The organism is Rhodococcus sp. IEGM 1354 (genome assembly GCF_030056855.1).
Taxonomy (GTDB): Bacteria; Actinomycetota; Actinomycetes; order Mycobacteriales; family Mycobacteriaceae; genus Rhodococcoides.
Map to the genome: position 1 here is coordinate 57,672 of NZ_JASHKT010000012.1, position 53,981 is coordinate 111,652.

At 63.6% G+C, this 53,981-nt stretch carries 53 protein-coding genes and 3 tRNA genes (1 of these 56 only partly in view); 23 read left to right on the forward strand and 33 right to left on the reverse strand.

Annotated features, from left to right (window positions below):
* The 3 genes in view from QM588_RS21730 to QM588_RS21740 are tightly spaced (at most 5 nt apart) and all read right to left on the reverse strand, a layout consistent with a single transcriptional unit that may run on beyond the window.
* Positions 1–1,626, reverse strand: the 5' portion of a protein-coding gene (locus tag QM588_RS21730; protein ID WP_283316473.1) for a galactan 5-O-arabinofuranosyltransferase. Its footprint begins 372 nt before the window's first position; 1,626 of the gene's 1,998 nt are visible here — the first part of the coding sequence; its start codon is at positions 1,624–1,626; its stop codon lies off the left edge, out of view.
* A 5-nt stretch (positions 1,627–1,631) separates the two neighbouring features.
* On the reverse strand, positions 1,632–2,396 hold the full coding sequence (locus tag QM588_RS21735; protein WP_283316474.1) for a decaprenylphospho-beta-D-erythro-pentofuranosid-2-ulose 2-reductase: 765 nt from the start codon (positions 2,394–2,396) through the stop codon (positions 1,632–1,634).
* The gene (locus QM588_RS21740) at positions 2,393–3,844 is read right to left on the reverse strand and encodes an FAD-binding oxidoreductase (RefSeq protein WP_027494795.1); all 1,452 of its coding nucleotides are present in this window, start codon (positions 3,842–3,844) and stop codon (positions 2,393–2,395) included. Before QM588_RS21740 ends, QM588_RS21735 begins: the two co-directional genes overlap by 4 nt.
* Positions 3,845–3,891: 47 nt before the next feature.
* Here QM588_RS21740 and QM588_RS21745 point away from each other — a divergent pair, with 47 nt between their 5' ends.
* Positions 3,892–4,410, forward strand: coding sequence for a GtrA family protein (locus QM588_RS21745; protein WP_080733317.1), 519 nt, complete (start codon positions 3,892–3,894; stop codon positions 4,408–4,410).
* A 195-nt stretch (positions 4,411–4,605) separates the two neighbouring features.
* On the opposite strand, the gene QM588_RS21750 is transcribed toward QM588_RS21745, so the two are convergent.
* Genes QM588_RS21750 through QM588_RS21775 form a run of 6 tightly spaced genes read right to left on the reverse strand, consistent with a single transcriptional unit; the run spans position 4,606 to position 8,453 of the window.
* Positions 4,606–5,193, reverse strand: a complete 588-nt coding sequence (locus QM588_RS21750) for a dTDP-4-dehydrorhamnose 3,5-epimerase family protein (protein ID WP_283316475.1) — start codon at positions 5,191–5,193, stop codon at positions 4,606–4,608.
* Positions 5,190–6,062: a glucose-1-phosphate thymidylyltransferase RfbA gene (gene rfbA / locus QM588_RS21755; protein WP_283316476.1), complete on the reverse strand. Its 873-nt coding sequence runs from the start codon at positions 6,060–6,062 to the stop codon at positions 5,190–5,192. The genes QM588_RS21750 and rfbA overlap by 4 nt, the downstream gene beginning before the upstream one ends.
* Before the next feature lie 49 nt (positions 6,063–6,111).
* The gene (locus QM588_RS21760) at positions 6,112–6,468 is read right to left on the reverse strand and encodes a hypothetical protein (RefSeq protein ID WP_283316477.1); all 357 of its coding nucleotides are present in this window, start codon (positions 6,466–6,468) and stop codon (positions 6,112–6,114) included.
* The gene (locus tag QM588_RS21765) at positions 6,465–7,676 is read right to left on the reverse strand and encodes a WXG100 family type VII secretion target (RefSeq protein ID WP_283316478.1); all 1,212 of its coding nucleotides are present in this window, start codon (positions 7,674–7,676) and stop codon (positions 6,465–6,467) included. The genes QM588_RS21760 and QM588_RS21765 overlap by 4 nt, the downstream gene beginning before the upstream one ends.
* On the reverse strand, positions 7,673–7,867 hold the full coding sequence (locus QM588_RS21770) for a hypothetical protein (RefSeq protein WP_283316480.1): 195 nt from the start codon (positions 7,865–7,867) through the stop codon (positions 7,673–7,675). The genes QM588_RS21765 and QM588_RS21770 overlap by 4 nt, the downstream gene beginning before the upstream one ends.
* Positions 7,845–8,453 (reverse strand): hypothetical protein, encoded by a 609-nt coding sequence (locus tag QM588_RS21775; RefSeq protein WP_283316482.1) that lies wholly within the window; start codon positions 8,451–8,453, stop codon positions 7,845–7,847. The genes QM588_RS21770 and QM588_RS21775 overlap by 23 nt, the downstream gene beginning before the upstream one ends.
* A 90-nt stretch (positions 8,454–8,543) precedes the next feature.
* On the opposite strand from QM588_RS21775, the gene rfbB reads away from it, so the two are divergent.
* Positions 8,544–9,545 (forward strand): dTDP-glucose 4,6-dehydratase, encoded by a 1,002-nt coding sequence (gene rfbB / locus QM588_RS21780; RefSeq protein WP_032382987.1) that lies wholly within the window; start codon positions 8,544–8,546, stop codon positions 9,543–9,545.
* The gene (locus QM588_RS21785; RefSeq protein WP_141214557.1) at positions 9,485–11,245 is read left to right on the forward strand and encodes a hypothetical protein; all 1,761 of its coding nucleotides are present in this window, start codon (positions 9,485–9,487) and stop codon (positions 11,243–11,245) included. The genes rfbB and QM588_RS21785 overlap by 61 nt, the downstream gene beginning before the upstream one ends.
* A gap of 19 nt (positions 11,246–11,264) precedes the next feature.
* Here the strand turns inward: QM588_RS21785 and QM588_RS21790 are convergent, their stop codons facing one another.
* Together QM588_RS21790 and QM588_RS21795 are read right to left on the reverse strand one after the other, a co-directional pair.
* Positions 11,265–12,257, reverse strand: coding sequence for a lysylphosphatidylglycerol synthase transmembrane domain-containing protein (locus QM588_RS21790; protein ID WP_283316486.1), 993 nt, complete (start codon positions 12,255–12,257; stop codon positions 11,265–11,267).
* A complete protein-coding gene (locus QM588_RS21795) occupies positions 12,254–12,979 on the reverse strand; it encodes an acyl-ACP--UDP-N- acetylglucosamine O-acyltransferase (RefSeq protein WP_230593061.1) in 726 nt (241 codons plus the stop codon). Before QM588_RS21795 ends, QM588_RS21790 begins: the two co-directional genes overlap by 4 nt.
* A 166-nt stretch (positions 12,980–13,145) precedes the next feature.
* Here QM588_RS21795 and QM588_RS21800 point away from each other — a divergent pair, with 166 nt between their 5' ends.
* The gene (locus QM588_RS21800) at positions 13,146–14,252 is read left to right on the forward strand and encodes a DegT/DnrJ/EryC1/StrS family aminotransferase (protein ID WP_283316488.1); all 1,107 of its coding nucleotides are present in this window, start codon (positions 13,146–13,148) and stop codon (positions 14,250–14,252) included.
* Positions 14,252–15,208, forward strand: a complete 957-nt coding sequence (locus QM588_RS21805; RefSeq protein ID WP_032382986.1) for a Gfo/Idh/MocA family oxidoreductase — start codon at positions 14,252–14,254, stop codon at positions 15,206–15,208. The genes QM588_RS21800 and QM588_RS21805 overlap by 1 nt, the downstream gene beginning before the upstream one ends.
* Here the strand turns inward: QM588_RS21805 and QM588_RS21810 are convergent.
* On the reverse strand, positions 15,202–17,346 hold the full coding sequence (locus tag QM588_RS21810; RefSeq protein ID WP_283316489.1) for a hypothetical protein: 2,145 nt from the start codon (positions 17,344–17,346) through the stop codon (positions 15,202–15,204). The two genes, QM588_RS21805 and QM588_RS21810, sit on opposite strands and share 7 nt — an antisense overlap.
* A gap of 303 nt (positions 17,347–17,649) precedes the next feature.
* Here QM588_RS21810 and QM588_RS21815 point away from each other — a divergent pair, with 303 nt between their 5' ends.
* From QM588_RS21815 to QM588_RS21835, 5 genes are all read left to right on the forward strand, one after another.
* Complete coding sequence (locus QM588_RS21815) at positions 17,650–18,450, forward strand: glycosyltransferase (RefSeq protein ID WP_283316490.1); 801 nt, start codon at positions 17,650–17,652, stop codon at positions 18,448–18,450.
* Between the two features lie 74 nt (positions 18,451–18,524).
* On the forward strand, positions 18,525–20,312 hold the full coding sequence (locus QM588_RS21820) for an N-acyl-D-amino-acid deacylase family protein (RefSeq protein WP_283316491.1): 1,788 nt from the start codon (positions 18,525–18,527) through the stop codon (positions 20,310–20,312).
* Positions 20,313–20,915: a TetR/AcrR family transcriptional regulator gene (locus tag QM588_RS21825; protein ID WP_283316492.1), complete on the forward strand. Its 603-nt coding sequence runs from the start codon at positions 20,313–20,315 to the stop codon at positions 20,913–20,915.
* A complete protein-coding gene (locus QM588_RS21830; protein ID WP_283316493.1) occupies positions 20,912–21,745 on the forward strand; it encodes an alpha/beta fold hydrolase in 834 nt (277 codons plus the stop codon). Before QM588_RS21825 ends, QM588_RS21830 begins: the two co-directional genes overlap by 4 nt.
* A 137-nt stretch (positions 21,746–21,882) precedes the next feature.
* The gene (locus tag QM588_RS21835; protein ID WP_032382981.1) at positions 21,883–23,772 is read left to right on the forward strand and encodes a glycosyltransferase; all 1,890 of its coding nucleotides are present in this window, start codon (positions 21,883–21,885) and stop codon (positions 23,770–23,772) included.
* Here QM588_RS21835 and QM588_RS21840 read toward each other — a convergent pair whose 3' ends face one another.
* Genes QM588_RS21840 through QM588_RS21860 form a run of 5 tightly spaced genes read right to left on the reverse strand, consistent with a single transcriptional unit; the run spans position 23,773 to position 27,907 of the window.
* Complete coding sequence (locus QM588_RS21840) at positions 23,773–24,636, reverse strand: TylF/MycF/NovP-related O-methyltransferase (protein WP_032366779.1); 864 nt, start codon at positions 24,634–24,636, stop codon at positions 23,773–23,775.
* A 39-nt stretch (positions 24,637–24,675) separates the two neighbouring features.
* On the reverse strand, positions 24,676–25,578 hold the full coding sequence (glfT1, locus tag QM588_RS21845) for a galactofuranosyltransferase GlfT1 (protein WP_032374154.1): 903 nt from the start codon (positions 25,576–25,578) through the stop codon (positions 24,676–24,678).
* Positions 25,571–26,377, reverse strand: a complete 807-nt coding sequence (gene wzt / locus QM588_RS21850; protein ID WP_032374153.1) for a galactan export ABC transporter ATP-binding subunit Wzt/RfbE — start codon at positions 26,375–26,377, stop codon at positions 25,571–25,573. The genes glfT1 and wzt overlap by 8 nt, the downstream gene beginning before the upstream one ends.
* Before the next feature lie 10 nt (positions 26,378–26,387).
* Positions 26,388–27,269 (reverse strand): galactan export ABC transporter permease subunit Wzm/RfbD, encoded by an 882-nt coding sequence (gene wzm / locus QM588_RS21855; RefSeq protein ID WP_027494775.1) that lies wholly within the window; start codon positions 27,267–27,269, stop codon positions 26,388–26,390.
* Positions 27,270–27,328: 59 nt separating this feature from the next.
* Complete coding sequence (locus QM588_RS21860) at positions 27,329–27,907, reverse strand: bacterial proteasome activator family protein (RefSeq protein ID WP_027494774.1); 579 nt, start codon at positions 27,905–27,907, stop codon at positions 27,329–27,331.
* A gap of 175 nt (positions 27,908–28,082) precedes the next feature.
* On the opposite strand from QM588_RS21860, the gene QM588_RS21865 reads away from it, so the two are divergent.
* A complete protein-coding gene (locus tag QM588_RS21865; protein ID WP_032366782.1) occupies positions 28,083–29,288 on the forward strand; it encodes a cysteine desulfurase-like protein in 1,206 nt (401 codons plus the stop codon).
* 73 nt (positions 29,289–29,361) lie between these two features.
* Here the strand turns inward: QM588_RS21865 and QM588_RS21870 are convergent, their stop codons facing one another.
* Entirely contained in the window at positions 29,362–30,351 is a 990-nt protein-coding gene (locus tag QM588_RS21870; RefSeq protein ID WP_283316494.1) for an NAD(P)H-quinone oxidoreductase, read from the reverse strand.
* Positions 30,352–30,466: 115 nt separating this feature from the next.
* Positions 30,467–31,501 (reverse strand): L-glyceraldehyde 3-phosphate reductase, encoded by a 1,035-nt coding sequence (gene mgrA / locus QM588_RS21875; protein WP_032366524.1) that lies wholly within the window; start codon positions 31,499–31,501, stop codon positions 30,467–30,469.
* Between the two features lie 77 nt (positions 31,502–31,578).
* On the opposite strand from mgrA, the gene QM588_RS21880 reads away from it, so the two are divergent.
* The 3 genes from QM588_RS21880 (at position 31,579) to QM588_RS21890 (ending at position 33,166) form a co-directional block, all read left to right on the forward strand.
* Positions 31,579–32,091: a MarR family winged helix-turn-helix transcriptional regulator gene (locus QM588_RS21880; RefSeq protein WP_052073810.1), complete on the forward strand. Its 513-nt coding sequence runs from the start codon at positions 31,579–31,581 to the stop codon at positions 32,089–32,091.
* A 57-nt stretch (positions 32,092–32,148) separates the two neighbouring features.
* A tRNA-Ser gene (locus QM588_RS21885) sits at positions 32,149–32,238 on the forward strand.
* Between the two features lie 115 nt (positions 32,239–32,353).
* Positions 32,354–33,166: a formate/nitrite transporter family protein gene (locus QM588_RS21890; protein WP_027494769.1), complete on the forward strand. Its 813-nt coding sequence runs from the start codon at positions 32,354–32,356 to the stop codon at positions 33,164–33,166.
* 25 nt (positions 33,167–33,191) lie between these two features.
* Here the strand turns inward: QM588_RS21890 and QM588_RS21895 are convergent, their stop codons facing one another.
* Both QM588_RS21895 and QM588_RS21900 read right to left on the reverse strand, forming a co-directional pair.
* Entirely contained in the window at positions 33,192–34,106 is a 915-nt protein-coding gene (locus tag QM588_RS21895; protein ID WP_283316496.1) for a pseudouridine synthase, read from the reverse strand.
* 78 nt (positions 34,107–34,184) lie between these two features.
* A complete protein-coding gene (locus QM588_RS21900; RefSeq protein ID WP_283316497.1) occupies positions 34,185–34,544 on the reverse strand; it encodes an excalibur calcium-binding domain-containing protein in 360 nt (119 codons plus the stop codon).
* A 160-nt stretch (positions 34,545–34,704) separates the two neighbouring features.
* Between QM588_RS21900 and QM588_RS21905 the strand changes: the two genes are divergently transcribed.
* Both QM588_RS21905 and QM588_RS21910 read left to right on the forward strand, forming a co-directional pair.
* Entirely contained in the window at positions 34,705–34,908 is a 204-nt protein-coding gene (locus QM588_RS21905) for a DUF3072 domain-containing protein (RefSeq protein WP_027494766.1), read from the forward strand.
* A 292-nt stretch (positions 34,909–35,200) separates the two neighbouring features.
* Positions 35,201–36,247: an alpha/beta hydrolase gene (locus tag QM588_RS21910; protein WP_283316498.1), complete on the forward strand. Its 1,047-nt coding sequence runs from the start codon at positions 35,201–35,203 to the stop codon at positions 36,245–36,247.
* Here the strand turns inward: QM588_RS21910 and hisC are convergent.
* Positions 36,236–37,291, reverse strand: coding sequence for a histidinol-phosphate transaminase (hisC, locus tag QM588_RS21915; RefSeq protein WP_283316501.1), 1,056 nt, complete (start codon positions 37,289–37,291; stop codon positions 36,236–36,238). The two genes, QM588_RS21910 and hisC, sit on opposite strands and share 12 nt — an antisense overlap.
* A 96-nt stretch (positions 37,292–37,387) precedes the next feature.
* On the opposite strand from hisC, the gene QM588_RS21920 reads away from it, so the two are divergent.
* The 5 genes from QM588_RS21920 to QM588_RS21940 all read left to right on the forward strand — a co-directional run bounded on the left by QM588_RS21920 (position 37,388) and on the right by QM588_RS21940 (position 40,032).
* A complete protein-coding gene (locus QM588_RS21920) occupies positions 37,388–38,152 on the forward strand; it encodes a dienelactone hydrolase family protein (RefSeq protein WP_027494763.1) in 765 nt (254 codons plus the stop codon).
* Positions 38,153–38,275: 123 nt separating this feature from the next.
* Positions 38,276–38,365: transfer RNA gene (locus QM588_RS21925), tRNA-Ser, on the forward strand.
* 55 nt (positions 38,366–38,420) lie between these two features.
* A tRNA-Arg gene (locus tag QM588_RS21930) sits at positions 38,421–38,493 on the forward strand.
* A 236-nt stretch (positions 38,494–38,729) separates the two neighbouring features.
* Complete coding sequence (locus QM588_RS21935; protein ID WP_283316504.1) at positions 38,730–39,377, forward strand: hypothetical protein; 648 nt, start codon at positions 38,730–38,732, stop codon at positions 39,375–39,377.
* 61 nt (positions 39,378–39,438) lie between these two features.
* Positions 39,439–40,032 (forward strand): hypothetical protein, encoded by a 594-nt coding sequence (locus QM588_RS21940; protein ID WP_283316506.1) that lies wholly within the window; start codon positions 39,439–39,441, stop codon positions 40,030–40,032.
* A 102-nt stretch (positions 40,033–40,134) separates the two neighbouring features.
* Here QM588_RS21940 and QM588_RS21945 read toward each other — a convergent pair whose 3' ends face one another.
* The 4 genes from QM588_RS21945 to QM588_RS21960 form a co-directional block, all read right to left on the reverse strand.
* Complete coding sequence (locus QM588_RS21945) at positions 40,135–40,692, reverse strand: hypothetical protein (protein ID WP_283316508.1); 558 nt, start codon at positions 40,690–40,692, stop codon at positions 40,135–40,137.
* A gap of 237 nt (positions 40,693–40,929) precedes the next feature.
* The gene (locus tag QM588_RS21950; RefSeq protein WP_283316510.1) at positions 40,930–42,348 is read right to left on the reverse strand and encodes a phytoene desaturase family protein; all 1,419 of its coding nucleotides are present in this window, start codon (positions 42,346–42,348) and stop codon (positions 40,930–40,932) included.
* Positions 42,345–44,192: a DUF3556 domain-containing protein gene (locus QM588_RS21955; RefSeq protein ID WP_283316512.1), complete on the reverse strand. Its 1,848-nt coding sequence runs from the start codon at positions 44,190–44,192 to the stop codon at positions 42,345–42,347. Before QM588_RS21955 ends, QM588_RS21950 begins: the two co-directional genes overlap by 4 nt.
* Positions 44,193–44,389: 197 nt before the next feature.
* Complete coding sequence (locus QM588_RS21960; protein WP_283316514.1) at positions 44,390–45,673, reverse strand: PucR family transcriptional regulator; 1,284 nt, start codon at positions 45,671–45,673, stop codon at positions 44,390–44,392.
* A gap of 94 nt (positions 45,674–45,767) precedes the next feature.
* Here QM588_RS21960 and QM588_RS21965 point away from each other — a divergent pair, with 94 nt between their 5' ends.
* The gene (locus QM588_RS21965; RefSeq protein WP_283316516.1) at positions 45,768–47,258 is read left to right on the forward strand and encodes a class I adenylate-forming enzyme family protein; all 1,491 of its coding nucleotides are present in this window, start codon (positions 45,768–45,770) and stop codon (positions 47,256–47,258) included.
* A gap of 45 nt (positions 47,259–47,303) precedes the next feature.
* On the opposite strand, the gene QM588_RS21970 is transcribed toward QM588_RS21965, so the two are convergent.
* Together QM588_RS21970 and QM588_RS21975 are read right to left on the reverse strand one after the other, a co-directional pair.
* On the reverse strand, positions 47,304–47,579 hold the full coding sequence (locus QM588_RS21970; protein WP_283316517.1) for a hypothetical protein: 276 nt from the start codon (positions 47,577–47,579) through the stop codon (positions 47,304–47,306).
* A gap of 213 nt (positions 47,580–47,792) precedes the next feature.
* On the reverse strand, positions 47,793–48,251 hold the full coding sequence (locus tag QM588_RS21975; protein ID WP_283316519.1) for a hypothetical protein: 459 nt from the start codon (positions 48,249–48,251) through the stop codon (positions 47,793–47,795).
* 112 nt (positions 48,252–48,363) lie between these two features.
* On the opposite strand from QM588_RS21975, the gene QM588_RS21980 reads away from it, so the two are divergent.
* On the forward strand, positions 48,364–49,239 hold the full coding sequence (locus QM588_RS21980) for a bifunctional methylenetetrahydrofolate dehydrogenase/methenyltetrahydrofolate cyclohydrolase (protein ID WP_283316521.1): 876 nt from the start codon (positions 48,364–48,366) through the stop codon (positions 49,237–49,239).
* Here QM588_RS21980 and QM588_RS21985 read toward each other — a convergent pair.
* The 5 genes from QM588_RS21985 to QM588_RS22005 form a co-directional block, all read right to left on the reverse strand.
* Complete coding sequence (locus QM588_RS21985; RefSeq protein WP_283316523.1) at positions 49,209–50,012, reverse strand: IclR family transcriptional regulator; 804 nt, start codon at positions 50,010–50,012, stop codon at positions 49,209–49,211. The genes QM588_RS21980 and QM588_RS21985 overlap by 31 nt on opposite strands.
* Positions 50,013–50,081: 69 nt before the next feature.
* Positions 50,082–50,774 carry a GntR family transcriptional regulator gene (locus tag QM588_RS21990; protein ID WP_283316526.1) on the reverse strand — a complete coding sequence of 231 codons (693 nt, stop codon included), beginning with the start codon at positions 50,772–50,774 and terminating at the stop codon, positions 50,082–50,084.
* Positions 50,775–50,816: 42 nt separating this feature from the next.
* Positions 50,817–51,968: an aromatic ring-hydroxylating oxygenase subunit alpha gene (locus QM588_RS21995; protein WP_283316527.1), complete on the reverse strand. Its 1,152-nt coding sequence runs from the start codon at positions 51,966–51,968 to the stop codon at positions 50,817–50,819.
* 95 nt (positions 51,969–52,063) lie between these two features.
* The gene (locus QM588_RS22000; protein ID WP_283316529.1) at positions 52,064–53,227 is read right to left on the reverse strand and encodes an NAD(P)/FAD-dependent oxidoreductase; all 1,164 of its coding nucleotides are present in this window, start codon (positions 53,225–53,227) and stop codon (positions 52,064–52,066) included.
* Positions 53,224–53,586 carry a bifunctional 3-phenylpropionate/cinnamic acid dioxygenase ferredoxin subunit gene (locus QM588_RS22005; RefSeq protein ID WP_027494739.1) on the reverse strand — a complete coding sequence of 121 codons (363 nt, stop codon included), beginning with the start codon at positions 53,584–53,586 and terminating at the stop codon, positions 53,224–53,226. Before QM588_RS22005 ends, QM588_RS22000 begins: the two co-directional genes overlap by 4 nt.
* Positions 53,587–53,981 lie beyond the last annotated feature (395 nt).

Sequence of the window (53,981 nt, forward strand, 5' to 3'; positions counted from 1 at the left end):
CTCGTCGCGCGGTCGACCGGTCTGCTCGGTCAGGGCGTCGTCGACTTCCCGGTAGTACGACACGGCGCTCGGCGGGCGCATGTCTGCACGGTTGCCGTCGCCGTCGGTGTCGGAGTACGCGACGGTGATCTCGCTCTGTAGTACCTGGGGGATGTTCTGCGCGAAGGCCATTGCCCCGATGGTTGCGACGACGACGGCAGCGATACGGAACTTGGGTGGCTCGTTGATGGCCTGGTAGATCGCATGGCTGCCTTCGAGGAATCCGAAAACGCCCGCGCTGCCGAGCAATACGATGAGAACCGCTTCGAGTCGGAACGAGAGCAGTGTGGTGCCCGCAGCCGTGGCGGCCATGGACAGCAACGTCCACAGGTATACCGCGACGACGCCGACCCCGAGTGCCTGCGCTCGGCGTGAGGACGAGAAACGTACTGCGACCCATATCGTTCCGATGAGGCACAGAATGCCCATCATCGAGAACTCGAACATCGGGAAGGGAAGCGTCGCACCGGCTTCCGGTAGGTAGTGCAACGCTGTGCCCGACGTGGACGGTGCGCCGCGCAGGAAGTCGATCAGGTACGGCAGCCACACCGTCGCGGCTATGAGGCCCGAGATGACGGCGATCGCCGCCACCTTGGTTGCGATGGGAATCAGGGCCCGCCAGGTCTTGCGCTCGCGATAGGCGAGAACGGCGGCGAACAGGGCCATGAGCACCACGGTGAACGCGGCCAAGCCGAGGTACAGGGTGTAGAACGTCGCGGCCAGGCCGAGGAAGAGGCCGGTACCGACCACCGCTCCCCATCCGCCTGCTGCGCGTCCCCCCGTAGGGATAAATGTCCCATTCTTGCCGTCTGACCGACTGGATGCCACATTGATCCCGACGGGGGTGGCCGCTCCAACCCCGTCGGTGACAGGAGTGACGGGCCGATGCAACGCGCCCCAGGCCAGGAGCAATGCCGGGGCGAACAGCAGCACGATGACGGCGCTGTAGGCCTCGGGGGAGGCGTAGGCGACAACCAATGCAGTCGTGACAGCACTGACTGCGACGGCCCAGTCGCTGCGGATCAGGGCCTTCCACAGTACGAATCCGATCACCGACGTCACGGCAAGCAGTCCGATTGCGTACGGCTTGAACACTTCCCAGCCGTCCATGCCCAGCAGGTTGCCCACGCGTCCACCGAGCCAGAACCAGCCTGCGGGGTAGAACGGCGGAATGTCGACGTACGTCATGTCGCGCAACGACGCCGAATCCGTCAGACGCGTCAGGTATTCGGTCCGAAACTCCTGGTCGACGGAAATGCCGAACAGGTACAGCTTCGTTGCCGCAAGGGGCATACCGAGGGTGACGGTGACGAAGCCGGAGAGCCCGACCCACGCCGCAAGTCGAGCGAACCAGGGCCACTTGCGGATTCGATACAGGTAGATGGATGACGCGAACAGTGCCGCGGCTACCACCTGGCCCAGAGTTGTCAGAGCGCGAGTGACGTTGGACGAGTTGAACGCCGGCCACTGAACCAGTGAGAAGGCGTACAGCCCGACCGTCGCCACCACGACTGCGACGAGCGCACCGAGAGCGACCTCCCCGACGGCAGAGGCGGTTCTGCGAGCCGGTGCAACTCCGTCAGTCATCGAGATCAGATGGGCAGCTTGCGGAAAATCGGCCGCGGAACGTGTCGCAGCACCATCATCACCAGACGCCACGGTGCGGGAGTCCAGATGAGGGGGGTGCCCTTTCGTGAGGCGTTCACCGCGAGCTTCGCGATGACCTCCTTGTCGACGGTCATCGGCGCTTCCTTGACGTGCGCGCTGAACTTCGTGCGCACCATGCCCGGACGAACGACGGTGACCCGAGGACCGAACTCACGCAACGCTTCTCCGAGTCCGAGGTAGAAACCGTCGAGGCCTGCCTTGGTGGAGCCGTAGACGAAGTTGGAGCGACGCACTCGCTCACCTGCCACCGAGGACATGACGATGATGCGGCCGTAGGCCTGCGCCTTCATCTTCTCGCCCAGCAGCACGCCGACCGAGACGGACGCGGTGTAGTTGATGTTCGCGGCGAGAACGGCCTTGCGCTGGTCCTGCCAGAGCTGCTCGGCATCGAAGTCGACGGCAAAGGCGACGATGGCGACGTCGACGTCACCCTTGGCCCAGGCCGCGTCGATGACCTTCGGATGCGACGCGGTGTCGAGTGCGTCGAAGTCGATGACGTCCACGGACTTCGCGCCCTTGGCGTTCAGTTGTGCAACAGCACTCTCACGCAGCGGATCGTTCGGGAGCGCAGCGAGAACGACGCGTGCCGGAGACTTCGAGAGGTACTCCTCGGTGATCGCGAGACCGATCTCGCTGGTGCCACCCAGAACGAGAATCGTCTGCGGGTTACCTACGGCGTCTATCGTCACAGCAGTTCCAGCCTTCTAGCCATATCGGAGGCGAAAACGCCTGTGGGGTCTACAGATCGACGAACCTTGATCCATTCGTCGATCCGCGGGTACATCGAGTGGAACGTCTCGGCGTCGGTGCGCGAATCCTTCGCGGTGTACAGACGACCGCCGAACTCGAGTACGCGCTTGTCGAGTTCGCGGACGAACTCGTTCAGGCCCGGCTTGATCGGGAAGTCCACGCAGATGTTCCAGCCTGGAATCGGAAAGCTCAGTGGCGCTTTGTTTCCCGGCCCGAACAGCTTGAACACGTTGAGGAACGAGTAGTGGCCCGACTTCTGGATGTCGACGATGATCTTCTTGAACTCGTCGACGGCCTCCGGCGGCACCACGAACTGGTACTGCAGAAATCCCTTGGAGCCGTAGGCGCGGTTCCACTCACTGAACATGTCCAGGGGGTGGTAGAACGCTGTCAGGGACTGAACCTTGTTCCGGTAGTTGCCGGCCTTGCGGTACCAGGCCTCGCCGACGGCGGAGAACGTGTACTTGTTGGCGAGCCCGTTCGGGAAGATATCGGGGAACTTCACGAGCGGCTTGGCGTTGAAGCGCAGCGGATCTTTCTGCAGCTTCTCGGGAAGCTGGTCGAGGCGCGCCAACGATCCACGTGAGAGAGCTGCGCGGCCGAGCTTGGGGGGCGGAGCCACGGCGTCGAACCAGGCGCTCGAGTAGTCGTAGTTGTTCTCGCTGCCGTCGCTGTGCAGGGCAATGGTCTCGTCGAGGGTGCTGGTGACGTCGCCGTCGGCGATGAAGTAGGCCGTTTCCGTGGGCGTCATCTCGATCGTCGCGCGCAGGATTATGCCGGTCAGGCCGTTGCCGCCGACTGTCGCCCAGAAGAGCTTGGCGTTCTTGCCCGTCGGCGTGAGGTGGCGGATCTGGCCATCGGCGGTGAGCAGTTCCATCGAGCGGACGTGGTTGCCGAAGCTGCCCGCGCTGTGGTGGTTCTTGCCGTGGATGTCCGTGCCGATGGCTCCGCCGATGGTGACCTGACGGGTACCCGGAAGCACTGGAACCCACAGGCCGAACGGCAGCGCTGCGCGCATCAGTTGGTCGAGGTTGACGCCACCGTCGACGTCGACGATTCGTGTCGACGCGTCGATGCTGTGAATGCCGTTGAGGGCATTCATGTCGATGACGAGTCCGCCGGAGTTCTGCGCGTTGTCGCCGTAGGAGCGGCCGAGGCCGCGGGCGATGACGCCGCGTCGGAGGTAGGCCGGCTTGGAGTCGTTCTGCTCGGCGACCTGCTTGACCGCGTTCGCAATGAGCTCGGGGTCGGAGGTCGAGAGCACCTCGCCGGTGGAGGGCGCAGTGCGGCCCCAACCGGTGAGTGTGCGGGTCTGCGTGGGTAGCGGCGCAGTGTTCCCGGCCTGTGGTTCCAGGGGGAAGAGTGCGTCGTCGGCTGTCGTGGACATCGCTCAAGAGGGTACCCGCATTGCGGTAGCGGCTAATGTCAGTCCTCGTGTCCACCCCTGATCGCTCCATCGAAGACGGCTCCGGGAACGACGACTGGTCGCCCGAGGACGACGAGTTGCAGCACCACGTTCCGCTACCCGTCGAGCTGCCGCTGACCGAGAACATCGCCGACGCGGCCCTCGATCTCAAGACGCAGGTAGTGCGGTTTCTGGCGACGGGTGTGTTGTCGGCGATCGTCGATCAGGGCGTCAATCTGATCCTGCATTTCGTGTTCGGCGTCGGGGTGACCCTGGCCAAGGCGATCGGGTTCGTGCTCGGCACCACCACGGCGTACCTGATCAATCGTCGGTGGACGTTCAATGCGGCACCGTCGCGGGCTCGGTTCTTCGCTGTCGTCGCGCTGTACGGAGTCACCTTTGCCGTCCAGGTCGGGATCTACACCTGGCTCTACCAGGTTCTGCCCGACGGCTTCTGGTACGCCAACGTGGCGTTCGTCGTCGCGCAGGGAACGGCGACGGTCATCAACTTCCTCGTTCAGCGGTTCGTGATCTTCAAAATTCGGTAACAGCCGTCGTGCGCGTTTTGCGTACCTCCAGGGGCGCAAAACGCGCACGAGGGGGTGGCCGGTTCGGTCAGTTCCGCAAACGCGAGCGCGTTTGCCACACGCTCGCGGATTGGTCAGCGATTCCACGCGCGCTTGACGAATGCGCTCGCGTTTGCGCCGGATGCCCAGTCATCCAGCTGACCCACGGACGAAGGATCACACCTCGAATGTGGGCAGGGTCCCTGTTTCGAGGGCTTCGGTGAGGGTGGGGGCGGCTTTGTCTTTGGCGGAGAGCTCGTAGGTCAGGGGCGATCCGTCGCGGCCGGTGGTGGGCCAGTCGATGCCCAGCGCGGGGTCGAGGGGGTTGATGTCGCGGTCCAGGGCCGGGGTGTACTCCAACGAACACAGGTACATGACGGTGGAGCCATCTTCGAGCGAGAGGATGGCGTGGCCGAGTCCTTCGGAGAGGAACACTGCTTTGCGGTCGACGTCGTCGATCAGCACGCTGTCCCATTGCCCGAACGTCGGGGAGCCGACACGCAGGTCGACGATGACGTCGAGGAACGCCCCGCGGGCACAGGTGACGTATTTCGCTTGCCCGGGTGGGTTGGTGGTGAAGTGGATCCCGCGCAGCACTCCGGCGGCGGAGACCGAGCAGTTCGCCTGCTTCAGATCCAACGCTCGCCCGGTGGTCTCCTCGAACGCGGACGCTTTGAACCATTCGAAGAACACGCCGCGGTCGTCGCCGAACTGGCGTGGGGTGTATTCGTAGGCACCGGATATTTTCAGTTCACGAAAGGTCATCGGTTTCCTCGGTCGATCAGATCGAGCAGGTAGCGGCCGTACCCAGATTTGACGAGTGTCTCGGCGCGGGCGCGTAGTTCGTCGTCGGTGATGAATCCTCGTCGCCAGGCGACTTCTTCGGGGGATCCGATCTTGAGTCCTTGGCGTTGTTCGATGGTGCGCACGTAGTTGGAGGCGTCGAGGAGGGAGTCGAAGGTGCCGGTGTCGAGCCAGGCGGTGCCGCGGGGCAGGACCTCGACCTGGAGGCGGCCGGCGTCGAGGTAGTGGCGGTTGACGTCGGTGATCTCGTACTCCCCACGGGCGGAGGGGGCGAGGTCGCGGGCGATGGCGATGACGTCGTTGTCGTAGAAGTACAGGCCCGGGACGGCGTAGTTCGATTTCGGGGCGGCGGGCTTTTCTTCCAACGACACAGCTTTTCGGTTCGCATCGAATTCGATGACGCCGTAGGCGGTGGGGTCGGAGACCTCGTAGGCGAAGACGGCTCCGCCGTCGATGGTGTCGAAGCGCGAGAGTTGGGTGCCCAGGCCGGGGCCGTAGAAGATGTTGTCGCCGAGCACCAGTGCTGCGGAGTCGGTGCCGATGTGCTCGGCTCCCAGGACGAAGGCTTGGGCGAGGCCGTTGGGCTCGTGTTGGACCTTGTAGGTCAAGGAGATGCCGAATTGGGAGCCATCGCCGAGCAGGCGCGTGAATTGGTCGGCGTCCTGGGGTGTGGTGATGATGAGGATCTCGCGGATGCCGGCGAGCATGAGGGTCGAGAGGGGGTAGTAGATCATCGGTTTGTCGTAGACCGGGACCAGCTGTTTGCTCACTCCCATCGTGATCGGATGAAGCCGTGAGCCCGTGCCGCCCGCCAGAATGATTCCCCGCATGAGCCCGAAGTCTTCCAGACCCTCCGATCACCCGCTCGGTTGTGTGGCCTCACTGCCACGGGATTCGATAGGGCTGAGACAGGGCTTCGGTCGTCGATGTCGGCCATTCCGACGGCCACACGATCAGCGGATCGGCTGTGAGCTCGTCCACCTCCGGAGGCAGCGGATTCGCGTCCACCTGGATTCGTTCCCAACAGCATTCACCCGACGCGACGCGGCGTGCGTATTGGATCAGGTCGGCCGACGCTCGCGGTGAGGACGCCACGCGGGCCAGTAGTTCCGTTGTGACGGTCCGGGTTTTCAGGTCTGCGTTCGAAGCGCGTGTACGCGTGGCTTCGAGCTCTCCGCAGGATGCCATCAGTCGGTCGTAGGCAGCGCGGGCGTGCGGAGGCAGGGACTCGATCATGCGTCTTGCCATGGTTCGTCGCCGGTGCCGACGGAGAAGTCCTCGTCCGGTGTGTCGAGTACCGGTCGGATATCCGCGGTCTTGCCCGCTTCGACGGCTTGCTTGCCGTAGTCGAGGAGGTCGTTCAGCGGTCGCAGTCTGTCGTCGATCTTCTGGCCCACCTGGCCTTCGGGGTCGCCGAGCGCATCGAGGAACCCGCCGAAGTCGTCGACCACCTGCTCGATCTTCACAATGAGATCCTTGGTCAGATCCATTGCCGTCAAGCATATTTCGACGATGCTCTCCACCTGCCATGCAGTGCCGACCACCGGCACTTTCTTGAGCACGACCTTCAGCGCACCGCGGGCGTTGTCGACGGCCACTTCGGACTCGAGCAATTCGACGATCTTGCGGACCACTGCCAGCGCTGCGCCACGAAGTTGCTCGGCAATGGCTGTACAGATTGCGGCGATCGTTCGGCCGGCCTGCCCTTCCCATCGCATTGCGGCGAGTTGTCGGTCGGCATAGTCGGTGAATGCCTGTGCGGCTGCACCGTTCCAGTGACCGTCGACGCGGCGTACTCCTGCAGCCAACGACTCTGCTGCGGCTTCCATGGCGTCGCCCGCAATCTGGTACGCCTGACCGATTCGACGGATTTCGTTCCAGTTGCCGGTGACAGGAATGGTCGCTTCGCGTAGCGGACTCCACCCGGAGAGTTCGAAGATCGTTCGGTCGATCTCGCCGAGCCACTCGGAGGCATCGGCGAGCACGTCGCGGATGTCGTCGGGGACGGGATTGGTTGGAGGATAATCGATTCCGTGAGGCTGACCGTAGTCAGCGGCACCGTCGAATTCGTCTATATGCCCGGCCGCGGCGTGATCCGAACTCCCGAGGTCGCTGCCGGGTAGCGGTGGCACAGATGTGTGGGCGTTGAGCAGGTCGTAATTCTTTCGATCTTGATCGGCATACAACCAGGCAGCTTTGTTCAGCTCGGCCCCCATCTCGCCGCAGTTGGCCGACAGGTGAACGTGTCGGGTGCGGGTCATCTCTTGGAAGCGCGCGATATACGGACGGAGCTTCTTCAGAATTTCTCCGACCACGTTCTCGCCGAGGCCCGCATTTTCGAGCAAGTAGTGGTGACTGGCCAGGGTATCGGCACCGATGCGATCGAAAAGATTACCGAGGCCGGCGATGTTTGTTGCGTCCGCCGAAAGGAGTTCTTTGGTCATCGCGTCACACCGTCGGGATCGCTACGGCGGAGTGTGGAAATGATGTCTTCGACGACCGAATGATCCACTGCCCCGTCGACAGCGAGGTCCCGCTTCACGAAGAACACGGCGACCGTCGCCGTCGCGAACCCGGGCACGGCAACGACATCGAACGTCCCCTCCGTGGGGTCACAGTCGGTTCGCTTGTGCACGCTCGATGCCGTGACGGTGTATCGCAGCAGGCTCGCCTGCGACCTCGATGTCGCTCGGCTGCGAGTACTCGATTCGAGGCGGTGCGGCGGAGTCGTCGCCGAAGATGATCTCCGCGCCTCGTGCTGCGTCGAGCGCTGCGGTGTGCAGATCCATCCCGCGGCGTCCGGTCATGCCGGACATGGCAAGCGTCGACCCGTCGGATTCCGGGCAGTAATTGCTCCCGAAATCTCCGATCGAGCCGTAGACGACCGATCGACCGGCATTCGACCAACCCGCGATTCCGGTCGAAAAGTTTCGCCACTCTGCTGGTATTTCGTAAGTCCAGCCGAATTTGGTGGCGATGGGCTGCGGCTGCCCGTCGGGCACCTCGATTTGCGGTGGCGGGCGTTCCATCGACGGAAAACCCGGCGGCAGGGGCGGCGGCACGGTCGTCGAGCCCGTGGGTTTCGGCGACACCGGTGGCAGAGCCCGTACACCCTCGTACGGTCCCGGTACTTGCGGAGCCAGCTGCGGAATTGCCCACATGAACCCGAACAGCAGCGTTATCAGTGCCGCGAGACGGACAAGAATTTTTCCCAGACCCATTGACGTACTCCCCCCGAAGTCGAACAGAAGCTAGCACGCGCGCCCGACAAGAACGGCCCACACGAGCATCCCCCGGTAAAGTGCCTGTTCATGAGAATTCTCGTCACGGGTGGGGCCGGGTTCATCGGCGCGAACTTCGTACATCAGACCCTCGCGCAGCGCCCCGACTCGCAGGTCACCGTGCTAGACAAGCTCACCTACGCCGGCAACAAGGCCTCCCTGGACCCCGTTGCCGATCGCATCGACTTCGTACACGGCGACATCGCCGACGCCGATCTCGTCGACCGCCTCGTTCGCGAGACGGATCTCGTCGTCCACTTCGCCGCCGAATCCCACAACGACAACTCGTTGACCGACCCGTGGCCGTTCGTGCACACCAACGTCATCGGCACCACCACGTTGCTCAATGCGGTCCGCGAACACGACGTCCGCTACCACCACATCTCCACCGACGAGGTCTACGGCGACCTCGAACTCGACGATCCGGCGAGATTCACCGAATCGACCCCGTACAACCCGTCGAGCCCGTACTCCTCGACCAAGGCGTCGAGCGATCTGCTGGTGCGCGCGTGGACCCGCTCGTTCGGGGTCCGTTCCACCATCTCGAACTGCTCCAACAACTACGGCCCGTATCAGCACGTGGAGAAGTTCATCCCGCGTCAGATCACCAACATCCTCAGCGGATCACGCCCCAAGCTCTACGGTGCCGGGCAGAACGTGCGCGACTGGATCCACGTCGACGACCACAACAGCGCCGTCTGGGCCATCATCGACGGCGGCCGCATCGGCGAGACCTACCTCATCGGAGCCGACGGCGAAGCGAACAACCGCACCGTCCTCGAAGCGATCCTCGAAGAAACCGGCAACGCACCCGACGCTTTCGATTTCGTCACCGACCGCCCCGGCCACGACCTGCGCTACGCCATCGACTCCACCAAGCTCCGCACCGAATTGGGTTGGACGCCAACCTATGTCGACTTCCGCGCAGGATTGAAAGCAACCGTCGACTGGTACCGCGACAACGAGCAGTGGTGGCGACCGCAGAAGGACGCCACCGAAGCTGTCTATGCGGCGAAAGAATCAGTGATCTGAGAATCGTGCTGTCGCCGAAGGCCACCTTCAGTGTGCTGTGGTTTCACGCGGCGTGGATAGTCGTCCTCACGCTCGCGGTCGCGGTCGGGGTTGAGAGGTTCGGATTCAACCCAACCGATCAAGGATTCGTGATTGCGCAGAGTTGGCGGCTGCTTCACGGGGAATTACCACATTTGGATATCGTGTCTGCACGTCCGCTCGGATCGGCATATCTCCATATTGTCGATATCGTGCTACCCGGACCGATGTTCATTACTTCTATATTCATTGCCAGCTTTCAGGTCGTGGTATTCACAGTGCTACTCGCGTCCTGGATTACCGGAACGCGTGTCAGAGACTGGTCCATTCTCCGCTCTGCATGTGTCAGTGGTGCGGCATTGGTGAACGTACATCAGTTTCCAATGAACGCATGGCACACGATCGATGGCATCTTTCTTACTGCTTGTGGACTCTGGGCGCTCGATCGTGGCCTCGAAACAAATCGCGTGTGTCTATACCGCGCAGGATTGTTCTTGCTGGGTTTTGCGGCAATTACAAAGCAGAGCTTCGTGCCTGCTGTAGCCGTGGGGATCGTGGTTCTCTTCATGCATCCGGTAGTGCGAGGTCAAGGCGTCAGAATTGGTCGGCGATCGGTCGATTTAGGGGTCCTGGTTGGTGCGCCGTTGATATATTTGTCGGTGGTTTCCGCTGCAGGCGGATTCGGCGACATGTTCGCTCAGTTGACGGGTGGTGCCGGCGTTGTTGGTCGGCGGTTGATTTATGCCGACGCATCCGTCGGGCAACTTGCGTGCCTGGTGATATTTGGTGTTGCCGCTTTGCTCGTAGTGCTACGGACACGGGTCCGATTGTCGAGTGCCGGTGTAGTTGTCGCGTGTGCTTCCATATTGCTGGTCATCGTCGAAGGAGGCCTGGAGCGGGCGGGAACTTGGGGGATCGTCCTGCTGTGGATGCTCGCGTTGAGCATATTGATGACGGCGTCGGTTGGACGAGTGATTCCGTGGCGCTCGATAGTGATGGTGCTATTGGCGTGGATGGTCAGTCTGTCGTGGGGTTACGATTCGCCGACCCTGATCGGTGGGTCGATCGCACTTGCCGCCATCGACCTCCTCGTCTCGCTCGGACCCGCACGTCAGAAACGCAGCCAGAGAGGCGCACTGCAGGCGGCCGCGGCGGTATTGATCGTTGGGCTCGCTGCAAGCTTCCTTGTGGTGGAGCAGGCGCAAAGTCCTTACCGGGATCTTCCGAGAGCTGAGCTGACGGCTTCCCTCGGAGCCGTCGCACCAGAGTTGCGGGGGATTCGATCGAACTCCAGTATGTTGGTCGATCTCGAACAAATAAGGGACTGCGTACGAAGTCACCCCGCGGAGAAGACAGCCGTGCTTCCGGACAACCCGTACGTTTATCCAGCTCTAGGCCTCCGAAATCCCTTCCCGCTCGACTGGATGCTGCCGATGGAATTGATAGCGGACACACGACAGAGAATCATTGCTGTAGCCGACGAGCTCAAGAATCAGGGGTCGTTTCTGATTCTCTTCTCGACTGTCACGCCGGAAGATCTGGCAATCGGTGCGCCGGTGCCGAATGGTGTGGGGCAAGAAGCACCCATTGTCGACCCCACGGGGACACTTACAGAAATTCGAGGTCGAGCGGGTGGGCAGTCAATCGTCTGCGGAAGCTTTGTAGGAGTCTGGAGTCAATGACGCGTCCTGACCGTCATCGTCAGTTCGATGCGGGCTGATCGCTAGCTGCGGGGACGCGAGAGTGGCTGTGCACCAGCATGTTACGGAGCGCTCGCGAACCGGATGCAGCGGCGATCACGCCGGCCAGTACCTCGCACAGAGTGAACACGAGTCGCGAGGCCAGGGCCAATCCCAGTGCGACACCGGCGTCCATGAACGGAGACAGTGCTGCGACCACCACGGCTTCTCGGACACCGATGCCGGACGGCACCACCACGACGAGCACGCCTGCACACATTCCGAGTGCGAGTGCGCCGATGCACTCCACCAGTCCACCGATCCGGAAACCGGCGGAGCTCGAGGCGAGGATCCACAGGTGGGTGCCGTAGAGAACCCAACTTGCGGCACACCAACCAAGTGACAACGCTATTTTGCGCGTCGTCAGCGGCGACTGTAGCGGCGCGCGGCGAAGGACCTTCAGCGCCAGATTCACCAGGCGAGTCAGGATAGGTGGGTACGCGCAGGTCAGGGCGATGGGAACCAGCACGATTACCGCCACAGCAGCGATGGTGCTGACATCGAACAGTGCAGGAAGGCCAAGAAGACCGACAACCAGCGCGGAGGTCGTGCTCAGTCCTACGGTGACCAGAACCGCCACGAATCCTGCAGCTCGGGTGACACCGGCGCGTCTGACCAGCTCGGTCTGAAGAACGAATGCCCAGACGCTGCCGGGCAAGTATTTGCCCAGTTGCCCCACCAGGTAGCAGCGGGCGGCGTCGAACGCCGGGATGGGATATTCCAGTGCCCCGAGTGCGTGCTGCCAGGCCCGCACCGCTGCTCCCATGCCGAGGAACACCAGCAGCGACGACCCGAGAAGTGACCAGATTCCCAGCGACAGAATGGTGTCGCGGACCTCGGACCACTGGGATCTCACTGCCAGGACGATGGCGACGACGATCGCCACGGTGACCGCGACGCGCAGTACGGTGCCGGCAATCTTCTTTCCGCGCGAGGCCGCTACTTCCTCGGTCATCTGATCAAGGGTTTGGTGGACAGATTTCGCCACCACTCGAAGGCCGTCGCGGTTGTTTCGTTCAAAGCGGCAAGATCAGGCAGGCGGCCGTTCGAGTATGCCGAACCGACGATCTCGACATCCGACTCTGCGTACCCCTTTCGCGTCATACCGACCGAGTTGGCTCCGTGCAGAACTCCTGGGTTCCCGACGACGGTCGCGAATGGCGGGATGTCTTTGGTAGCGATACCGCCCATACCCACCATGGCGCCAGCGCCCATCACGCGGCGCTGGTGGATGGTGCTGTTCATGCCCATGTTGCATCCGGGCCCGAGAGTGACGTGACCGCCGAACGTCACGCCTGGCGCTGCGATCGTGTTGTCCCCGAGCTGTACGTCGTGTCCCACCGAGATGCGATTCATGATGAACGAGTTCGCTCCGACGATGGTGCGTCGTTCGCTTCCCTGATGGACGGCGGTGAGCTCGCGGATAACCGTGTTCTCTCCGATGTGTATTCCGCACCCGATGCTGGGTGCCACGTAGGACGAGAAATGCTCGAAACCATTGATTTCCGGGGGTGAACCGAGGACGGTCTGCGCGCCGATCCAGCAGTCGTTGCCGACCTCCAGCGGTCCGGTCAGCACTGCGAAGGGGCCGATGGTGACCCGGTCGCCGATGACCACGCCCTCGCCGATGACGGCGGTCTCGTGGATTCGACAGTCCTGGCCTATGTCGATCGGCACCTGAAATCGGCCTCCCACGTCTCTGTTGGATTTGCTGCGCTGTTGTAGAAAATAACGTTACGCGCGGCAAGGCTTGTGACCGGGACCTCGTGGCAGGCGATAGTGTCGACGGGTAAAGATGCGAATCGGTACGGTTTTCCGTCGCACCCAGATCGGTCCGAGGGGTATGTCAGTGATTGCAATTTCCAGTGTCGTTTTCGGCGAGGATGTCGAGCGTGAAGTGCTCGATACCCTTCGTTCGGGCATTGTCGCGCAGGGTCCCAAGGTCAAGCGCTTCGAGGAGCAGTTCGCTGAGCTCGTCGGTGCCGGCCACGCAGTGGCAGTGAACAACGGCACGACCGCCCTCGGTGCGGCGTTGGAAATTCAGGATCTGCAGCCCGGTGACGAGGTCTTGACCAGTCCGTTCACATTCGTCGCGACGTTGAACGCAATTTTGGACGCGGGTGCCATTGTCCGATTTGCCGACATTTCTGCGGATGATTTCAACATCGACCCGGTCGACGCGGCCACGCGAATTACCGATCGCACTGCCGTACTGATGCCGGTTCATCTGTACGGCCAGTCTGCGGACATGGCCGCGATAGGCGAACTTGCGCAGCAGCACGGCCTTGCCATCGTGGAGGATGCGGCGCAGGCGCACGGTGCGACGTTCGACGGCCGCGGAGTCGGCACGTTCGGGCTCGGCTGTTTCTCCTTCTATGCCACGAAGAATTTGACCACCGCCGAGGGCGGCATGATCACCACCGACGACGAGGCCGTCGCCGACCGCTTGCGAGTCCTGCGCAACCAGGGGATGCGCGCCCGATACCAGTACGAGGTCGTCGGTCACAACTACCGGATGACCGACTTGCAGGCCAGCCTCGGTCTACCCCAGCTGGCCGGCTATCGGACGCAGGTCGAGCAGCGTCGGCGCAACGCGGACATGCTCACCACCGGGTTGAAGGACGTTGCCGGACTGACTTTGCCCGCAGAACTCGAACGCAGAGGGCACGTCTGGCATCAGTACACCGTGCTGGTCGATGAGGACGCCTCGATCGACCGCGACGAGCTGAGCTCGCGACTCGCCGATGCGGGTGTGGGGAGCGGAATCTACTACCCGAAGACTGCGTACGACTACGACTGCTACCGCGAACACCCGAACGTGGTCATCGAGGACACGCCGGTCGCCACGTCGGTCTCCCAGCGGTGCTTGAGTATTCCGGTACATGCGAACTTGACCGTCGATGACATCGACACCGTCGTGTCGGCTGTTCGTTCGGCGATGGGACAGTGATGAATCCTCGGGTTGCACTGGTCGGATCGGGTCGCATGGGGTCTCTGCACGCCAGGGTCATTGCCCAGTCGGATCGCTGCGATCTGGCTGTGCTGGTCGAACCACGGGAGAGTCAAGGTCGTGCTGTCGCCGAGCGCTTCGGCTGTGACTGGGCTGCGGAATTCGACGACCTCGCCGGTATCGATGCGGTGGTCATCGCTGCGGCGACCCCTGCTCATTACGACATCGCGTCGAGAATTCTCGAACTGGGTAAGCCGGTGTTGGTCGAGAAGCCCTTGGCTGCCACGTACGAGCAGAGTGCTGAGCTCGTGGGCAAGGCTGCGGCCGGAGACATCCCGTTGATGTGCGGGTTGCTCGAGCGGTTCAACCCCGCGGTGCGTACAGCGCGTGAGTTCGCGGGTGACGTGTGGCAGGTCAACGGCATTCGACATTCTCCGTTCGTATCGCGAATCTCGACCGGTGTGGCGACCGATCTCCTCATTCACGACGTCGATCTCGCCATTTCTTTCGTCGGTTCCGAACCGAAATCGGTTGCCGGGGAGTTCGGCTACTTCCATCCGGCATCGAAGGAAAACCATGCCGAGGACTGCGCCGATGCAATCCTTCGCTTCGAATCAGGCGCTGTGGCAACGATTTCTGCGAGTCGCATCAGTCAGCGCAAGATCCGGCAGCTGTCGCTGCTCGAATCCGACCGGCTGATCGAGATCGACCTTCTCCGCCGCGACATCACCGTCTATCGGCACATCGACGACGACATGCCGTCCGATCGAGACGGATACCAGCAGCAGACGATCATCGAGATCCCCACCATCAGGTACAGCGAAGAGCCGCTCTCGGCTCAGCTGAATCACTTCCTGGACCTCGTCGCTGGATCAGGAGATGTTGCAGCAGAACGTGACTCGATCCTTCCGGCGCACCGTGCGGTGGACCAGGCGACGAGGTCGGCGGCTCACTGAACCGGCTGGTGTCCGGCAAACTTCCGTCGGAAAACGGTGCTGGCCACGCCCACGCCGAGAGCCACCACGAACGCCACCGCGAAAACCGCAGCGGACAACCGCTGCAGAGGAGGCCGAAACTCGATTGCGAGTTCGTGTTGTCCTGGCGGCACGGAGACCTGGAGCAGTCCGTGCCAGCCGGCGCCCGCGGGAGTTTCCACTCCGTCGATCGAAGCGCTGTAGCCCGGCCACGCCAAGCGTGCGAAGGAGACCTGGCCGCCGCTTCCGGAGACTTGAACTGTTTCCGTCTGCGCGTTTGAGTCTCCCGCGGACACGGTTACGCCTGACCCCGCATAGGAAACCGTTCCCGGCAACGGGCTCGACTCTTTCCGCACCATCACGGTACGGATGTCATCGCGGCTCTTCACCTCCCATCCCGGTGGTGCCGGGGTCACAGAGGCTTTCGGCACAAGCGCGTTTTGAATGACGAGCGTGTCCACGCGCAGGTAATCGATCAACGGAATCGGAACGTCCTTGTTGACCGGACTCCACAAGGCTGGGTAGAACTCTCGACAGATGCTGCCTCGGTAGTCCATGCACAACGCATCCTGGAACACCGTGAAACCGATTCCGGTGTACGAGTTGATGCTCGAATCTACGGTCGACGCAAGTATCTCGTTGCCGAACAGAAGTCTGCCGTTGGTGATGTCCGCAGGCTCGGTGTCTTCGCGGTCTGCAATCTGCAAGACGGTACCCACATAGTCGTCAGCTCGTTTCGACAGCTGAGTGGTGCTCGATGGATCTGGACGTGAACTTTCGTCGACGTCGCGTCCGAGGAAGATGACCTGTAGCGCCATCATCGCGATCGAGCCGAGCGTCAGCGTTGCGATGAGGCCCGCCGTGTTCCACCGGTGCCAGGACAGGAACGCCAAGGCACCCAATGCGAGGACAAGGACGGCAGCGAGGGCGTGCCGCCCGGTCAGCGCAGGGGATGACGAGAACGCAACATAGATGCCTAGAAACACCGTTATGGACGAGAGGATCAAACGGCGGCGTATGTGATTCTTGGCCAGTCCGAGCGACATCGCCAACGACAGCGCGACTATCGCCCCCAGGTAGAAATATTCGATCAGTCTGATCGGCCATCGGAACATGCCGACGTTCGACGGACCGAATGTAAGCAGAAAGAAGACGCCGGTGATCGAGGCAAGGCTAATCAGGTGAACGCCGTGGCGTCGTCGGAATGTGCTGGAGCTCAAAAAACGCCGTATTTTTCCCCATCGCAGAAAAGGAAGAAGCGGCAGTACGAACCACGCCAGGTAAAAGGATGGAAGGACCTCGATCGGTCCTCCGAATGTCGTGATGACTGGGAGATAGGTCGGGCTGCTGAGTCCAGCCAGCCCGCCCAGCTGAGGTTGAAGGAACGTGTCATTGCTGATGCCGCTGTTACCCGCGCGCGTCGTCACATCGACACTCAGAAGCAATGGCATGTAAGTGACAAGGGCGGCTGTGCCTGCGCACGCGCCCGTGAGGGCAAGAAGTATCAAGCGGCGAAATCGGCGGATCAGCAACAATTCCACACCAAGCCCCACAAGCACGATGACTGCGCCCAAGGCGGCGTACGGGTTCCCCATGCTTATCGTAAGAGCACCGACAATAAATGTGATGAACGGGTTGGTGCGCGACCTGGCAAGCTTGAGCGCCGACCACCAAAACAGGGTGACCCAGGCGACGGCCATCATTCCGGACGGCCACCCGCCCGCCTCGTAGAAGAGAGTGAATCCGCTGAAGGGCAGTGTCAGTCCGGCCAGTACCGCCGGGCCGCGGTTGGCCCCGTACTCCCTGCACAGGAGGTAGGTCGCGACGGCGAACAGCGCGAGGAATTCGACCATAATTACAAACGCGGCTTCGGAGAGATTCTCGAAGTATGAGGTCAAAACGTAGTTCGCAAGGTTTATGGGGTTGTACAAGCCGTAAGCGGCTTCCCCGGCATAGTTTCCTCCAACCCACGCATCCGGGTTCATTGCCAGCCAGTGGCCCGATCGAAGTTCGGAGCCAATCCGGTGCCATGACGGCACGAAGGATTCGAGCATGTCACCCGTGTAGTAAAAGCGGTTGTCTATCAGTCGAGGGACGCACGCGATCAAGATGACCGTCACAGCCAGAACTGACGAAACGCACCACTCGGGTAGCGGGCGCGTCCGTAGGTTTTGCCGGGCGGGTGCCATGATGGGTCTGGCCATTGAGTCAGAGCCTACGAGACGGCGGTTACGCGTCATGATGCCGGCACAACGGCTACGAAGCCCGCGGTCAGGGCGAGAACCGCGGGCGGCAGTACGCGCGCAGCCCAGGGGCGATCAGAAGTCACGAAACGCCTTCGTCGGTGATGGTCGGTGAGCATCGGACAGTCCGTTGCAGCGTAGTGTTTCGTCCGTTCGTGGTTTTCGACAGGCGCTGAAAGGGTGACTGTGTTCTCTGGTCCCGCTCCGAGTTCGCGGCCGGACGCGGTCGAATTGTCGGTGGTCATACCTGCCCACAATTCCGCCCGAGTCATCGAATCCACTGTGGGCGCTTTCGTCGAGTACCTGTCCGGACGGCCGGCAGAAATCATCGTGATCGAAAACGGTTCGACCGATTCCACCGCCGACATCTGCGCTCGCCTTGCGGCCGGTTGGGCGCACCCCACCGTCGCGCTGTCGGTGTTGACCAGTGCCAAGGGGATGGGTAATGCGCTTCGGCTCGGTGTCGAGCAGTCTCGCGGTGACAGCGTGCTGCTGACCGCCGACGATCTTCCATTCGGGTTCGACGATCTCAACGCGGCTGCGCAATGGACCTCCGAAACCGGGTCGACTCCATTGGTGGCCATAGGCTCGAAGGCGCATCCGGAGTCTGCTGTGCAACGTGGGGTACTTCGCGCAGTGATGACCTTCGGTTTCACGTCGCTCCGCAGAATTGTGCTGGGCACTCGAACGAAGGACCCGCAGGGAACGTTCATCGTCGATGGCACCCTTCTGCGTGCGGTGGCTCCGCAGCTGATCGAACCGGGTTTCCTGTTCACCACCGAATTGGATTACGCGGTGGAATTGGCCGGTGTCCGTCCTGTGGAGCTGCCGGTTCGTCTGTCCGAATCGCACCGGAGCGAGCCCAGCCGGGTTGCGATCGGGGATGTCGTGAAGATGGCCCGGGGCCTGCTGTCGTTGCGAGGGCGGCGTCACGAACTTCTGGCGGCCGCACGAGCCGGTCGTCAGGCTGTCGACGCCTGAAGTGATCCGCTCCGGGGCTATTGCGAGTGACCACTCTCTAAGTTATGGTTTCGTCATTCTATGACGGAGGTCACATGAGCCCGAACATTCCTTTCGATGTCGTCATCTCCGGTGGAACCGTGTTCGACGGATCCGGCGGTCCGGGAGTTCGGGCGGATGTGGGCATCGTCGACGGCGTCGTGCGGGCCGTGTCGTCCACTCCGCTCGAGGCGGGCGCGACGACCGAGGTGGTCGACGCCACCGGCAAGTGGGTCACGCCGGGGTTCGTGGACGTACACACCCATTACGACGCAGAGGTGCTGGTCGGGCCGGGCCTCGAAGAATCCGTCCGGCACGGGGTCACGACGGTTCTCCTGGGCAACTGTTCGTTGTCGACGCTCTATTCCACTCCGGTCGACATCGCGGACCTGTTCAGTCGGGTCGAGGCGCTGCCGCGCGATCATGTGCTCAAGGCCGTCGATGCGCACAAAAATTGGAACAGTCCCGAGGAGTACATCGCAGCCCTCGAGCGCCTGCCTCTCGGTCCCAATATCGCTGCATTGGTGGGTCATTCGGATCTACGGGCGCATGTCATGGGGCTCGACCGCTCGACCGACCGCAGTCAGAAGCCCACCCGCGAGGAATGGCGTGCCATGTCCGACGCGCTCGAGAAGGCGCTCGATGCCGGGCTGCTCGGAATGTCGACCATGACGAACCCATGGGACAAGTTGGACGGCGATCGATACCGGTCTCGTTCGTTACCGTCCTCGTATGCCCGGTGGAGCGAATTCCGTTCTCTGCACAAGATTCTGCGTCGACGCGGTCGGCTGTTGCAGAGCATTCCGAACCTGAACACCAAGTACGACATGTTGTTCTTCCTCGCCTCGGCCACCGGGGTCGGCCGCACTCCGCTCAAGATCTCGCTACTGGCGGCGGCCGATGCCAAGGCGTCGCCGTGGATCCATCGCGTCTTCGGCCCGCTCGCCCGGATGGTCAACGGCCCGGGCAAGGGCCAGTTCCGCTGGCAGCACCTCCCCACCACGTTCGACGTGTATTCCGACGGCATCGATCTCGTGGTGTTCGAGGAGTTCGGCTCCGGCCGCGCCGCACTGCATCTGCGAGAAGAGTTGGGCCGCAACGAGTTGCTGTCCGACGAGGCCTACCGCCGCTGGTTCCGTGCCGACTTCGAGAAGAAGTTCAGCTCGCGCGTCTGGCATCGCGACTTCGCCGACGCCGAGATCACCGAATGCCCCGACGCCTCGGTCGTCGGAAAGAACATCGCGGAGGTCGCGGCCGAGCGCGGTGTGCACGTGGTGGACGCATTCCTCGATCTGGTGGTCGAGCACGGCCGAAAGTTGCGCTGGCACACGACGGTTGCCAATCATCGCAAGCGGCAGATGGACAAGCTGATCAATCAGCCCGGGGTGACCGTTGGTTTCTCCGATGCCGGCGCTCATCTGCGCAACATGGCGTTCTACAACTTCGGCATTCGGTTGCTGCACCGTGTGCACGACGCGCGAAACGATCGCCGGCCGTTCATGACCGTGGAGAAGGCAGTGCACAAGCTCAGCGGCGAACTGGCCGACTTCTACGGTGTCGACGCCGGTCACCTGCGGGTGGGGGACCGTGCCGATATCGTCGTGATCGACCCGGAGGGCCTGAACGAGGATGTCCTGGCCTATCGCGAGGAGACCATGCCGGAATTCGGTGGCCTGAGTCGCATGGTCAATCGCAACGACCGAGCAGTCACCGCCACTCTGGTCGCGGGCCGAGTGGTGTTCTCCGGCGGCACCTTTGCGCCCTGGTTCGGTGTGTCGGAGCGGGCCGGTAGCTTCCTGCGGGCAGGCACTCCCACGGCCCCGCGACGCCGGGAGCGTGTGTGAGTGGCGAGTCAACAACAGCGCCGAACCGAGACCATCGGAAAACTGCTCGACGCGACTATCGCATCGTTGTGCGAGAAGGGTTACGCCGCAACCAGTGTCAATGAAATCGTCAGCCGGGCCGGGGTGTCGTCCGGTGCCATGTTTCGGCATTTCGACACCAGGCTCGACCTGATCGTCGCCGCAGCCGACGAGGTTCGTCGTCGTCAGTTCGAGGAGTTTCGCCGCGGCCTGTCCGGTTTCGGTAGCGCGTCCATCGAGCACTGTCTCGAACTGCTCAGAGCTGCGTGCCGCGCCCCGATCAACGGGGCCTGGTACGAGCTGTTGACCGCCGCCCGCAGCGACGACGAGCTGCGAGAGAGACTGCAGCCGTTCACCGTTCGATATCACGAGCAGATCGCCGAACTTGCTCGTGCGCTTCCCGTTGCCGGCGTGATCGATCCGCAGCATCTGGAAACGGTGGTCTTCAGCGTCGTCCACCTGCTCGACGGCGAGGCATTGGCGGCCGTGGTCCATCCGCAGCCCGAGCAGGAAGCCATGCGGCTGAAGATGATTGCCCACCTGCTGCGCGGTGGCGCACTGCATGCCCTGACCGACGCGGGATGACCCACTGGACGGTACGCATCGCCGGTGCCGAGCTTCCCGTCTTCGAATACGGGGACCCGGCGGCTGAGTCCACAGTGCTGCTGGTGCACGGCTATCCCGACAACCATCACGTGTTCGATCCGCTGATCACCGCGCTGGGTGACGCGGTCCGGGTGATCGCCTACGACACACGAGGCAGCGGAGCGTCCGTGCTGGAGCCCGCGGCAGACGTCGCCATCGAGCAGCTGGCGCGGGACGCCTTCGCGGTGGTCGAGTCGATTCCGGGCCTCACCGGCAAGGTGCACGTCTTCGCCCACGACTGGGGGTCGGTCCAGATGTGGGAGGCGATGGCCTCGCCTCGGGCGAGCACCGCATTCGCGTCGTACACGTCGGTGTCCGGGCCGAGTCTGGATCATCTGCGGCAGGTGGCACGGGCGCGGTCGGTCCGGCCGCATCGATGGCCGTCACTGGTGGGGCAGTTGGCCAGGTCCTGGTACGTCTTCGGGTTTCACGTGCCCGTCCTGCGATCGCGAATACCGGCTCTGCTGGCCCGACTGCAGGCCGAGGGCGAGCCGACCCCGACGGCGGCCGACCAGCAGCGCGGCATCGCGCTGTACCGGGCCAACGTGCTGCGGCGGGTGTTCCGTGGACCCGATCCGCGGTGCTTCGTCCCGACCACCGTGGTGGTCCCGACACACGACCCGATGCTGTCGACGAACCTCACCGAGGGTCTCGATCGGTGGATCCCCGACCTGCGCGTCGTTCACGTCGAGGCGGGCCACTGGTGGCCGTACACGCACCCGGCCGATGCCGCTCGTGTGCTGCTGGAGAGGGTGCGGGAAGGGGAGTAGGTGGCGGGCAGTGCGGCGAGCGTCGGACGGATCGGCCGTGGGCTGTGCAACCATGGTCAGTGGTCTTCTTCTCGGTACGGCCACACCTGTGATCGCTCGAACTGTCACTACTCGAACTGGATGGGGTATTTCTCGGTATGGACGGCACTGCTCTCGATCGTCTCGGTTCCTCGGACGTGCCGGCTACCGCCGGCGGTGACGACACGGCCGAACTGACAGTTCAGAGGCTTCTGTTCGACGGCCCGTCGCCCCTGGTCAGCGCAGACATGTACAGCGAGGTCCGCAAGGGCAACGCCGAGCGCACCCGCACCGGTGTCCGGATCGCCAAGCGCAGCGTCGTACATACCAACAGCTACTTCGGACGGTTCCCGGCCAGCTACTGGCAGCGGTGGACCACCGTCACCGAGGTGGTGTTCCGGGCGACCGTCGCCGGTGCCGGCCGGATCGATCTGGTGGCCACGGACTACAAGGGTCACGAGCGCACGATGGCCAGCACAACGGTCGATTCCGCGAACGCGTCGACTCAGTTGGCCGTTCCCGTCGCCACCACGCAGTTCCTCGACGGCGGCGCACTGTTCGTTCGTTTCACCACGACGTCGAGCGAGCTGTCGGTACAGGACGCGGAGTGGACCGTCGCCGCTCCCGAGAAGTTGCGACCCACCTCGGTGGTGATCTGCACGTTCAACCGCGCCGACGACTGCGCCAACACCGTCGCAGCAATGGCCGACGACCCGATCGCTCTGCTCGGCGTCGACAACGTCTACGTCGTCGATCAGGGCACCGATCAGGTGCAGACGCGCGAGAAGTTCCAGCGCGTCGCGGCCGAACTGGGCGACAAGCTCGTCTACATCACGCAGCCCAACCTCGGCGGCGCGGGCGGATTCACTCGCGGGCTCTACGAGGTGCAGGGCAAGGGCGGCGATCCGGCCAACGTGATCTTCATGGACGACGACGTGCTGTGCGAGCCCGAGGCGATCGTGCGCATGAACTCGTTCGCAAACATGACCGTCGAGCCGGCGATCATCGGCGCCCAGATGCTGTACCTGCTGCACCCCGACCGCGTGCACGTCGGTGCCGAGGTGGCCAACCTGCAGAAGCTCGAGGCCGGAGTCCACGTCAAGAACGCGGTATCGGACAAGAGCGCATTCAAGCGCAAGCGTCAGCAGGACGTCCGCGTCGACGCCGGATACAACGGCTGGTGGTCGTGCCTCATCCCGTCGGAGATCGTCGGGCAGGTCGGCTACCCGTTGCCGCTGTTCTTCCAGTGGGACGACATCGAGTACGGATACCGTTCGCGCGCAAACGGATTCGCCACCGTCACGCTGCCGGGCGCAGCGGTGTGGCACGCCGACTTCGCGTGGAAGGACTGGGACGAGTGGCACCGCTACTTCAACCTGCGCAACGGCATGATCACCGCCGCCCTGCACATCGAACTCGACGGTAAGACGCTCGCCAAGCAGCTGTTCACCGACCTGCTTCGCTACCTGGTGTCGATGCAGTATGGCATGGCGTACACGCTGATCAAGTCCGTCGAGGACTTCCTGGCCGGTCCGGAACATCTGCTCGACGGCGGCATGGACGCGGCCGGTTCCATTCGGCGCGAGCGCGCAGCGTACGGAGAAACCAAGCGGCACAACGCCAACGACGTACCGGGGGTGCGTCCGGCCGATATGTTCATCACCCCGGCCGGCCCGCACCCGAAGAAGAGCATGGAATTCGCCGTGCTCGCCAAGCGCGTCCTCAACCAGTGGCGCGGCACGGTGGATCCGGGCCCCGTTTCCATCTCGGCCGACGACGCGCACTGGTGGCACGTCTCGCTGTTCTCCCACGCGATCGTCACCGACCGCTCGCAAGAGGGCGTGCGAGTTCGCAAGCGCAACAAGGCACATGCCGTCGAGCTGCTCAAGCGCGGGGTGTCGGCACTCAAGCGTCTGCGCACCGAGACACCCGCCGTGGCAGCGTCGTACCGCGCCGCCGTCCCACAGCTGACGAGCCGCGAGAACTGGGCTCGCCTCTACGGGCAGTAGCTAGTTCGACCGGACCTTGGGTGCCGTGCGAATCCGTACGACGACCTGTTCGTTGTCGGCGGTGTACCCGAGGTAGTCGAATTCGGTGCCGGTGCGTGCGACGAATTCCGTCCACGCCCGGTACTCGTGGTTGCGCCAGCCGGGGAAGTTGAAGTACTCGTCGAACACGATGACGGTGCCCACTGCGAGTCGATCGGCCACGAGGTCCAGCACGGTGACCGTCGACGAGTACAGGTCGGCGTCGAGGTGCAGGAAGGCCAATTTCTCGTGGTGGCCCTTCAGGAATCCCGGCAGCGAATCCTCGAACAGCCCCGGGACGATCTGTGCGCCGGGCACTTCGGGGATCGTGTCCTGCTCGAAGAGTCCCTTCGGAAAGCCCGTACGCCAGGTCTCGGGTAGGCCGGAGAACACGTCGAATCCGGCGACGACGGTGATGTCCTTACGCGACGCCAATTCCTCGGCGATGATCTCGAGCGTCGTCCCGCTGGCCACTCCGAACTCGAGCGCCATGCCGCGGATGGAGACCTCACCGAGTGCGAATCGCAGCGTGGCGTGCGGCCGCAGGAAGGTCGGGGCCTCCGGCATCATCTCTTCGGCGAACTCTGCGCTCTGGGCGGCGGCTTCGACGTCGGAAGCGTACGGAATGTCGCGACGCATCCGCATTTCGAGACCGCGAATGAAGGCGTGCAAATCGTCGATCTCACGTCGTTGACGTTCGAGGACGTCGAGCAATTTCGCTTGCTGATCGCTGGTCTGCTCGGCCAGCTGCGCGGTCTGCTGCGCCAGAACCTCACCGATTGCTCGTTGAAGTTTTTCTCGAGCCGACGACTTGATGCGATCCGCGAGCTTCCGAGGTTCCGTCATGGGCACACGGTAGCCGGTGGGGACGCGTTCGCAAACACGTCAGGGCTTACGAAAGTGCTCTCGACGGCCGAGTCCGCGCAACCGGAACCACTCCGCCAGACCGCGAGGATTCCTGGTGGTGATCAGGAAGAACCAGGTGAAGCGAATCCACTCCTGCGGCAACAGCTTTCGCATGCCTGGCTGCGACATCAAGTAACCGCGGTTGCGGTAGGTGAAGTACCGCTTGGTCGCATCCTCCGGGTACTGCGTGTGCATCCGCCCACCGAGGATCGGCTTGAACTCCTCGGCCCCGTTGGGGTGGACGTACGCGGCCGTGAGACACGTTCCGAACTTCAGGCCCGAGCGCTGCAATCGGCGGTGTACCTCCACCTCGTCGCCGCGCACGAACAGCCGCAGATCGGGCACGCCCACCGCATCGATCGTCGACGCCTTGAACAGGGCACCGTTGAACAACGACGCGATGCCTTCGAGCAGATCGTCGTCCGGATTCTCCGGGTCGATCAACTCCGAGCGAAGACGACGCCACTCGACGCCGCGTCGCAGCGGAAACGCCAAGCGATCCGGATCCTCGATGTCACAGACGACGGGGGAGACCTCGTCCAGTCCGTGCGCGAGCGCACAGTCGTAGAGGGTCTCGAGCACCTTCGGGCCCTCGGGGCGGCCGTCGTCGTCGGCGAGAAACACCCAGTCCGCACCGAGCGAGAGGGCGTACAGAATGCCGAGCGCGAATCCGCCTGCGCCACCCAGGTTGTGCTGCGAGCCGAGGTACGTCGTCGGCAGGGCCGTCGAGTCCACCAATTCACGGACGGCCGGCTCGTTCGCATTGTCGACGACGACCAGATGATCGAGCGGACGCGTCTGGGCACCGATGACGTCCAACGACAGAGCCAACAACTCCCGACGCTTGTGCGTGACGATGACCCCGACGATCTTGTCAGGCACCGGCTGTATCTTCCCGCTCGATCTCTTTCAAGATCTGCGCGACGTGGTCCCCGGCGTCGTCGCCGTCGTAGGCCCGCACCACGTCCTCGATGCCGCCCTGCTGGCGAATCTGGCCGTGATCGATCCACATCGCGGTGTCGCACAGCTGAGCCAGGAATTCGTTGGAGTGGCTGGCGAACACCAGGATTCCCGAGCGCTTCACCAACTGCTGCAGTCGGTGCCGGGCCTTCTTCATGAACTCCGCGTCGACGGCACCGATGCCCTCGTCGAGCAGCAGGATTTCCGGGTCGATGCTGGTGACGACGCCCATCGCGACGCGCACCCGCATACCCGTCGAGTAGGTGCGCAGCGGCATGTCGAGGTAGTCGCCGAGTTCGGTGAAGTCGGCGATCTCGTCCATCTTCGCGAGCATCTGCTTGCGGGTCTGGCCGAGGAACAGCCCACGAATGATGATGTTCTCGTAACCGGAGATCTCCGGGTCCATACCGACGCCCAGATCGAACACCGGCGCGACGCGGCCGCGGATGGTGGCGCTGCCACGCGTCGGCTCGTAGATGCCCGAGAGCAGCCGCAGCAGCGTCGACTTGCCGGCACCGTTGTGTCCCACCAGGCCGACGCGATCGCCGTCCTTCAGGTTCATCGTGATGTTCTTGAGGGCTTCGACGACGACGACGTCGGAGGAGTTCCGGTCGATGGCACCGCCGGCTTTGCCGAGGAACGCCTTCTTCAAGGACCGCGTCTTGGCGTCGAAGATCGGGAAGTCGACGCATGCGTCATGAGTACTGATGCTGATGGACAACTGCTGACCCCTAAACCCAGTAGGGCACGCGGGCCCGGTACTTCTTGAGAGCGACGATGGCCAGCGCCCACCCGACGACGGTGAACCCGAGCACGATGTACCAGTGGTACGCCTGCTGGTCCTCGCCGATCAGAGGGGCCCGGATGATGTCGAGGTAGTGGAAGAGTGGGTTGATCTCGACGAGTTTGGCGCGTTTCGCGGCCTCGCCGCCCATCTGCACGAGTCCCGACGTGGTCCACACGATCGGCGTCATGAAGAACATCAGCGTGACGAAGCTGCCGAGGATCGGGGCGATGTCGCGGTAGCGGGTGGCGATGATGCCGAAGAGGATCGACACCCACACGGCGTTGAGCAGAATCAGCACCAGCGCCGGGATCGCGAAGATCACCGTCCAGTGCAGCCCGCCGGGCGGCCAGAAGATCGCGATGATGATCACGTAGATCAGCAGGTTGTGGCCGAGTAGCAGCAGCTGACGCCACACCAGGCGGTACACGTGCACGCTGAGCGCGCTGGGTAACTGCTTGATGAGACCCTCGTTGGCGACGAAGACGTCTCCGCCCTCGAGAATCGCGGCACTGATGAGGTTCCAGATGATCAGGCCAACGGTCACGTGCGGCAGGAACTCGCGCAGATCGATGTCGAGGAGCACCGAATACAGCAGGCCCATCGCAATGGCCTGCACGCCGGTGGCGATGGTGATCCAGAACGGACCGATCACCGACCGTCGATAGCGCTGCTTGATGTCCTGCCAGCCGAGATGCAGCCACAGCTCACGCTGGTTGAAACCGGTCCGCAGATCGCCGAACGCGCGCCGATAAGTCTGTGAGTCCGAAACCGGAGCAGGCATCTGTTCTCCTGCCTCGCTCTCGGGATCCTTCGCTGGTGCCGACACGACGGTCGACACTACCTGTAATCGACCATGCAGCTCATTTTGCGAGCGTGTGTGTGGTGTTACAGGTACTGGCCGGTACCGCTGCCGTGGCCGCCGCCCGGTGTGGGCATGACACCGGGAGGCAATGCGCCCTGACGCATCTGCTCGAGCTGGGCCCGTGCGGCCATCTGCTGAGCGAACAGTGCCGTCTGGATGCCGTGGAACAGTCCTTCGAGCCAGCCGACGAGCTGAGCCTGGGCGATCCGCAATTCGGCATCGGTGGGGACGACGTCGTCGCCGAACGGCAGCACCAGACGCTCGAGCTCGTCGCGCAGCTCCGGGGCCAAGCCCTGCTCCAGCTCCTGGATGGACGATTTGTGGATTTCCTTGAGCCGATTGCGGCTGGCGTCGTCGAGAGGTGCCGCGCGCACTTCTTCGAGAAGCTGCTTGATCATCGTGCCGATGCGCATCACCTTGGCGGGCTGTTCCACCATCTCCGACAGGTCCGATCCGTCGGACGACTCCTCGTTTGCCGCCGAACCGGAAGCGCGGGCTGCAGCAGCGGTGGCTTCCTCGCGGCTCAATGCGAGTGGCTCTCCGTTGGGGCCGATCACGACGACGTGATCGCCGGGTGCATTGTTCGACTCGGATTGCGTCATGCATCCATCTTTACGCGTCGCCTGCCGTTGCGCGATCGACAGGGGCGATTATCCTGGTTCGGTCGTTCGCAACCGGGGAAGCAGGAGGATCGAAGCGTGCGTTGTTGGCTGCCGTTCCCTGGGGAAACGGGACGTGAAACACACCCTCGGCGGGTCGGCGCTTAGAGTGTCCGGCATGGGGTACGACGTCGCACGGGTCAGAGGGTCCATTCCCTCCCTCGGCGACGGGTGGATTCATCTGGACCCTCAGCTGGGAATGCTGATTCCGGATCGCGTGTCGACGGCCGTCTCCACGGCGTTCCGGCACAGTGCGTCCAATCATTCGGCCGGCAACATCGCCGCCAAGCGGAGTGCTGCTCTGCTCGAATCCGCCCGCGTCGCAATCGCAGATCTGGTCGGTGCCTATCCGTCCGGGGTGGTCATCGGACCGGATCGGGCGACGCTGCTGTCATGGCTCGCCGATTCTCTGAGCTCCCGGCTCGGGCTGGGAACCGGCCTGGTGCTCTCGCGTCTGGACGAGGAAGCCAACGTCGCGCCGTGGCTGCGGGTCGCCAGCCGAACCGGCGCACACGTGCGCTGGGCCGAGGTCGAGATCGATACGTGCGAGCTGCCCACGTGGCAGTTCGAGGAACTCATCACCTCCACCACCCGGCTCGTCGCGGTCACCGCGGCGTCGCCGATCGTGGGTAGCGCTCCCGACGTTCGCGTCGCGGCGGATCTGGTGCACGAGGTCGGTGGACTCATCGTCGTCGATGCCGCCGGAGCAGCCCCCTATGCACACGTCGACATCAAGGAACTCGGAGCCGACGTCGTCGCGATCGACGCGGCGGCGTGGGGTGGGCCGTCGGTGGGTGCGCTGATCTTCCGCGATCCGACTCTGCTCGACCAGTTGCCGTCGATGTCGCTGAACCCGTCGGCGAAGGGGCCGGAACGGCTCGAGGTCAGTGGTCATCAGTACGCGCTGCTGGCCGGTGTCGTGTCGTCCATCGACTACCTCGCCAATCTGGACGACGCAGCGACGGGCACTCGCCGTGAGCGGCTCGAGCTGTCCATCGGGTCGCTGCAGCATTATCAGGATCGGCTCTTCGAGCATCTGATGGCTGCGCTCGCCACCCTCGACCACGTCATGGTGCTCGGCACTGCGCCCACGCGTATCCCGACCGTCAGCTTCACCGTCGACGGTATGCCCGCGGTGAAGGTGTCCGAGCAACTCGCGCAGGCTCGAATCGGCAGCGTCAGCGGGGTCCACGGTGGCAGTCGTCTGCTCGACGCCCTGGGCGTCAACGACGAGGGTGGTGCCGTCACCATCGGACTCGCTCCCTACACCACCCGGTACGAGATCGATCAGCTCGTGAAAGCTCTCGCTGCGCTCGCCCTGTGAGAGCGGCTGCGCCGCACGTGAGTGGAACTTCGTAGCCCACTACGAAGTTCCACTCACGACCCTCGGACGCACATCACTGCACGCGCAGGATGACCTTCCCGATTGTCTCGGCGTCGTCGAGCATCCGATGGCCTTGTGCTGCTTCGGTTATCGGGATTTCGGCATGCACGACGGCGGTGACGCGACCTTCGGAGATCATCGGCCACAGGTGTGCGGTCATGTCGGCGACGATGTCGGCTTTGCTCGACGGTCCGGTCTCGGGGCGTCCTCGCAATCCGGCTGCGTGTACCGAGCCGCGCTTGGCGAGGAGCTTGCCGAAGTTCAGCTCCCCCTTCACTCCTCCCTGCATTCCGATGGTGACGACGGTGCCGTCCATGGCGAGGGCATCGAGGTTTCGGTCGAGGTACTTCGCGCCCATGTTGTCCAAAATCAGATCGGCACCGTGATCGTTTGTCTGTGAACGGATTTCGGTGACGAAGTCCTGATTCTTGTAGTCGATGAGGATGTCGGCACCGAGGTCCGCGCACATGTCCAGCTTGTACTTGGATCCGGCGGTCACGGCGACGGTGACGCCCATCTGTTTCGCGACCTGGATTGCGTGCGTACCGATTCCGCTACCGCCGCCGTGAATCAGCAGCACCTGCCCCGAACGCATGTGCGCATCCATCACCAGGTTGGACCACACCGTGGACGCGACCTCCGGAAGTGCCGCTGCCACATGGAGATCGAGGCCCGCAGGGATCGGGAAAAGCTGGGTGGCAGGCACGGCGACCTGCTCGGCGTACCCGCCACCGGCCAGCAGCGCGCAGACCCTGTCGCCGACGTTCCAACCGCTGACGCCGTCACCGAGCTCGGAGATGATTCCCGAGCACTCGAGACCGAGGATCTCGCTGGCACCCGGGGGCGGCGGGTAGTTGCCCTGACGCTGCATCAGATCGGCACGGTTGACGGCGGTGGCCGAGACGTCGACGATCACCTCTCCTCGGGACGGCCGTGGATCGGGAACCTCGGTCCACTCCATGACGTCGGGATCGCCGAATTCTTTCAGTGTGATTGCACGCATGTATCCATGATGCCCCTCCGGCTGCAGGAGTGGAGCCTGCGGAACGACCCAGATGAACAGTGGTGCGTTTACGTGCCCCAGGAGGCTCTCGAACGCACCACTGCCGCAGGCACTTCTACAGGTCCCAGAGGTTGATGCCGAAGTCGCCGGCGTGGCTGTCGATCTGTTCGAGTTCGGCGTCGGAGAAGTCCAGATTGTCCAGTGCCGCGACGTTGTTCTCGAGCTGCTCGACGCTCGAGGCGCCGATCAGTACCGACGTCACTCGTCGGTCGCGCAGCGCCCAACTCAGCGCGAGCTGAGCCAGTGACTGACCGCGGGCCGACGCGATGTCGTTCAGTGCGCGAAGGTGCCCGATGTGGTCGTCGGTGAGCCAGTCCGGGTTCAGCGACTTGCCCTGTGCTGCGCGCGAATCCGCGGGAATGCCGTCGAGGTACTTGTCGGTGAGCATGCCTTGGGCGAGGGGAGAGAATGCGATGACGCCTGCGCCGATCGCGTCGAGTGTGCCCAACAATTCGGGTTCGATCCACCGGTTGACCATCGAGTAGCTGGGCTGATGGATCAGCAACGGAACACCGGCGTCGGCGAGCAGATCCGCCATCTTCTGCGTGCCCTCGGGCTTGTACGAGCTGATGCCCGCGTACAGGGCCTTCCCCTGCTGGACGGCGCTGATCAGAGCGCCGGCTGTCTCTTCGATAGGGGTGTCGTGGTCGGGGCGGTGGCTGTAGAAGATGTCGACGTGGTCGAGTCGCATGCGCGTCAACGATTGGTCGAGTGACGACAGCAGGTACTTGCGGGAGCCGCCGAAGCCGTACGGGCCGGGCCACATGTCCCATCCCGCTTTGCTGGAGATGATCAGCTCGTCGCGGTAGCCGGCGAAGTCCTCGGAGAAGATGCGGCCGAAGTTCTTCTCGGCGCTTCCGTACGGCGGACCGTAGTTGTTCGCCAAGTCGAAATGGTTGATTCCCAGATCGAAGGCGCGACGAAGAATCGCGCGCTGCTTCATCAGTGGAACGTCGTCGCCGAAGTTGTGCCACAGGCCCAGCGACACAGCCGGCAGTACCGGCCCACGCGATCCCACTCGGCGATACGACATGGATTCGTAGCGATCGGCGGCGGCAACGTACGGGGGGTCGATGTAGGGATCTGTCATAACTCGACCCTAGGTCGCATCGGCGAATCGGACCCCGAACCACGGCAAGCTACTCGTGAGTAGATTTCCTGCCTAAGATGACTCGCGTGACGGCCGAATTAGCCATTGGTCCCGGGGGGGACCCGCAGTGGCTCGACACTGCGGAAATGAGAGCTTGGCGTGCCTATGTCGACGGCGGTCAACGATTGATGGAGGTATTGAACAGGGATCTACAGGACAGACACGACCTGTCGATGGCGGAGTACCGCATCCTGGTGATGCTGTCCGAGGCGGACGACGGCTCCATCCGCATGAGCGAGTTGGCCGACGGGGTTCTGTCCTCCCGAAGTCGCCTCACCCACCAGATCAGGCGCATGGAAGTCCAGGACATGGTGCGCCGCAGTACGTGCGCGCACGACGGCCGTGGCGTCCTCGCCGTCATCACCGAGGAAGGTCGACGACGACTGACGGAGGCAGCACCCACGCACGTCCGCAGCGTCCGGCAACATCTGGTCGATCTCCTCACGCCGGCCGAACTCGACGTCCTGGGCGACATCTTCCAGAAGGTGGACGCTGCCATGGACGCGTCGGCAACCAGACCCCGACGCTGACGGCCGGCACGGAGGGGCGATTGGGCCGGTGCCGCCCCGGCCGTTAAGATCGCACACGGAAGCGTGGCAGAGCGGCCCAATGCACTCGCCTTGAAAGCGAGAGACGTGTAAAAGCGTCCGGGGGTTCAAATCCCTCCGCTTCCGCCATATGTTGTTTGATCGAGCCCGGTCCGCCCGCGAGGGTGGGGCCGGGTTTGTTCGTTTGTGAAGCAGCGAATTCTCGGCGTGGTATCGATACCGGTTCGGTGGGTACTACCTGCCAATGAGCGAAGAAGCGCGGCGCAACGACGGCGACAACGAGGGACCTCTGGAAGAGGAGCTCGAGGAGAGTTTCGACGCTGTCGTCACGGAAGGCGGCGAGCGATTGCACCGCACCGTACGCACCGTGCTGATCACCGGACTCTTCGGCGGACTCGAGGTCGCTCTGGGGGTGATGGCGTACCTGGCGGTGCTGGACGAGACTGGCAGTCACCTGCTGGCGGGCCTGGCGTTCGGAATCGGCCTCGTGGCCATCTATCTCGCGCACGGTGAACTGTTCACCGAGGATTTCCTGATGCCGATTGCCGCGATTGTGGCCCGCAACGGCACGCCTGCACAGCTCGCGAAGTTGTGGGTCGGGACGCTGCTCGCGAATCTGCTCGGCGGTTGGTTCGTGATGTGGTTGATCGCGCATGCGTTTCCGCAATGGCTCGAAGTGTTGTCCGAGTCGGCGCATCATTTCGTCTACGCACCCTTGGATCTTCAGTCGATCTGCCTCGCTGTTCTCGGCGGCAGCACGATGACACTGCTGACCCGCATGCAGCAGGGAACCGAATCCGACGTAGCGCGCATCATCGCCGCCATGGCGGCGGGGTTTCTGCTGGCCGGATTGCAGTTGTTCCACTCGGTTCTCGATTCCCTGCTGATCTTCGGGGCCATCCACGCGGGTGCGGACGTGAGCTACCGCGAGTGGATCGAATGGTTCGGCTACACAGTGCTGTTCAACATCATCGGCGGCGTCGTGTTGGTCACGGCGTTGCGCTTGGTGCGCACGAAGGAACTGGTGAAGTCCGAGCGCGACCAGAATTCTGAGTAGTGATCGGAGCCGAGAGTCATGGACTTCAGTTCTGCACCCAACGCTCCAGGCTCCGCCGAGTCTCGAAGCGGCGCAAAGCTTTCGAGATTGGGTCGATGAATTCGATTGCACTGGAGAGTAATTGGAGTGGAGCAGTGAAATCGTCGACGGCTCGGCCGGTTGCCGTCGGGTACAGATCGTCACCCAGGATGGGGATGCCCAACGAATTCATGTGCAGACGTAGCTGATGGGTTCGTCCCGTCGACGGTGTCAGTCGATACCGTCCGATGCCCTCACGGTGTTCCAAGAGTTCGACGACGGTGTGCGCGTTGGGTTCTCCAGCCACTTCGCGTGCAGTGAATTGACCCTTGTCCGACACGATTCGACTGTGTACCTCGGTAGGCAGGGTGAGCGACGGTTCGTAGGCCGCGATGGCCTCGTACTCCTTGCGGACCTTTCGATCCTGAAACAACGTCTGATACGCCCCGCGAAGTGTCGGATCGACGACGAACAGCACCAGGCCAGCGGTGACGCGGTCGAGTCGATGAGCGGGTACCAGTTGCGGCAGATCGAGTTCGAGGCGTAGTCGCACCAGAGCGGTCTGCAGAATGTGGCCGCCGCGCGGGATCGTCGGCAGAAAGTGCGGCTTGTCGATCACCACTATGGCGTCGTCCCGGTGCACGATCGAGATATCGAATGGCACAACGGTTTCCGTCGGCAGATCGCGGTGGAACCAGACAGCATCGCCGGGGACGTACGGCGCATCAGCGGCTAGGGGGCCGCCCATGTCGACGATCTCACCGGTCGTGAGCATCTCGTCGATGCGCGCCGGCGAGATCCGTTGCTCGGTCGCCGTCAAGAATTCGCGGACGGTGGGCCAGGTGCCGTCCTCGGGCATTCGGACGCGTGCAGGGTCGAGACCGTGGCGCTTCGCAAGGGGCGGTTGCTGGCGTCGTCTCACCGAGCGAGCGTATCCGTCCGCCCAGATCGCACTTGTGCAGACGACCGACAGCGATTTACCTGCACAAGTGCGAACTCGCTATTCGCAGCCGATGCCGTCGTTGTCGCGGTCGAGGTGGGGGCCGTAGCCGTACTCGTCGCGGTAGACCGGTGCAGCTCCGGCGTCGCGGGCGGCGTCACAGTTCTGGTACTGGAACCCACCGTTGGGCCGAGGTGCGGGAGCAGGCGCACCCTGCGGCCGCGGGGCGGGTGCGGCCTGCGGTGCGGGCGGGGGAGCGAAGGCAGGCGGCGGCGGAAGGATGCAGAACTGCGCCGAGCCGGCACCGCACAGGAAATCGGTGATCGGATCGGCCGAGGCGAGGGCGGGGGTGGTGACCATGGCTGCCGCAGCGATCGCGCTTCCGATGCCGATTCTGACCAGCAGGTTCTTCGTCTTCATGTTGCTCCAATTCGAGGGGGTGCGATGGAGCTTTCTCGTCGGATCTTTGAACTGTCAACGAAGTCATTCGCGCGATCGACAGCCGCGCTGGGCAGGCTTTCGTCGAAATGCGCAGGGTCGATGCGTTTGGAAACCGGCAATAGAGCGTATTTACGAACGTATGAGCGAAAACGAGCAGGTCAACCAGAACCCCGAGAAGGATCCCGACGACTGGGTCACCGGCGACGAGCCGATGACCGGTCCGCAGAAGAGCTACTTGAGCACCCTCGCCCAGGAGGCCGGGGAGGAAGTTCCCGACGACCTGAACAAGGCGCAGGCGTCGGAAATGATCGACAAGTTGCAGGGCGAAACCGGCCGCGGTTGAGCCTGTGTTGCCAGAAGTCCACTCGATGTGACATCGACCCCCGGAAAGTCCACCGAATGTCACATCGAGTGCCTTCTGAGGGACCTCCCGACAGCAGCATCCGACCAGGTAGACCGTTATTTTTTCGGTACATGTAACAAAGGATTACGCAGACTTTTGTACCCGGGATTTCGCGGCTACTGTGAGCGGACCCACAGCCCTCGGCGTGTCTTCGTCGCGGTGGGTACGTTGTGGAACGGATGTTGTTTGTGTTGCGCCCGCGAGGGCGTGCCTGGGGAGGATGGCAGATCAGATGCACCGTCGTGTGTTGGCAGTAGCGGGGGCTGCGCTGGCTGTGTGCTTGCTGTCGTCGGGTATCGCCGGAGCGCAGCCGCTTCCGGGTACCGGCAGTGCCGAAGGTGGCGGGGCGGCACCTGGCGTGCAGGCCCAGTCCGCGCCCAAGCCTGCCGCACGAATCGATCGAGTCGACATGTTGACTCCACGTCGTGCGGCTGTGTGGGTCGATTCGCCGGCGATGGGTCGGGCGATTCAGGTGCAGGTTCTTCTGCCGGCCGCGCAGGCCGTGTCCCGTCCGACGCTCTACATGCTCGATGGGGTCAGTGCCGGCAAGGAATCCGATTACAAGGAAAGCACGTGGACGCAGAAGACCGACATCGTCGATTTCTTTGCGGACAAGCCGGTCAATGTCGTGTTGCCCGTCGGTGGATCGAGTAGCTACTACACCGACTGGAATGTGCCCGATCCCGTTCTGGGCGTCAACAACTGGGAGACGTTCTTGACGTCGGAGTTGCCGCCGCTGATCGACGCGCGGTTCTCCGGTAACGGCACCAATGCCATCGGCGGAGTGTCGATGGGTGCTCAGGCCGCGATGGATCTGATCACGCGTCACCCCGATCTCTACACCGGAGTTGCCGGTTTGAGCGGGTGCTACGACAACTCGCAGAACAACCTCAAGGACGCCGTGCGCGCCACGGTCGCCACCAACGGCGGAAACGCCACCAACATGTGGGGCGAGAACGCCGACGCGAAATGGATCGAGCACGATCCGTCACGCAACGCAGAAGCATTGCGCGGCAAGGACGTCTACGTGTCCGTCGGCACCGGCCTACCCGGCCCGCACGAGCTGGGCCCCGGCGGCGGTGGAGTGCAGGAAGCTGCGATGGGCGGGCCGCTCGAAGCTGCAGCGCTGTACTGCACGACGCTCTTCGACACACGCCTGCGCTCGCTCGACATTCCGGCCACCTTCACCTACCGCCCCTACGGCATTCATCAGTGGCCGTACTGGCAGGACGATCTTCGTGAATCCTGGCCGACGCTCGAGCGCGCGCTAGGACTGTAGAGCGAACTTCAGAAACGCGTCGTTCTCGTGCGGGTCGCCGATGGTGACCCGCACTCCGTCGTTTCCGTAGGAACGCAACAGCACGCCGTGTTCGGCTGCGCCCGCGGCGAATTCACCCGAACGTTCTCCCAGCGGCAGCCAGACGAAATTGGACTGGGATACGCCCACGTCGTAGCCGCCCGAGACCAGGGCGTCGCGCACTCGATCACGTTCGGCGATCAGGGCATCGGTACGGGCCAGTAACTCGGCCGAGGCTTCGAGCGACGCCAGTGCCGCCTGCTGAGCAATGGTGCTGACTGCGAAGGCAATGCGAACCTTCGACAGCGCGGTGATCACCTCGGGATCGGCCACGGCGTAACCGACCCGCAACCCCGCGAGGCCGTACGCCTTCGAGAACGTCCGCAGCACGATCACGTTGCTCCGACCGCGAGCGATCTCCACCCCATCGGTGTGATTGCCTGCGGCGTCGGGCCGGGTGTACTCGAAGTAGGCCTCGTCGAGGACGACGAGGACGTTGGGCGGCACCGCGTCCAGGAAGGCCACGAGCTTGTCGCGCTGAACGACGGTCCCGCTCGGGTTGTTCGGGTTGCAGACGAAGATGAGTCGGGTGCGCTCGGTGATGGCGTCGAGCATGGCGTCGAGATCGTGCACGTGGTCCGACGTCAGCGGCACCTGAACGGGCGTCGCGCCCGTCACCCGAACGATGATCGGGTAGGCCTCGAACGAGCGCCACGCGAAGATCACTTCGTCTTCGGGGCCACAGGTGATCTGGACGACCTCCTGGCACAACGCGACCGAGCCGTTTCCGGCGGTCACGTTCTCCGTGGCCACTCCGAGCTTCTTCGCCAACGACTCGACGAGCGCTGTCGCGCGGATGTCGGGGTAGCGATTGACGCCGCCGGCTGCTTCCGCGATTGCCTCACGGACACTCGGCAGCGGGCCCTGTGTCGTTTCGTTACTCGCCAGCTTGATCGCACCGGGAAAGCTGCGGCCGGGTACGTAAGCGGGGATGGCGTCGAGGTCGGGGCGGATGTGCACGGTCACGTCAGTCATTATGCGCCGACCCTGTCGGTGAGCGACTTCTGCCCGTCCGCGTCAAAGCTGTGCAGGACGGCCGCGATCGTCCTATCTTCGTACAGTATGTCGGGAACTTTCAGCGACTTCGCAGTCCTTCGGTCCGCCCCCGCGCCCACAGTCGGCGCGGACGACGAGGTGGATACGGCCGCATCGAAACCCGTCTCGCAGGAGAAAGTGCCGTTGACGGCCGTCGAGCCCGATGGGTCACCGCGCGGCGGCATCGTCGTGTTGCACGAGGCCAGGGAGATACCCGAGTCGCTGAAAGATCTCCTGCGCGCGCTCGCGTTGGAAGGGTGGCTGGCGGTAGCGCCGGACCTGTTCCATCGGGGGCACGGCGACGACAAGGAAGTGTTCGGCGACGACCTCTTCGCCGATTTCGACGCCACCTCCGACTGGCTCGTCCAGCGCGGGGTGTACTCCGATTGCATCGGCGTCATCGGATTCGACGATGCCGGAACGGCCGCGTTGATCGTGGCCACCAGCCGTCCGGTCGGAGCGGCTGTCAGTGTCGCCGCAGCAGGGATCGTGGAGCCGCTCAATTCGGACGCCATCGCATTGGTCGACGCCGCGCCCAAGCTGCAGGCACCGTGGCTCGGCCTCTACGGCGAGAACGACCCCCACACCCCACCCGAACACATCGAAGCCCTCCGCGATGCCGCCACGCGCGCCTCAGTGGCCACGAACGTCGTCAGCTACTCCGGTGTGGAGCATCGCGCCGATCATCCTCGGGAACAGCCGGGCAGCAGCGACGACACCGACCCCGCCGAGGCCGCTCTCGTCGATGCGCAGACGCGCATCTTCGACTGGTTCGACAGCTTCATGCGTTGACGAGCAACAAGCATCTTTTACGCGAACGCCGCGCGAACCTGGGGCGTCGACCAGCCGTTTTGCCTTCTGGCCTCAGCCGTGTGTAATCTCTTTCCTCGGCGGTCCGAGAGGGCCGGCAGCCTAGGAGGCGTGCCAGAGCGGCCGAATGGGAGTCACTGCTAATGACTTGACCCTTCACCGGGTCCGGAGGTTCAAATCCTCTCGCCTCCGCCACGCTGATCCGCAAGGATCGGCACGTTGGTTCTTCGGAACCGACACAACTGAACATGCGCCCGTAGCTCAACGGATAGAGCACTTGACTACGGATCAAGAGGTTAGGGGTTCGAATCCCTTCGGGCGCACAGAAGAAGAAGCCCCGAACTGCAGCGATGCGGTTCGGGGCTTTTTCGTCGACCATCCGAGCTGCGGCCGGCTCGACCCCTGCCCGGTCTAGATCTCCGACGACGGGTCCGCATGTGGGATGAACAATGGGGACGCCGGCGAGGGGCGGCCTGTAGACGGCGTGCAGATCGGTCGAAAGCGCACCCGTTGAAAACAAACCGGACGTAAGGTGTGCTTGTCTCGCCGAGGAGGGCACGTGAGCGATCGATCAGGCAGAACGGCGGCCGTGAGCGAGTTCGATGCTCAGGCTTCGCCGTTGTTCATCCCGCTGTTGTTCATCTCGCTGCTCTTCGTCGGTGCGTTACCGTTCTACGTTCTGCAACCGGTCGTCGGCGGTGAGTCGGTGTCGGGTCCGGCGTGGTTCGGCGGTGCGCACCTTGGAGAACCAGCAGCTGATGTGTACTGGCTGTGCGCTCTGCCGGTGTGTATCGGGGCCGTCGCGGCCTGCTGCGGGTGGAGCGAACGACGATCGGGCGTCGCCATGCACGTACGGCTTTGGCTGGTCGCGAGTCTGGGATTGTCGATTGCAACAACGGTTTTCATGCAGAACGGAATGATGTTCTACGTAGGCAACCTGACGATTCGAGGGCTGTTGCCCTTACTGGCGATATCGATAGCGGTCCTGGTGTGGGGTGTCGGTCTGCGGTCACGGTTGCTGGTGGCAGTCGGTGTTGTCGCCGTCGCTGCGAGTCTGGTGTCCAACCTCTACAACGTCGAGAATCTCGTGCCGCGGGAGTGGGCACTCGACCCCCGCTTCGGTCTGTGGCGAAACATCGTGCTGACTGCAGCCGTGTTCGTGGTCGGAGCTGTGGGGTCAGCATTTGCCGAACGGTCCGAGCGGTAAAGGCTGCGACGCAGCGTGACCCGAACGATGAGGGTCGTCGTCGGCGGTGGACACTGGCAGGATGGCAAGCCCAGGTGACCCGAAGTCGGTGTGGTCGACAGTGGTGGTGATCTTCGGCACCGTGGCCGCAGGCGTCGTAGTCGCCGGTCTTCTCCACGATCCGCAACCCGACGCCGTGTCGATACCCGGCTGTGCGGAGGTCGTTCAGCCCGAGGACATGCAGAGAATCAATTACGCCTTTGTCGGACCGGATTCCGCCCCGGTGGGGTTCGACGCAGCAGCCAAGTCGGCCGCTTTGGTTGGAGCCCTCCCCGCCGGGACCACGGTAGAACCCGATGCCATGTTCCCACCGCTGACATTCGACTTCCAGGCCTCTGCGTATGGGCGAATCTCGCTGGGCGGAGCCGTGGGTGACCTAGACGTGAGGCTGTCGACATCCGACCAATCCGCCGGTCCATGTTTTGCCGGCTACGTCGATGAGCGTCGGACGCTGAGTGACGGCACTGTCGTCGATCTGAAATCATCCGAAAGAGGCAGTCGCGTAGAGGTGTACGGGACCGACGGCAGCATCGTCGATGTATCCGCCGACCCTGTGTTGACGGTCCAGCAAGTGACCGACATTGCGATGACGCCCGGCCTTCGCTGGAATTCCTAGGCCCCCTTGACCGCCGTACCTTGCACGCCGGTGTCGGCACTGCCCCAACAAGTCCGACCCCGCCGCAATGTCTGCGACGGGGTAGGGCACATTCGCGTGTATCTACGCACGGGCGACCAGCTTTCCTGCGATTCCCGACAAGATTTCGGTCGGCCTCTGCTGCTCACCCTGCTGAGCACCCAGCACCACGAGGGTCCCGGTCAGGACCGGCAATGCCCTCTGGAGGTACTTCAGTTGCTTCTGTGCTGCGGCGGCCTCGCGAGGGGTACCTGCTGACGGCTCGGTTGCCGAATCGATCGAATGGCCCTGAGCCTTGGTCGTTTTCGCGCCGAGAACACCGCTGTACGCGGTTGCGGCCAGGGCGACCCCGGTGACGGCGATCTTGATGTTGGTGTTGGCGGTGACACCCTGCTGATGGCGAGCACGACCGCGGTTGGCCATGAGTATGCCTGCGCCGCCGATGAGATGTGCACCGATGGCCGCAGCGTTGACCGGAGCCCACTTCGCCCACCCTGCCGCGGCAACCTGTGCGCGATCACGCGGATCCTGCACCGCAGTGGCAGCACCGTTCACGCCGACGGCACCCATGAGCGAACCGCCGAACCAGGCGGCGGCACCGAGATCGTGTAGCGAACGGATGACGGTATTTCTGTTGGACATCTGCGGATCCTTCGGTTGTGTGCGCTGCTCCGATCGCGAAACACGCGATATAACAGAGGTTTTGGCGGCCGCATGAACGGCTCCTTATCTGTCGGTTACCCGCGTGAGCGGTTTCCACACCTGGGCCCCACGCCGACTCGAACCGAAACGCCACGGATGCGCCCGACTCGCCCTCCGGCCTCGACTGCATTCACTGTCGTACGGATCCGTCGAATCATGCGGATTCCTCACTGTGTGTCAGCGCTTCATCAGGTCATCCAGAGCTCGTCGCGCTGCATTCAGTCCCGCCATGCCGTGTGCACCGGGTCCGGGGGGAGCTGCCGCCGAGCACAGATAGAACCCCGGCGTTCCCGTGCGGTACGGGTCTCGGCCGGGCCGTGGTCCGAGGAGCAATTGTGTCGGTGACGACGTACCGCACAGAATGTCGCCGCCGACGAAGTTCGCGTTTCCCTCGGCGAAGCTCTGCGGAGACGTGGTGACCGTCTCCACGATTCGCGAACGCAGGCCCGGTGCGAACTGTTCGATGCGGTCGATCACGACGTCGGTGACATCGTGATCGAGGCCGGCGGGAACATGGGCATATGCGTACAGCGGTACGACGTCTCCGTCCGCGCGTTGAGGATCTGCGACGAACTGCTGCCCGACGAGGACGAACGGCCGATCGGGCATTCGTCCTGCAGCAACGGCCGCCTCGGCTGCGATGGTGTCCGCGGCGCTACCTCCCACGTGCACAGTGCCGGCCTGCGCGACCCGGGGGTCGGTCCACGGGACTCCACCGCGCACCGCGAGGTCGACCTTGAACGCAGCCGGGCCGTGTCGAAACCTGTTGTAGGAGCGACGTGTACGTGCCGTCAGTTCCTGGCCGAGTACGTCGGCCACCACGGACGGCGTCGTGTCGAAGATCGTGATGTCCGACGACGGCAGGTCGGCTCGCGAGGCAACCCGCGTCGAGGTCTGCACGGTTGCTCCGAGTTCGATGAGCGCGGAGTGCATCGCCCGTGAGATCGCCGCGGTTCCGCCCTCCGCCACCGGCCATCCGTTGTGGTGTCCCGCGGTCAGGATTCCCACCCCGATGGCGGAGGAGAACACTTCGGTCAACGGCCGCATCGCGTGTGCCGCTGCTCCGACGAACAGTGCCCGCGCCTGCGGCGTGGCGAACACCCGTGACAACACCGCAGCGGGCAGAGCAGTCGGCGCACCGAATCTCGCCAGCAGCAGTGGATGTCGGGGCAGGTGCACGACCGGTCCGAGTAGGTCTGCGGACAGTCTGTCGTACGCCGACGACGGTTGCTCGAACAGTGCCTTCCATCGTCTGCCGTCCGCACCCAGGCCCACAGCAGTCTCGTTTATCGATCGATGGAGCAGCGCTGCCGCATCGTCGAGAAGCGGATGAGCACAATCGATCTCGGACCACCGCCACGTCAGTCCGTGTTGCTCGAGACCGGTGAGAGCAGGTGAACCCACCGCCATCGGATGAAAACCGGCACAGTGATCGACGAGCAGATCGACGGTGGTGAAAGGCCGGTGGCTACGGGTGCCGCCGCCGATCTCGCTCTCCGCCTCCAGCACGGTGACGTGTATGCCGTCGCGTGCCAGAGCAAGTGCAGCCGCAAGCCCGTTCGGGCCGCTGCCCACTATCGTCGCGGATCGTGTCATGATGTCGATTCTCCAGCACCGGCCGTCGCTGACGACGCCTCTGGTGCCGAGTGGCGAGCGGTTGTCGAGTCTGCACGACGCCGCCACGTCACCGACATGGGGATGGGGCCGTCGGGTAGCCACGGCTGGGCGGACACCGCGTCGTCGACGTTCCATGTACCGGTTTCGACGACGCCGAGGGCGGCATCGATGAGTTTGTACGACTGCGTCTTTCGATGGATGGGCTGCGATTCGACCCATGCCACCACGAACTCGCCCGGCTCGAAGTTGCAGCGTCGCTGAATTGCTGCGATGAGGGAGGCGTCGTGCAGGTGGCCGTCGCCGAAGTTGAAGCCGAGAATCGAGTTGCAGGCGAACTCGCCTTCACGCACCGTCCATCGGTCGATATCGGGAACGTTGCGGATCAGGAGCGAGAACAATCCGCGGCCCTGACTGTGCATCGAGCGCCATGCGATGGTCTGCTGCATCGTGATCTCGGCGACGGCAGGCGGATAACCCATTGCTTCGAGCTGTCGTACCTGATTGCGGGTGGGACGGATGATTCGGTCCAGCTTGTCCTCGGCACCCGGTGCGAACGCCCACAGACCGGAGGCCCAGTTGCCGGCGTACTGGCGCATCGAGGGCGTGAAGGCCACGAGGTCCGGTCGTAGGTTGCCCAGAACCGGGAAGAAGAACAAGCACACCAGCGCTGACACCACGAACCAAGGAGACGCGTCGAATATCGAGAAGCCTTGTCCTGCAGGATGTCCGACGAAGAGGAACACCGCTGCGTAGGCGAACAACAGATTCCACTCCAGCGGCACGGCCAGTGGGAACGTCGAGATGATGAACAGGTGGAATGCCACCATGAGAAGTGCTCCGACGAGTGCGACGGTCGTGTCGGTGGTGAGCAGCAACACGACCGGTACTGCGATCTCGACGGTGGTGCCCAATACGTGCGCGATCAACTTGGCCGTTGCCGAGGGGCGAATGTCGTCCGGAAAATTCCGGTAGTGCTTGCGCCTGGCCCAGCGAGTGGGAATGCAGGGGCTGTTCGAGACCATGGGCGGAACGACGTTGGCGAAATGTGCACCGAATTTCGAGATGCCGGCCCCGACCCACACCGAGAAGATGAGCAGTTTCAGTCCGACGACGAGGTCGACGATGGCGTTGTCACCGAGAATTCCTACGAGACCGAACAGGACTATCGCAGGACCGTACTGCTCGGCGCGGGCAGCGATGAATATCGTCTTGTCACGCAGGCCCACAACGATGGTGAGCAAGACCGGCGCGATCGCCCAGCGTGGATCGACGAGGTTGCCGATGCCCTCGGGCAGGATCGAGGCAAATGCACCGGGCGGTGTTCCGGGCGCGATGACGGGTACGAACAGACTCACCAGGAGCGCGAGATACAGCGCGACGTCCAGCGGCGTCCGGGTGTCACCCGAGGTGAACGGCATCTTGCCCGGCCAGGGAGGCATCCGAACGGTTCCCGGTTTCGCCCAGAACAGGATTCCACCTGTCATCGGCTTGAACTTGCCGGCGATCGGTCCCCATGATCCGGCGAGTCCGACGGTTTCGAGCAGCATCGTCCAGTAGACCAACTTCTGGTAGACGATCATGTCGTCCCACCATGTGCCGACGTCCCACGGCATCCCGACGCCGGAAGTCAGTGTCGCCAGGGTCAGACCGATCCCGATGTAGAGCACCAGGAGCTTGACGACATAGGTGGTGGGGATGACCTTCGGCGAGCCGAAGCCGTAGTCGACCCAGTGCAGTGCAAGGGCTTTCACTCGTTCCAGCAGAGGCCGGTCGAGGAAGGTTTCGAGGTCGACAGGAGGAAACTGTCCGTTCTTGAATCCCATGAGTGAGCTTTCTGTAGCGAGCGCTGAGGATGAAGGAGCAGGAGTCGGCCCTGTCGCGCGAGGCGCGGGTCGCGGTGACGCAACCATCGGACTGTGTCCTGCACCACAGAAAGCTACGGGGTCGGTATCGGCGGTCCCAATGGTTCGCCGACCCGAGGCTCACCTCCGTCTTTGTGACGCCGACACAAAGTGCACTCTCAGGAGAGGATCCGAGCCCCGAGCCACTGACATGCGGTGAGGGCAACCTCGACGGCGAGCCGGTCGTCGGACAGTGGCCGGGGGAGCAGCTTCTCGGCGTTGTCGACGCGGTAGCGAATCGAGTTCTTGTGCATCGTCATCACCGCAGCCGCGGCGGAGAGGCTCCGCTCGCATGCGAGGTAGACCCGCAACGTGGTGCGCAATCGTTCGGCATGTGTGGTGTCGGCGGCCAACTGCGGTCCCAGGACGGTCAGGACCCAGGCCTGCAGTGCCGACGGGTCGCGAGCGCACAGGTCCACCACGGCCAACCCGGGGTCGTCGTAGCGTTCGATCGTTCGTCCTCGGCCACCCAGAACCGCCACGTGATGGGCGCGCTGAGCCTGCCGGTGGGATGTGACGAACCCGGCCGCGTCGAGCCCGATGGCCCCGGCCGCCAACAGGGGTGCGTCCTCGGTCCGCGGTCGAGTGTTGATGCGATCGAGAACGACGGCGAGATCTGTGTCGTTCGATGGAATCTGTATCCATCCCCACGCGGTTGCGCCGTCGCGTCCGACCACCAGGGGAGGGGCTGGACTGTCCAAGTCCGTCGCCAGAGCGCGAATGGTGGTGGTGAACCTGCGCATCCGGTCGACACGAACGGCGGACTCGCCGACCCAGGCCACGACGGCCAGGTGTCGTCCGCGCAGTCGGTACCCGGTCACTCGCTCGACGACGTCCGTCGACCCCTTGCCGTTCAGGAGATCGAGTACTGCATCGAGTCGAGCATTCTCGCGATCCGCCAGCCAGGACTCTCGTTCGGTCTCGTACACCGCGACCACCCGTTGCGAGATCCAGTCGATGTAGTCGAAGACCGAATCGACGATCACGCGGTGCGCCTCCATCCGGACCGGGTCCGGCGCGTGCAGCGACATCGAGGTCTCGAACGCTCGATCGAGCAGAAATTGCTGGCCGAGTCGATAGGCACGAACCAGGGCATTGACCGGGACGCCCCACTGAGCCAGGCGGCGCGCGTATTCGATGGCCGCCGCCGGCGGCTCGAATCCGGCACCACCGATGTCGTGCTGCAGGGCGTGCAGAATCGTGTCGACGTTGCCCTCGATACTCGATCCCAGCAGCTCGATCAACGACGGTTCGTTGTTCAGTTCCGTGATGCGCGACGCGAGTGTCGTGCGCATCTGCGCCACCACATCTGCCAGCCGGGCATTGAGGTGCGCGGCAACCGCGGCCACGTGAGTGCGCACCGCCTCGGCGGAGGTAGGCGAGATGTCGGCAGGTGTCGGCACGGGTGTTCCTTTACTTTTCGGGCTACAAATAATCCGCGGTTTTTGTGCTGCTGGACCGAAGTCTTTCAAACAGGCAGACCGTAACCTACGTCACATGCAACCAATTCTCGACGCCTCCTCGCCGGTTCTGCAGGCCATGTACCGCCGCATCGACAACGATCCGGACGGCGCGTGTCTGTCCGACGACTCCACTCGGTTGAGCAATGCCGAGTTCGGGCTCGACGTCGACTCGGTTGCCGCCGAACTCATCGACGCGGGGGTGGGAGCGGGTGATGTGGTTGCAGTCTTGCTTCCGAATCGCATCGACATCATCACCACGATGTTCGCGGCATGGGTGCTGGGAGCAACGTTGACTCCCGTCAATCCCGCGCTCACCGACGACGAGGTGCGCTATCAACTCGAGGACTCGACCGCCCGCGTGCTCGTCGGTAGCGAGCGAGCCTGCACTCTCGGACGCGCACAGGGTATTTCGTTCATCAACGTGGATTCCCGCGCCCATCGTCCGCGGTTGCCGCAGATCGACGGCACGCATCGTGGAACGGGGCCCGTCGACAGCTCGGCACCGGCCTTGATCGTCTACACCTCGGGAACGACGGGGCGGCCGAAAGGCTGTGTGCTGACTCATCGCAACGTCGACCGGATGAGCGCCGCCATCGTGACGGCCTGCGAATTGACCGATGCCGATACGAGCCTGTTGGTGCTTCCGCTCTTTCACTGCAACGGACTCGTCGTCGGCACAGTTGCTCCGCTACGAGCCGGCGGTCGTGTGCACGTCGCGCCTCGTTTTTCGCCGGACACGTTCTGGGACAACGTGGAGACTGTCCGGCCCACCTACTTCTCTGCAGTGCCCACCATGTACTCACTGTTGGCGGACCGCGGCTCGACCGACCGCGACATCTCGTCGCTTCGATTCGTCATCTGTGGAGCAGCGCCCATGCCTGCCGGCCTGATCGCGTCGTTCGAATCGATCTTCGGCGTGCCGGTCGTCGAAGGGTACGGCCTGTCGGAATGCACTGTGGCGGCAACGATCAACCCGCCGAACGGGATTCGAAAGCCGGGCACCGTCGGCATCGCGCTCCCCGGTATCGACATTGCGATCGATACACCCGACGGTCCGAGCTCTCTGCCCGGCCGGACCGGTGAAGTGTTGGTCAGTGGAGAGACGATCATGCAGGGATACCTGGGCCTGCCGGACGTGACCGCGAAGACCATTCGAGAGGGGTGGTTGCACACCGGCGACATCGGAGTCCTCGACGAGGACGGCTATCTCGTCTTGGTGGATCGACTCAAGGACATGATCATTCGCGGCGGCGAGAACATCGCGCCGAGCGAAATCGAACACGTCCTGCAATCCCATCCCGACGTGCTGGAAGTGGCCGTCGTCGGCGAGGCGCATCCGGTCTACGGGGAGGTGCCCGTCGCGCACGTCGTTGCACGAGCCGGTCGCAGGATCTCGGTCGACGACCTGGACGCGCACTGCGCTCAGAGCCTGGCCAAGTTCAAGCGACCGACTCGGACAGTCGTCCACGACGCCCTACCGAAGAACTCCGTCGGAAAGATCGTTAAGAAGGAGCTCGGCGCGTAGTCCTATACGGCCTTTTTCGTCGCTACCGGGTCGGGACGGCCGCGATCACATGGACGACGCCAAGTAGGTCAGGAACACGACAAACAATCCGATGCCACCGAGCGCCGCACCGATCATCGCGTCGCGACCGTTGGACGCGTCGCCCTCGACTGCACGGCCGAGACCGATCCAGCCACTGACAACCGCTACCACTCCGGCCGGGATGGTCACGAAGTCTCCGACGAACGGCACGAACGCACAGACGACTGCGACGATGCCCGCAATCAACGCCAGGTTTCCGGCACCGTCGCGGAACATCGATCGAGAAGGGGACTTTCGCATCACCGGCACTCCTTCTCGCATGCAGTGCGGCAGCACCACCCCACCTGTTCTTCTGCGGGTGACCGGCAACGACGCCTCCATAGTAGAGACTCGATCACCTCTTCATCGGCGACGGTCGGTCGGATTTCACCGGCACGTGGTGGGAGTCGCGGCCAGTTGTATGCGCTGTGCCGTCGGGCAATCGCCGTCGAGCCTCGCACCTGACCCGAGTGGTCAGGGGGTGGGCGTGCTTCTGCGGACTCGGTGGTTGTGCCATGCCTGCGCCGCCAGGGGCACCCCGACAGCGCCGACACAGACGACCGGCAACGCAAAGAACCACGGTACGGATGCGCTCTTCGCGGCCACTGCGATTCCGAAAACGACCATCGGTAGTCCAAAGGTATCCAGTAGGTCTACCCGACGGGGTTCGACCGGCGGCCGACCGAGCCAGGGAATCCGTCGGCCCGTGTTCTCCCGCATTGTTCGTCGCGTGGACGCAACGATGAGCGCCGCGCCGATGGCGGATGCACAGACCCCTGCGACGACCATCCAGGACTGTCCGTCCTCGACGAGAATCGCCGTCAGAACGAGTGCTGCAAGGACGATGCGCGCACCCCACACCTTCCATCGAGGTGCGGCCTCGCGCTCGTCGTACCGCACGTCGACCGGCCGCATCGGCTGCAGGGGCTCCATGTCTCGACCCTCCCATACAGCGGCTCTTGACCGGTTGCTGCGACTCGCCGTATCCTGACCGACAGTTGATATATCAGAACCTAGCGGCACGCCGAACCGAGGAATCGAAAGTATGACCACAGCGCTCAAGATCGACGGAACGGCGGTCAGCGGAATCGTCAAGGACGATCTGCGATACCGCGTCGAACGGCTCGGCCAGCAGGGGATTCGGCCCGGCCTGGGCACGATTCTGGTGGGCGACGATCCGGGCAGCCGTTCGTATGTCGCGGCGAAGCATCGCGACTGCGCGGAGGTGGGACTGCATTCGATTCAGGTTCGGCTGCCTGCGTCCGCGAGTCAGCAGGAGATCGAAGATGCCGTGCACGCTCTCAACGAGGATCCCGAGTGCACCGGGTTCATCGTTCAGTTGCCGCTGCCCTCGCACATCGACACCCATCGGGTGATCGAGCTGATCGATCCTCGCAAGGATGCCGACGGGCTGCACCCGACCAATTTGGGGCGGCTCGTACTCGGCATGGACGGGCCGCTGCCCTGCACCCCACGCGGGATATTGGAACTGCTTCGCCACCATGATGTTCCGATCACCGGTGCTCGCTTCTGCATCATCGGATGTGGAATCACGGTGGGTCGTCCGCTCGGCTTGATGCTGACGCGTCGCAGCGAACACGCAACTGTGACCATGTGCCACGAGGCGACGGTGGACACCGCCGCGCACACTCGGGCCGCCGACGTGGTCATCGCAGCGGCGGGCGTTGCGCATCTGGTTCAGCCTGACTGGATCAGTGCCGGAGCCACGGTGTTGTCGGTGGGGATCACCCGCACCGTCGAGGGAATACTGGGCGACGTGCACCCCGGCGTCGAGCACATTGCGGGGCGGCTCAGTGGAGCGACAGGCGGCGTCGGGCCGATGACCAGGGCGATGCTGCTGACGAACGTGGTGGAGTGTGCTGAGGCTGCTCAGGCCGAGGGGATGAAGGACTCTCGGTAGCCCATCTTCTCGCTGATCTCCGCGGCGGCGGCCAGCACGTCGGGGACGATGGCCCGCATTCTCGTTTCGTCGAAGCGGTAGACCGGTCCCGAGATGCTCAGTGCGGCGGTCGTCTTGCCGGTGTAGTCGAGAATCGGGGCGGCGATGGCGTTGAGTCCGGTCTCGAACTCTTCGACGACGACGGCGTATCCGAGGGATACCGCAGCGTCGAGTTCGGCGGTGAGACCGGCTTTGGTGGTGAGCGTGTGTTCGGTGAATCGGTGCAGGTCGAGTCCGTCCACGACGTCCTGACGCGTATCCGAGTCGAGGGCAGCCAGCAACACCTTGCCGCTCGCGGTGGCGTGCAGCGGCGTCTGCTCCCCGATCCAGTTGTGGGTTCCCACCGAACTCGGCCCGCGGGCCTGGTCCAGATGGACCGCTGTATTGGACCGCAGCACAGCGATATTCACTGTTTCGCCGAGCTTGCCGGCGAGGCGTTCACACACCGCATGGCCGTATTCGGTGATCTCCAGACGCTCGGGCACGGCCGCAGCGAGCCGGAGGACTCCGAGGCTGAGCCGGTACTTGCCGCGATTGTGCGTCTGCATCACCATGTCGTGTTCTTCCAGCGACGCCAGCAGGCGTGACACCGTGGACTTGTGCACACCGATCTCGGTGGCGATGGCGCTCACGCCCGCCTCTCCGAGTCGTGCCACGACCTCGAGCACCCGAAACGCGCGGTCGACGGACTGGACGCCACCCTCGGGGGCACGTGTCGAATCGTCGCTGGCCACCCCCGCGACTATACGTAACAGGCACTGGGCCGTGGTGTTGCCCCTCGGGGCGTGGCCCCGGCCGGCGATCTAAATTACGGCGCGGACTGCGTCGTCGAACTCGGTCACGTGTGCTCGAGCGATGGCCGCGGCCTTCTCGGCGTCCCCGGCCGCGATGGCGCGCAGCAGCTCGGTGTGCGTTCCCACGTGGTCGGCGAGAGGGGGCAGTCGATCCATGAACAACCAGAAGATTCGCGTCGCGAGATTGTTGTAGCGGATCAACGCGTCTTCGAGAACCGGGTTCGCCGCCAGCCGGTAGACGGTGCGATGCACTTCGGCGTCCCAGTTGATCAGGTCGTGTTGGCTCGGCGGCGTCGCCTCGAACTTTTCGGTCCGGTCGGCCATGCCCAACAGAACTTGGCGTTGGGTTGCGGTGGCCGCAGTGGCGGCCTTGGCGGCCGCCAGTGGCTCGAGCCGCTGGCGGATTTCGGAGATGTCGCCCAGATCGGCGACGTCGATGGCCGTGGCGAAAGTGCCACGGCGGGCGTGCGAGATGACGAGGCGCTCGTACTCGAGCCGTTTGAGAGCTTCCCGTACCGGCGTGCGTCCGACGCCCAGCTCGGCGGACAAGGCCGATTCGACGACGGCCTCACCCGGCTTGATGGTCAGCATGATCAGTTTGTCGCGGATAGCGGAGTAGGCGACGTCCGCCATCGTCGCTCCTGGTTCGCCGGGCACCCCCGACGAACCCGGGGTGCCCGGCGACGTGACCTCGACACTCATGGTTACCGATCCTATCGGCACCGAGTGCGGAGCAGCGTGCGTTCAGGCCTCGATGCGGTTCTTCAGCCAGTCGTGGAAGATGCCGATGTGGTGTTCGCTGCCCACCAGTACTCCGCCGTCGCGGTACTTGCGTGAGCTCATGGCGGGCTGGCAGCGTTCGCACGCCTCGAAATCCTGCAGATTGACGCGGTGGAACAACTCCACCGAGTGCTGCAGGTCCCGACCCGAGGCGACGACACCGGGCAAGTACAGCCAATCGCATTCCACCAGAGTGTGATCGGGGGCAAGTGGATACATTCGGTGGATGATCACGTGATCCGGGACGAGGTTGACGAACACCTGTGGCCGGACGGTGATGGCGTAGTAGCGTCGGTCCTGTTCGGGTGCGATTCCGGGAATGGAGTCGTGTCCCTCGGAACCGTCGAGCGTGAATCCCTTGACGGATTCCCCGAATTCGGCTCCGTGGCCCACGTAGTACTGGGCGGCGTAACCGTCGGCGAATTCGGGAAGTACCTCGGTCAGCTCGGGGTGGATGGTGGCGCAGTGGTAGCACTCCATGAAGTTCTCGATGATGAGCTTCCAGTTGGCCTTGACGTCGTAGCTCACGCGTCGGCCGAGGCCCAGGTCTTCGATCTTGTAGCGATCGATCGACTCCACGTCGCCGAGTCGATCGCGGATGTCCTGCACGACAGTGGTGTCGAAGGAGGCCGGATTGTCGCTGAGATTGACCCAGACATACCCGAGCCATTCCTCGACCGACACCGGTGACAGGCCGTAACGAACCCGGTCGATGTCGGGCATCTTGGTGAGATTCGGTGCTGCGATGAGCTTTCCGTCGAGGTCGTAGGTCCACGCGTGGTACGGACACTGGAACGATCGCTTGACTTCGCCCTTGTCCTCCATGCAGATTCGCGCACCGCGGTGCGCGCACACGTTCAGGTAGGCCTTGATCGCCCCTGTTCTGGTGCGCGTCACGATGACGCTTTCGCGGCCGATCTGCACGGTGCGGAAGGCGCCGGGCTTGTCCAGGTCAGCGGCACGGACCGCGCAGATCCACAGCTCCTCGAAGATCTTCTCCTGCTCGAGCTCGAAGATGGCCGGATCGGTGTAATACCGGCCGGGAAGGGTGGAGATCAGACTTTCGGGCAGGGGAAGGGAGGTTGCGGGCGGCGTGGTGTCGGGAATGGTGGTCACTTCGGTCCTCCGTACGTGGCCGATCTTGTGGATCGGTGACGAGACGTCAACTGGGGTAATGGAATACGACGGGTGGAACAGCGGTCCGGGTGGTTTCAGACCGCGCGAGCGGGAGCCGAGAGCTGTCGGCGCCAGCGGGTGAACAACCGAACTTGGTTGACACCGAGTACGCCGACCGGGAGTCCGTCGGATCGATACACGGCGAGGAAGCTCCCGAGTTCGGGCGACCCCTCTTCGATGGTGCATTCACTGTCCGGTCCAGCGGTGCCGGCGAACTGAATACGCGACCCGTACTGGTCGGACCAGAAGTACGGAGGTTTGACGTGTTGGCCGCCGTAACTACCCGAGAGCAGGGTGGCCACCGCGACAGTGGGTCGTTCGGAGGCCCCGGCCCAATGCTCGACGCGTCGGTGGACACCGGTCGAATCCAGCCATGCGGCGCAGTCGCCGACTGCGACCACTCCGGGCACGGCAGTCGCGCCGCCGCCGTCGCACAGGATTCCGTTGCCCAGTGCGAGGCCGCTGGTGTCGAGCCAGTCGATGTTCGGAATGCCGCCGATGCCGACGACCACAACGTCGGCATCGAGCAGTCGGCCGTCCGCGAGACGAACGCCCGTCACTCGGTCGGTGCCGGCCAGGCCGTCGACGGCTGTTCCGCAGATCAGCGTGGTGCCGTTGTCGCGGTGCAGATTTCCCACCGCGCTACCCAGTCGTGCACCGAGTGGCCCGGCGAGCGGTGACGGGGCGGCTTCGACGACGGTGACGTCCAGACCGAGTTTTCTTGCGGTGGAGGCTACTTCGGCTCCGATGAAGCCGGCACCGATGACGACGAGACGTGCACCGGGCGCGAGATCTGCACGCAGCCGGTCGGCGTCGTCGATCGTCCGCAATACGTGCACACCGGCGAGGTGATCGGTACCGGGAAGCGATCGCGCGCGTGAGCCGGTGGCGAGGACGACGCCGTCGGAGGTCAGTTCGGCACCGTCGTCGAGCGTGACCGTGCGACGCGACGGATCGAGGGCGGTGGCTGTCCGGCCCAGAATCCAGGTGGCATCGAGGTCTTCGTCGTCGGGTTCGAGGGCGAGAGTGCTCATGTCCACGTCGCCGGCGAGGTACTCCTTGGACAGGGGAGGGCGGTCGTAGGGGCGGTGGTGTTCGGCACCGACGATGGTGACCGAGCCGTCGAATCCGGCCGCCCGCAGTGCACGCGCAGAGCACAGGCCTGCCAGGGAGGCTCCGACGATGGTGACGCTCTTCACGAATGTCCCTCGGCGGCCAACCGGCTGCGAACGTCGGGCGGAAGATTGGGGGCCGCGGTGCTCAGCTCGACGTAGACGACGCCGTCCTCGACGACGACGGTATGCGTACGGACCGGCAATTTGGCGGGCGGAGCGTCGACAGCTCCGGTGCGCAGGTCGAAGGTGGATGCGTGGAGCGGGCATTCGACCGCGCACCCCTCGAGCCAGCCGTCGGCGAGCGACGCGTCCTGATGCGTACAGGTGTCATCGATCGCGAACAGCTCACCGTCCTCGGTGTGGAACACCGCCACGGGAGGGGTGGTGTCGACGCGCAGAGCTTCGCCGCCGGGGAGATCGGCCAAGGAACACACCTTGAGCATTCGGATCCTTTCTGTATCGCTATGCGGAACACGTCTTACTTCCCGCAACAACAGTGTGAACATCGCCACAAGAGTGTGTCAATAGGTGACGGCACTTTTCATACACGCGAAACACGACGTAACCGGAATCGGACAAATCACGCTTCGTGCCAGCTGAGCAGGTGGTTAGCCCGTGCAATGACATGCGGAGCCGGTGCCGTGTCCGCTCGACTCGATGATGCCCCCGACGTCGGAATACGTCGAGGGCATCAGGAAGCGAAACGCTACCGACGGGCACGTTGATATATCAGCGATGTCGAGCCGCAGCGTACGGGCTCGAGGTGCCGAGCCTGACGACCTCCTGGACTCGGAACTGCCCGCTCACAGGACCACCACCGAACGCAGCACGGTGCCCT

What these genes read in the sequence shown, in the direction of transcription:
- QM588_RS21905 (WP_027494766.1), top strand. Translation starts at nt 34,705, where the DNA reads ATGAGCGAAAACGAGCAGGTCAACCAGAACCCCGAGAAGGATCCCGAC.
- QM588_RS21950 (WP_283316510.1), bottom strand. Translation starts at nt 42,348, where the DNA reads ATGACACGATCCGCGACGATAGTGGGCAGCGGCCCGAACGGGCTTGCG.
- rfbB (WP_032382987.1), top strand. Translation starts at nt 8,544, where the DNA reads ATGAGAATTCTCGTCACGGGTGGGGCCGGGTTCATCGGCGCGAACTTC.
- QM588_RS21760 (WP_283316477.1), bottom strand. Translation starts at nt 6,468, where the DNA reads ATGATCGAGTCCCTGCCTCCGCACGCCCGCGCTGCCTACGACCGACTG.
- QM588_RS22005 (WP_027494739.1), bottom strand. Translation starts at nt 53,586, where the DNA reads ATGCTCAAGGTGTGTTCCTTGGCCGATCTCCCCGGCGGCGAAGCTCTG.
- QM588_RS21980 (WP_283316521.1), top strand. Translation starts at nt 48,364, where the DNA reads ATGACCACAGCGCTCAAGATCGACGGAACGGCGGTCAGCGGAATCGTC.
- QM588_RS21750 (WP_283316475.1), bottom strand. Translation starts at nt 5,193, where the DNA reads ATGACCTTTCGTGAACTGAAAATATCCGGTGCCTACGAATACACCCCA.
- QM588_RS21740 (WP_027494795.1), bottom strand. Translation starts at nt 3,844, where the DNA reads ATGTCCACGACAGCCGACGACGCACTCTTCCCCCTGGAACCACAGGCC.
- QM588_RS21965 (WP_283316516.1), top strand. Translation starts at nt 45,768, where the DNA reads ATGCAACCAATTCTCGACGCCTCCTCGCCGGTTCTGCAGGCCATGTAC.
- QM588_RS21900 (WP_283316497.1), bottom strand. Translation starts at nt 34,544, where the DNA reads ATGAAGACGAAGAACCTGCTGGTCAGAATCGGCATCGGAAGCGCGATC.
- QM588_RS21865 (WP_032366782.1), top strand. Translation starts at nt 28,083, where the DNA reads ATGGGGTACGACGTCGCACGGGTCAGAGGGTCCATTCCCTCCCTCGGC.
- QM588_RS21880 (WP_052073810.1), top strand. Translation starts at nt 31,579, where the DNA reads ATGACTCGCGTGACGGCCGAATTAGCCATTGGTCCCGGGGGGGACCCG.
- QM588_RS21800 (WP_283316488.1), top strand. Translation starts at nt 13,146, where the DNA reads ATGTCAGTGATTGCAATTTCCAGTGTCGTTTTCGGCGAGGATGTCGAG.
- QM588_RS21860 (WP_027494774.1), bottom strand. Translation starts at nt 27,907, where the DNA reads ATGACGCAATCCGAGTCGAACAATGCACCCGGCGATCACGTCGTCGTG.
- QM588_RS21820 (WP_283316491.1), top strand. Translation starts at nt 18,525, where the DNA reads ATGAGCCCGAACATTCCTTTCGATGTCGTCATCTCCGGTGGAACCGTG.
- QM588_RS21775 (WP_283316482.1), bottom strand. Translation starts at nt 8,453, where the DNA reads ATGGGTCTGGGAAAAATTCTTGTCCGTCTCGCGGCACTGATAACGCTG.
- QM588_RS21990 (WP_283316526.1), bottom strand. Translation starts at nt 50,774, where the DNA reads ATGAGTGTCGAGGTCACGTCGCCGGGCACCCCGGGTTCGTCGGGGGTG.
- rfbA (WP_283316476.1), bottom strand. Translation starts at nt 6,062, where the DNA reads ATGCGGGGAATCATTCTGGCGGGCGGCACGGGCTCACGGCTTCATCCG.
- QM588_RS21910 (WP_283316498.1), top strand. Translation starts at nt 35,201, where the DNA reads ATGCACCGTCGTGTGTTGGCAGTAGCGGGGGCTGCGCTGGCTGTGTGC.
- QM588_RS21840 (WP_032366779.1), bottom strand. Translation starts at nt 24,636, where the DNA reads ATGACGGAACCTCGGAAGCTCGCGGATCGCATCAAGTCGTCGGCTCGA.
- QM588_RS21765 (WP_283316478.1), bottom strand. Translation starts at nt 7,676, where the DNA reads ATGACCAAAGAACTCCTTTCGGCGGACGCAACAAACATCGCCGGCCTC.
- QM588_RS21940 (WP_283316506.1), top strand. Translation starts at nt 39,439, where the DNA reads ATGGCAAGCCCAGGTGACCCGAAGTCGGTGTGGTCGACAGTGGTGGTG.
- QM588_RS21790 (WP_283316486.1), bottom strand. Translation starts at nt 12,257, where the DNA reads ATGACCGAGGAAGTAGCGGCCTCGCGCGGAAAGAAGATTGCCGGCACC.
- QM588_RS21805 (WP_032382986.1), top strand. Translation starts at nt 14,252, where the DNA reads ATGAATCCTCGGGTTGCACTGGTCGGATCGGGTCGCATGGGGTCTCTG.
- QM588_RS21890 (WP_027494769.1), top strand. Translation starts at nt 32,354, where the DNA reads ATGAGCGAAGAAGCGCGGCGCAACGACGGCGACAACGAGGGACCTCTG.
- QM588_RS21830 (WP_283316493.1), top strand. Translation starts at nt 20,912, where the DNA reads ATGACCCACTGGACGGTACGCATCGCCGGTGCCGAGCTTCCCGTCTTC.
- QM588_RS21920 (WP_027494763.1), top strand. Translation starts at nt 37,388, where the DNA reads ATGTCGGGAACTTTCAGCGACTTCGCAGTCCTTCGGTCCGCCCCCGCG.
- mgrA (WP_032366524.1), bottom strand. Translation starts at nt 31,501, where the DNA reads ATGACAGATCCCTACATCGACCCCCCGTACGTTGCCGCCGCCGATCGC.
- QM588_RS21970 (WP_283316517.1), bottom strand. Translation starts at nt 47,579, where the DNA reads ATGCGAAAGTCCCCTTCTCGATCGATGTTCCGCGACGGTGCCGGAAAC.
- QM588_RS21975 (WP_283316519.1), bottom strand. Translation starts at nt 48,251, where the DNA reads ATGGAGCCCCTGCAGCCGATGCGGCCGGTCGACGTGCGGTACGACGAG.
- QM588_RS21870 (WP_283316494.1), bottom strand. Translation starts at nt 30,351, where the DNA reads ATGCGTGCAATCACACTGAAAGAATTCGGCGATCCCGACGTCATGGAG.
- QM588_RS21955 (WP_283316512.1), bottom strand. Translation starts at nt 44,192, where the DNA reads ATGGGATTCAAGAACGGACAGTTTCCTCCTGTCGACCTCGAAACCTTC.
- QM588_RS21945 (WP_283316508.1), bottom strand. Translation starts at nt 40,692, where the DNA reads ATGTCCAACAGAAATACCGTCATCCGTTCGCTACACGATCTCGGTGCC.
- QM588_RS21835 (WP_032382981.1), top strand. Translation starts at nt 21,883, where the DNA reads ATGGACGGCACTGCTCTCGATCGTCTCGGTTCCTCGGACGTGCCGGCT.